At 60.3% G+C, this 57,671-nt stretch carries 48 protein-coding genes, 9 tRNA genes and 1 pseudogene (2 of these 58 only partly in view); 13 read left to right on the top strand and 45 right to left on the bottom strand.

What is annotated here, in order from left to right; genetic code table 11:
• The 5 genes from H043_RS0108925 to H043_RS0108905 form a co-directional block, all read right to left on the bottom strand.
• On the bottom strand, positions 1 to 874 hold the 5' portion of the coding sequence (locus H043_RS0108925) for a LacI family DNA-binding transcriptional regulator (RefSeq protein WP_027611551.1). 146 nt of this gene lie to the left of the window's left edge; only the first 874 of its 1,020 coding nucleotides appear in the window; its start codon is at positions 872 to 874; its stop codon lies beyond the left edge, outside the window.
• Between the two features lie 3 nt (positions 875 to 877).
• Positions 878 to 1,855, bottom strand: a complete 978-nt coding sequence (locus H043_RS0108920) for an ABC transporter permease (protein WP_007961238.1) — start codon at positions 1,853 to 1,855, stop codon at positions 878 to 880.
• On the bottom strand, positions 1,852 to 3,405 hold the full coding sequence (locus H043_RS0108915; RefSeq protein WP_027611550.1) for a sugar ABC transporter ATP-binding protein: 1,554 nt from the start codon (positions 3,403 to 3,405) through the stop codon (positions 1,852 to 1,854). Before H043_RS0108915 ends, H043_RS0108920 begins: the two co-directional genes overlap by 4 nt.
• 57 nt (positions 3,406 to 3,462) lie before the next feature.
• Positions 3,463 to 4,419, bottom strand: a complete 957-nt coding sequence (locus H043_RS0108910; RefSeq protein ID WP_003226388.1) for a sugar ABC transporter substrate-binding protein — start codon at positions 4,417 to 4,419, stop codon at positions 3,463 to 3,465.
• Positions 4,420 to 4,621: 202 nt separating this feature from the next.
• Positions 4,622 to 5,077: a hypothetical protein gene (locus H043_RS0108905; protein WP_027611549.1), complete on the bottom strand. Its 456-nt coding sequence runs from the start codon at positions 5,075 to 5,077 to the stop codon at positions 4,622 to 4,624.
• 349 nt (positions 5,078 to 5,426) lie between these two features.
• Here H043_RS0108905 and H043_RS0108900 point away from each other — a divergent pair, with 349 nt between their 5' ends.
• From H043_RS0108900 to H043_RS0108890, 3 genes are all read left to right on the top strand, one after another.
• Positions 5,427 to 6,515 carry an asparaginase gene (locus H043_RS0108900; protein ID WP_027611548.1) on the top strand — a complete coding sequence of 363 codons (1,089 nt, stop codon included), beginning with the start codon at positions 5,427 to 5,429 and terminating at the stop codon, positions 6,513 to 6,515.
• Between the two features lie 177 nt (positions 6,516 to 6,692).
• Positions 6,693 to 6,983, top strand: coding sequence for a DUF1654 domain-containing protein (locus H043_RS0108895; protein WP_003226395.1), 291 nt, complete (start codon positions 6,693 to 6,695; stop codon positions 6,981 to 6,983).
• Between the two features lie 4 nt (positions 6,984 to 6,987).
• Complete coding sequence (locus H043_RS0108890; RefSeq protein ID WP_003226397.1) at positions 6,988 to 7,677, top strand: endonuclease; 690 nt, start codon at positions 6,988 to 6,990, stop codon at positions 7,675 to 7,677.
• A gap of 55 nt (positions 7,678 to 7,732) precedes the next feature.
• Here the strand turns inward: H043_RS0108890 and H043_RS0108885 are convergent, their stop codons facing one another.
• On the bottom strand, positions 7,733 to 8,644 hold the full coding sequence (locus H043_RS0108885) for a siderophore-interacting protein (protein ID WP_027611546.1): 912 nt from the start codon (positions 8,642 to 8,644) through the stop codon (positions 7,733 to 7,735).
• A gap of 86 nt (positions 8,645 to 8,730) precedes the next feature.
• Positions 8,731 to 9,099 carry a hypothetical protein gene (locus tag H043_RS0108880; RefSeq protein ID WP_027611545.1) on the bottom strand — a complete coding sequence of 123 codons (369 nt, stop codon included), beginning with the start codon at positions 9,097 to 9,099 and terminating at the stop codon, positions 8,731 to 8,733.
• Between the two features lie 250 nt (positions 9,100 to 9,349).
• Here H043_RS0108880 and csrA point away from each other — a divergent pair, with 250 nt between their 5' ends.
• On the top strand, positions 9,350 to 9,544 hold the full coding sequence (gene csrA / locus H043_RS0108875; protein ID WP_003179932.1) for a carbon storage regulator CsrA: 195 nt from the start codon (positions 9,350 to 9,352) through the stop codon (positions 9,542 to 9,544).
• A gap of 224 nt (positions 9,545 to 9,768) precedes the next feature.
• Here csrA and H043_RS0108870 read toward each other — a convergent pair.
• Positions 9,769 to 10,232 (bottom strand): annotated as a pseudogene (locus H043_RS0108870) (DUF2214 family protein).
• 524 nt (positions 10,233 to 10,756) lie between these two features.
• Positions 10,757 to 10,833: transfer RNA gene (locus tag H043_RS0108865), tRNA-Val, on the bottom strand.
• A gap of 184 nt (positions 10,834 to 11,017) precedes the next feature.
• Between H043_RS0108865 and H043_RS0108860 the strand changes: the two genes are divergently transcribed.
• Positions 11,018 to 12,301 (top strand): FAD-binding oxidoreductase, encoded by a 1,284-nt coding sequence (locus H043_RS0108860; RefSeq protein WP_027611544.1) that lies wholly within the window; start codon positions 11,018 to 11,020, stop codon positions 12,299 to 12,301.
• 145 nt (positions 12,302 to 12,446) lie between these two features.
• Here H043_RS0108860 and H043_RS0108855 read toward each other — a convergent pair whose 3' ends face one another.
• The 23 genes from H043_RS0108855 to leuC form a co-directional block, all read right to left on the bottom strand.
• Entirely contained in the window at positions 12,447 to 13,418 is a 972-nt protein-coding gene (locus H043_RS0108855) for an XdhC family protein (protein WP_027611543.1), read from the bottom strand.
• Position 13,419: 1 nt separating this feature from the next.
• Positions 13,420 to 14,655 (bottom strand): cytochrome c, encoded by a 1,236-nt coding sequence (locus H043_RS0108850; RefSeq protein WP_027611542.1) that lies wholly within the window; start codon positions 14,653 to 14,655, stop codon positions 13,420 to 13,422.
• A 2-nt stretch (positions 14,656 to 14,657) separates the two neighbouring features.
• On the bottom strand, positions 14,658 to 15,197 hold the full coding sequence (locus H043_RS0108845; protein WP_003226408.1) for a (2Fe-2S)-binding protein: 540 nt from the start codon (positions 15,195 to 15,197) through the stop codon (positions 14,658 to 14,660).
• Positions 15,190 to 18,021, bottom strand: a complete 2,832-nt coding sequence (locus H043_RS0108840) for a xanthine dehydrogenase family protein molybdopterin-binding subunit (RefSeq protein WP_027611541.1) — start codon at positions 18,019 to 18,021, stop codon at positions 15,190 to 15,192. The genes H043_RS0108845 and H043_RS0108840 overlap by 8 nt, the downstream gene beginning before the upstream one ends.
• 487 nt (positions 18,022 to 18,508) lie before the next feature.
• Positions 18,509 to 18,585 (bottom strand) — tRNA-Asp (locus tag H043_RS0108835).
• Positions 18,586 to 18,679: 94 nt separating this feature from the next.
• A tRNA-Asp gene (locus H043_RS0108830) sits at positions 18,680 to 18,756 on the bottom strand.
• 55 nt (positions 18,757 to 18,811) lie between these two features.
• Positions 18,812 to 18,887: transfer RNA gene (locus tag H043_RS0108825), tRNA-Val, on the bottom strand.
• Between the two features lie 168 nt (positions 18,888 to 19,055).
• Positions 19,056 to 19,832, bottom strand: coding sequence for an SDR family oxidoreductase (locus H043_RS0108820; protein WP_027611540.1), 777 nt, complete (start codon positions 19,830 to 19,832; stop codon positions 19,056 to 19,058).
• Positions 19,829 to 21,040 carry an O-succinylhomoserine sulfhydrylase gene (locus H043_RS0108815; protein ID WP_027611539.1) on the bottom strand — a complete coding sequence of 404 codons (1,212 nt, stop codon included), beginning with the start codon at positions 21,038 to 21,040 and terminating at the stop codon, positions 19,829 to 19,831. Before H043_RS0108815 ends, H043_RS0108820 begins: the two co-directional genes overlap by 4 nt.
• 80 nt (positions 21,041 to 21,120) lie before the next feature.
• Complete coding sequence (gene purF, locus H043_RS0108810) at positions 21,121 to 22,626, bottom strand: amidophosphoribosyltransferase (protein ID WP_003226416.1); 1,506 nt, start codon at positions 22,624 to 22,626, stop codon at positions 21,121 to 21,123.
• 41 nt (positions 22,627 to 22,667) lie between these two features.
• Positions 22,668 to 23,228 carry a CvpA family protein gene (locus tag H043_RS0108805; protein WP_027611538.1) on the bottom strand — a complete coding sequence of 187 codons (561 nt, stop codon included), beginning with the start codon at positions 23,226 to 23,228 and terminating at the stop codon, positions 22,668 to 22,670.
• Between the two features lie 98 nt (positions 23,229 to 23,326).
• A complete protein-coding gene (locus H043_RS0108800) occupies positions 23,327 to 24,001 on the bottom strand; it encodes an SPOR domain-containing protein (RefSeq protein WP_027611537.1) in 675 nt (224 codons plus the stop codon).
• Positions 23,985 to 25,292 (bottom strand): bifunctional tetrahydrofolate synthase/dihydrofolate synthase, encoded by a 1,308-nt coding sequence (gene folC / locus H043_RS0108795; protein WP_027611536.1) that lies wholly within the window; start codon positions 25,290 to 25,292, stop codon positions 23,985 to 23,987. The genes H043_RS0108800 and folC overlap by 17 nt, the downstream gene beginning before the upstream one ends.
• Positions 25,289 to 26,209 carry an acetyl-CoA carboxylase, carboxyltransferase subunit beta gene (accD, locus tag H043_RS0108790; RefSeq protein ID WP_027611535.1) on the bottom strand — a complete coding sequence of 307 codons (921 nt, stop codon included), beginning with the start codon at positions 26,207 to 26,209 and terminating at the stop codon, positions 25,289 to 25,291. The genes folC and accD overlap by 4 nt, the downstream gene beginning before the upstream one ends.
• Before the next feature lie 200 nt (positions 26,210 to 26,409).
• Positions 26,410 to 27,054 (bottom strand): phosphoribosylanthranilate isomerase, encoded by a 645-nt coding sequence (locus tag H043_RS0108785; protein ID WP_027611534.1) that lies wholly within the window; start codon positions 27,052 to 27,054, stop codon positions 26,410 to 26,412.
• 64 nt (positions 27,055 to 27,118) lie between these two features.
• Positions 27,119 to 27,943 (bottom strand): tRNA pseudouridine(38-40) synthase TruA, encoded by an 825-nt coding sequence (gene truA, locus H043_RS0108780; RefSeq protein ID WP_027611533.1) that lies wholly within the window; start codon positions 27,941 to 27,943, stop codon positions 27,119 to 27,121.
• 272 nt (positions 27,944 to 28,215) lie between these two features.
• Positions 28,216 to 30,852, bottom strand: coding sequence for a FimV/HubP family polar landmark protein (locus H043_RS0108775; RefSeq protein ID WP_027611532.1), 2,637 nt, complete (start codon positions 30,850 to 30,852; stop codon positions 28,216 to 28,218).
• A 209-nt stretch (positions 30,853 to 31,061) separates the two neighbouring features.
• Complete coding sequence (locus H043_RS0108770) at positions 31,062 to 32,072, bottom strand: aspartate-semialdehyde dehydrogenase (RefSeq protein WP_027611531.1); 1,011 nt, start codon at positions 32,070 to 32,072, stop codon at positions 31,062 to 31,064.
• Positions 32,073 to 32,319: 247 nt separating this feature from the next.
• Positions 32,320 to 33,432: an aspartate-semialdehyde dehydrogenase gene (asd, locus tag H043_RS0108765; RefSeq protein WP_003226428.1), complete on the bottom strand. Its 1,113-nt coding sequence runs from the start codon at positions 33,430 to 33,432 to the stop codon at positions 32,320 to 32,322.
• Between the two features lie 66 nt (positions 33,433 to 33,498).
• Positions 33,499 to 34,581 (bottom strand): 3-isopropylmalate dehydrogenase, encoded by a 1,083-nt coding sequence (gene leuB / locus H043_RS0108760; RefSeq protein ID WP_027611530.1) that lies wholly within the window; start codon positions 34,579 to 34,581, stop codon positions 33,499 to 33,501.
• A gap of 54 nt (positions 34,582 to 34,635) precedes the next feature.
• Positions 34,636 to 35,403, bottom strand: a complete 768-nt coding sequence (locus tag H043_RS0108755; RefSeq protein WP_027611529.1) for a class I SAM-dependent methyltransferase — start codon at positions 35,401 to 35,403, stop codon at positions 34,636 to 34,638.
• Between the two features lie 136 nt (positions 35,404 to 35,539).
• A complete protein-coding gene (gene leuD, locus H043_RS0108750) occupies positions 35,540 to 36,184 on the bottom strand; it encodes a 3-isopropylmalate dehydratase small subunit (protein ID WP_007969234.1) in 645 nt (214 codons plus the stop codon).
• A gap of 13 nt (positions 36,185 to 36,197) precedes the next feature.
• Positions 36,198 to 37,616 (bottom strand): 3-isopropylmalate dehydratase large subunit, encoded by a 1,419-nt coding sequence (gene leuC / locus H043_RS0108745; RefSeq protein WP_027611528.1) that lies wholly within the window; start codon positions 37,614 to 37,616, stop codon positions 36,198 to 36,200.
• A 141-nt stretch (positions 37,617 to 37,757) separates the two neighbouring features.
• On the opposite strand from leuC, the gene H043_RS0108740 reads away from it, so the two are divergent.
• Together H043_RS0108740 and H043_RS0108735 are read left to right on the top strand one after the other, a co-directional pair.
• Positions 37,758 to 38,648: a LysR family transcriptional regulator gene (locus H043_RS0108740; RefSeq protein ID WP_007969232.1), complete on the top strand. Its 891-nt coding sequence runs from the start codon at positions 37,758 to 37,760 to the stop codon at positions 38,646 to 38,648.
• 68 nt (positions 38,649 to 38,716) lie between these two features.
• The gene (locus H043_RS0108735) at positions 38,717 to 41,995 is read left to right on the top strand and encodes a PAS domain S-box protein (protein ID WP_027611527.1); all 3,279 of its coding nucleotides are present in this window, start codon (positions 38,717 to 38,719) and stop codon (positions 41,993 to 41,995) included.
• Positions 41,996 to 42,042: 47 nt separating this feature from the next.
• Here the strand turns inward: H043_RS0108735 and H043_RS0108730 are convergent, their stop codons facing one another.
• From H043_RS0108730 to gltX, 10 genes are all read right to left on the bottom strand, one after another.
• A complete protein-coding gene (locus tag H043_RS0108730) occupies positions 42,043 to 42,486 on the bottom strand; it encodes an Hsp20 family protein (protein ID WP_007969230.1) in 444 nt (147 codons plus the stop codon).
• Between the two features lie 121 nt (positions 42,487 to 42,607).
• The gene (locus H043_RS0108725) at positions 42,608 to 43,567 is read right to left on the bottom strand and encodes a tRNA-dihydrouridine synthase (protein WP_027611526.1); all 960 of its coding nucleotides are present in this window, start codon (positions 43,565 to 43,567) and stop codon (positions 42,608 to 42,610) included.
• A gap of 230 nt (positions 43,568 to 43,797) precedes the next feature.
• Entirely contained in the window at positions 43,798 to 44,247 is a 450-nt protein-coding gene (locus tag H043_RS0108720) for a thioesterase family protein (RefSeq protein ID WP_027611525.1), read from the bottom strand.
• 46 nt (positions 44,248 to 44,293) lie between these two features.
• On the bottom strand, positions 44,294 to 45,127 hold the full coding sequence (locus tag H043_RS0108715; RefSeq protein WP_027611524.1) for an alpha/beta fold hydrolase: 834 nt from the start codon (positions 45,125 to 45,127) through the stop codon (positions 44,294 to 44,296).
• Between the two features lie 30 nt (positions 45,128 to 45,157).
• Entirely contained in the window at positions 45,158 to 45,697 is a 540-nt protein-coding gene (locus H043_RS0108710) for a TetR/AcrR family transcriptional regulator (RefSeq protein ID WP_007969225.1), read from the bottom strand.
• Positions 45,698 to 45,878: 181 nt separating this feature from the next.
• Positions 45,879 to 45,954, bottom strand: a tRNA-Glu gene (locus H043_RS0108705).
• Positions 45,955 to 46,035: 81 nt separating this feature from the next.
• Positions 46,036 to 46,111, bottom strand: a tRNA-Ala gene (locus H043_RS0108700).
• Positions 46,112 to 46,164: 53 nt separating this feature from the next.
• Positions 46,165 to 46,240 (bottom strand) — tRNA-Glu (locus H043_RS0108695).
• A gap of 79 nt (positions 46,241 to 46,319) precedes the next feature.
• Positions 46,320 to 46,395: transfer RNA gene (locus H043_RS0108690), tRNA-Ala, on the bottom strand.
• Between the two features lie 203 nt (positions 46,396 to 46,598).
• Entirely contained in the window at positions 46,599 to 48,080 is a 1,482-nt protein-coding gene (gene gltX, locus H043_RS0108685) for a glutamate--tRNA ligase (protein ID WP_003226448.1), read from the bottom strand.
• A gap of 229 nt (positions 48,081 to 48,309) precedes the next feature.
• On the opposite strand from gltX, the gene H043_RS0108680 reads away from it, so the two are divergent.
• A complete protein-coding gene (locus tag H043_RS0108680; protein ID WP_027611523.1) occupies positions 48,310 to 49,359 on the top strand; it encodes an HlyD family secretion protein in 1,050 nt (349 codons plus the stop codon).
• 49 nt (positions 49,360 to 49,408) lie between these two features.
• Positions 49,409 to 50,899 (top strand): MDR family MFS transporter, encoded by a 1,491-nt coding sequence (locus tag H043_RS0108675; RefSeq protein WP_177325616.1) that lies wholly within the window; start codon positions 49,409 to 49,411, stop codon positions 50,897 to 50,899.
• Between the two features lie 114 nt (positions 50,900 to 51,013).
• On the opposite strand, the gene uvrB is transcribed toward H043_RS0108675, so the two are convergent.
• On the bottom strand, positions 51,014 to 53,029 hold the full coding sequence (gene uvrB, locus H043_RS0108670) for an excinuclease ABC subunit UvrB (RefSeq protein WP_007969222.1): 2,016 nt from the start codon (positions 53,027 to 53,029) through the stop codon (positions 51,014 to 51,016).
• 337 nt (positions 53,030 to 53,366) lie between these two features.
• Between uvrB and H043_RS0108665 the strand changes: the two genes are divergently transcribed.
• Both H043_RS0108665 and H043_RS0108660 read left to right on the top strand, forming a co-directional pair.
• A complete protein-coding gene (locus H043_RS0108665; protein ID WP_027611521.1) occupies positions 53,367 to 54,563 on the top strand; it encodes an amino acid aminotransferase in 1,197 nt (398 codons plus the stop codon).
• A 220-nt stretch (positions 54,564 to 54,783) separates the two neighbouring features.
• Positions 54,784 to 54,984 (top strand): hypothetical protein, encoded by a 201-nt coding sequence (locus H043_RS0108660; RefSeq protein ID WP_027611520.1) that lies wholly within the window; start codon positions 54,784 to 54,786, stop codon positions 54,982 to 54,984.
• Here the strand turns inward: H043_RS0108660 and H043_RS0108655 are convergent.
• Complete coding sequence (locus H043_RS0108655) at positions 54,981 to 55,211, bottom strand: hypothetical protein (RefSeq protein WP_003226459.1); 231 nt, start codon at positions 55,209 to 55,211, stop codon at positions 54,981 to 54,983. The genes H043_RS0108660 and H043_RS0108655 overlap by 4 nt on opposite strands.
• A gap of 228 nt (positions 55,212 to 55,439) precedes the next feature.
• On the opposite strand from H043_RS0108655, the gene H043_RS0108650 reads away from it, so the two are divergent.
• Positions 55,440 to 55,515 (top strand) — tRNA-Asn (locus tag H043_RS0108650).
• 186 nt (positions 55,516 to 55,701) lie between these two features.
• On the opposite strand, the gene H043_RS0108645 is transcribed toward H043_RS0108650, so the two are convergent.
• A complete protein-coding gene (locus H043_RS0108645; RefSeq protein WP_027611519.1) occupies positions 55,702 to 57,225 on the bottom strand; it encodes a nucleobase:cation symporter-2 family protein in 1,524 nt (507 codons plus the stop codon).
• Positions 57,226 to 57,478: 253 nt separating this feature from the next.
• Between H043_RS0108645 and H043_RS0108640 the strand changes: the two genes are divergently transcribed.
• Positions 57,479 to 57,671, top strand: the 5' portion of a protein-coding gene (locus tag H043_RS0108640) for a BrnT family toxin (protein WP_027611518.1). The gene runs 92 nt beyond the window's last position; 193 of the gene's 285 nt are visible here — the first part of the coding sequence; the start codon lies at positions 57,479 to 57,481; the stop codon falls past the right edge of the window.

The raw sequence follows: 57,671 nt of genomic DNA, 5'->3' as shown, positions 1-57,671 counted from the left end.
GGATCGACTGGCCAACAGTGGTCAGCGCCGGGTACACGTAGCGACTCATCTGGATATCGTCGAAACCGATCACCGACAGCTCGCTCGGTACGCGGACATTGCGCTCGGCCGCCGCGCGCAGCACACCGATCCCGATCATGTCGTTACCGGCGAAGATCGCACTCGGCGGATTGCTTTCAAGCAGGATCGCCGCCGCGTTGTAACCGCCAGTGCTGGTGAAATCGCTTTCCAGCATGCGCTCGGCCCGCACCTTGATGCCCGCCTCCTGCAGCGCCCGACAAAAACCCGCCTGACGCATTTGCGCCACGCTGGTGCTCGACGGACCACCGATGGTGGCGATATCGCGATGGCCCAGCTCCAGCAGATGCCGCGTCGCCAGATAAGCGCCATATTCATGGTCGATACGCACCAGGTCGGCGTCGACGCCATCCAGCCCGCGGTCGACGATGACCATCGGCGTTTTCACCCCGGCCAGCCCTTGCGCGAGCCCGATGTCGCCACCGGCGGAGGCGACGATCAGGCCGTCAATGCGCTTCTCCAGCAGCACGCGCAAATAGCTGCGCTGTTTTTCCGGGTTGTCGTCAGAATTGCACAGGATCACGCAGTAGCCGTTACGCTCGCAGTAATCCTCGATGCCCCGTGCCAACTCGGCAAAATACGGGTTGAGGCTGTTGGGCACCAATAAGCCAATGGTCGCAGTGGTCTTGGCTTTCAGCGAACGCGCCACCGCACTCGGCACATAGTCGAGGCTTTTGATGGCCGCCTCGACCTTCAACCGCACTTCCTGGCTGACCGGGCGCGTCTTGTTCACCACGTGAGAAACCGTGGTGTAGGAAATCCCCGCGAGCGCCGCCACATCCTTGATCGTTGCCATCTGTTAGCCCCGTCGACTGGCGCGCTGGCTGCGATAGGTATCGAGCACTACCGCGATGACAATCACCGCGCCGGTGATGATGCGTTTGGTTGGCTCGGTCGCGCCGATCTGCGCCAGACCGGCGGCCAGTACCGAAATGATCAACACACCGAAAAAGGTGCTGATCACCGAACCACGGCCACCCATCAGACTGGTGCCACCGATCACCACGGCGGCGATCACTTGCAATTCGAGACCGGAGCCGGCATTCGGGTCTGCCGCTTCCAGACGGGAAATCTGGAACAGTGCGGCAATCCCGGCCAGCAGCCCCATCAGGCTGAACACCAGAATCTTGTACGGTTTTGGATTGATCCCGGCCAGCCGCACCGCTTCTTCGTTGGTGCCGATACCGATCAGGTAACGACCAAACACGGTGCGGGTCAGCACAGCTTGCGCAATGAATATCACCAGCAAGGCAATGATGAACGACGGCGAAATGCCGAACGCGATCGGGTTCGACAGCCAGGCAAACGAATCACCGATGTACGCGGTGCGCGAACCGGTCATCTGGTACGCCAGGCCACGGGCCATTTCCAGCACACCGAGCGAAACGATGAACGACGGAATGCGCCACGCCACGGTGATCGAACCGGTCACCGTACCCGCCAGTGCCGCTACCGCCATACCGAGCAACGCGGCCGGCAACACGCTCCAGCCCCAGCCGAGAATCGCCACGCTGACTGTCGAAGCGGCAAGTGCCAGCACCGAACCGACCGACAGGTCGATGCCGCCGATGATCAGTACAAAGGTCATGCCCACCGCCAGCACCATCAGATCGGGAATCTGGTTGGCCAGCGTGCTGAAAGTGTCATAGGACAGAAAGTGGCTGCTCATCATCGAGAACAGCGCCACCATCGCCAACAAGGCCCCGGCCAGGCCCAGATAGGTGCCCAGACCGTAGAAATTGCCACTACGTTTGCCGGCGGAAGATGCAGTTTTCATGGGAGATCCCTAGGCGCCGCTTCATTGAGCAACGCATCACGTTTTTGGTAGCCGGCGAACGCGGCGGCAAGCAAATCATCCTGGGTCCAGCTGTCGCGCTCGAAGGTATCGATCAAACGCCCTGCCGACAGCACACCGATCCGGTCGCAGATCAGCATCAGCTCGCGCAGGTCACTGGACACCACCACCAGCGCCTTGCCCTGACGCGTCAACTCGCCCAGCAAGGCGTAGATATCGAACTTGGCACCGACATCGATGCCGCGGGTCGGCTCGTCGAACAACAGCACCGAGCAATCGCGCTCCAGCCAGCGGCCGATCACCACTTTCTGCTGGTTGCCGCCAGACAATTCCGACACCAACTGAGTTGGGCTGGAACTGCGGATGCGCATGGCGTTGATCTGACGCTGCGCCAGGGAAATTTCGTCGCTGGCATTGACGATTCCTGCCCTGGAAATCTCCGGCATGTTGCCCAGGGCGATGTTGGCGCTGATCGACTGACTGAGCAGCAAGCCTTCACCCTTTCGGTCTTCGGTGATCAAGGCAATGCCATGGTTCACCGCATCAACCGGCGAACGCACACTGACCACCTGTGCCGGCGAACCCAGCGCAATCGTGCCGCTGTCGGCCAGATCGGCGCCGAAGATCAGTCGCAGCAATTCGGTGCGCCCTGCCCCGATCAGCCCGGAAATCCCGAAGATCTCGCCGGCACGCACTTCGAAGGATACATCGCGCACCTTGTCGGAGCGGGTCAGGCCCTTGACCGTCAGGGCCGGGGCGCCGATCTTGCGCGGGCCCATGTCGATGTGTTCGCCCAGTTCGCGACCGACCATCAAGGTGACCAGTTGCTCACTGTTGTAGTTGGCCATCGGTTCGACGCAGACCAGATTGCCGTCACGCAGCACGGCAATGCGTTGCGCGACGCGCGCCAGCTCTTCGAGGCGGTGCGAGATATAGATGATGGAGACGCCACGCGCCTGCAAGCGAGTGATCTGCTCGAAGAGCATTTCCACCTCGCGGGCGGTGAGCATCGCAGTCGGTTCATCAAGGATCAGCACATGGCAATCGCCGATCAGGTTGCGTGCGATTTCGACCATCTGTTGATGGCCAATGCCCAGTTCGCCGACCAGGGTGTCCGGGTCAATGGCATCGAGGCCAACCTGCGCCATGGCCTCGATCGCGGCTTTGCGCAATTGCTTGCGACTGATCCAGCCGCCGTTGCTCGGCAGGTTGTCGAGAAACAGGTTTTCCGCCACCGACAGGGTCGGCAGCAGATTGAGTTCTTGCATGACCATGCGCACGCCAAGCTCTTCGGCCTGGGTGCGACTGCCCGGACGGTAGTCCTTGCCCTGGAATTGCATCTGACCGGTGGTGGGCGTAACCAGCCCCCCAATGATCTTCGACAGCGTGCTTTTACCGGCGCCATTCTCACCGGTCAGCGCCAGCACTTCACCGCGCATCAGCGTCAAGTCGATGCCCGTGAGCACCGGTTGCGCATAGGTCTTACCGATACCGCTGACCGAGAGGACAGCGTTCGGGGCGGAAACTGACATAAAAAACTCTCCATGCGCTCGTCCGGACGGACGAGCGCCGTTGTGTCGCCGGAAGACTTACTTAGTGACCAGCTCGACTGGCGTTTCGATCACGCCATTGACGCCGCTGTCGACTTTTTCGCCCTTGAGGATTTTCAGCGCAGTCTCGATACCGAACACGGCCTGCTTGGCAGCGAACTGATCGGCCGTCGCCAGCACACGACCATCCTTGAGCATCGGCTTGATCGCATTGATGTTGTCGTAACCGACCACTTGGACCTTGCCCGCCTTACCGGCAGCGCGCACAGCGGAAACAGCGCCAACGGCCATGCTGTCGTTACCCGCCAGCAGCGCCTTCACATCCGGGTATTCGCTGAGAATCGACGCAGCAACCTTGTTGCCCTTGTCGATCTCCCAGTCACCGGATTGCAAGGAGACAACCTTGATCTGCGCCGCCTCCATCGCATCCTTGAAGCCTGCGGTGCGTTGCTGGGCGTTGGTGGTGGTGGACACGCCTTCGATGATGCCGACCTCGTCACCGGCCTTCAGTTGCTTGGCCAGGTATTCGCCGACCAGACGCGCACCTTTGCGGTTGTCCGGGCCTACGAAAGGCACGCTGATGTTTTTGCTTTTGACGATCTGCGGATCAAGCTGGTTGTCAATGTTGATCACAGTGATGCCGGCATCGACGGCTTTCTTGATCACCGGCACCATGGCTTTGGAATCGGACGGTGCGATAACGAGCGCGTTGACCTTGGCCAGAATCATCTGCTCGACGATACGGGTCTGGCCGGCGGTATCGGTCTCGTCCTTGATGCCGTTGGAGATCAGGTCGAAGTCGGCGGAGTGTTCTTTCTGGTAGGCCTTGGCGCCATCTTCCATGGTCAGGAAGAATTCGTTGGCCAGGGATTTCATGACCAGTGCGACTTTGGGTTTTTCCGGGGACTCGGCGAAAGCCGAAGAGACAGGTAGTGCGGCGGCTGCGGCAGCCAGCATAGCGACAGCAAGAAGACGTCCAGCGAATGGCAGCTTCATGGGTTCACTCCGATCTTATGATTATTGTGAGCAACGCTCGCGCTGGCGTAAGCTTCAGCGCTCTCTTCCGGATAATAGTGCACCGGGGAAGCCGCGCAAACGTTTGCGTAGACCGAACTATGCGAATCCCGCCGACATTTGTCAACAATCAGAAATCGTCGTTGTATTGCGGGGCGCAATCGTCTGATTCACCCCTTACCGCTTAAGCCGTGGTGCTGACCAGGTTGCCGCTGGTGGAATCCTTGGACATTTCCTTGACCAGTGCCGCTGCGACTTCCATCAGCGCGCCGCTAGTTTGCGCGATCTGCCCCTGAACGGACATCACCGCCTGTGACTTGGCCTCGGGCGTCGGATAGCTCGCCGCCTGAGCCGCCGCCAGTTGCTGTTGCTGCTCCTGCAGTTGCTTCTGCAATTCCTGCATGCGCTTGAGCAACATTTTTACGGTCACGCTCAGACTGTCGCCGCTGTCAGCGCTATCCGCCTTGCTGGCTTCTTGCGCGGGACCACCGGTGCGAACTTGATTGCTCGGTTCTTTTTCAACGCCAAGCGCCTCGTCGGCAGCATCTGCTTCCGCCTGGTTCATTGCATTGATTGTCGCTGCGGTTTTACCGCCAATGGTGACTGAGCCGGGATTTGAAAAACCGATCGTCAGTGACATGTGAACTCCCTAAATAAACGTTTCCTTCCACAGCCATCGGCCTGCTGACGGGTTTCTTTAGCAGAAGACCTGAAACCAACAAGCCGTTGCGGTCGCCAGGAGGTGCAGTCCCTTTCGGTGAACCGAACACGAAAGCTTCCTTTGTTCGGAAACCCGGATAAGCCATTCATTCAAGAATCCGAAAACTTACAAAATATTGATATAAATCATCAGGTTAAACATTTCTCTAAAGCAAAGTAGCACTGGTACAGATCCTGCTCCCTAGCCTGCACCCCGGGCATTCAGATCGGCTCGGGGCGCATCTAGATGAACCTGCATCAGCACCGTCTCACTACTAGAGAGAAAAATAATGAAATCTGCTTTCAACACCTTGGTTCCGGGCGCTTTGGCCCTCCTCCTGCTCCTGCCCACTGCCCTTCAGGCAAAAGAAGTCGAAACCCAGACCAAACTCGCCAACGTCGTGGTGCTTGCCACGGGCGGCACCATTGCCGGTGCCGGCGCCAGCGCAGCCAACAGCGCCACCTATCAAGCGGCCAAAGTCGGGATTGAACAACTGATCGCCGGCATCCCCGAACTGAGCAAACTGGCGAACGTGCGTGGCGAACAAGTCATGCAGATCGCTTCGGAAAGCATCACCAACGACAACCTGCTGCAACTGGGTCGCCGCGTATCGGAACTGGCCGACAGCAAAGACGTCGATGGCATCGTCATCACCCACGGCACCGACACCCTGGAAGAAACCGCGTACTTCCTGAATCTGGTGGAAAAAACCGACAAGCCGATCATCGTGGTCGGCTCGATGCGTCCGGGCACCGCCATGTCGGCGGACGGCATGCTCAACCTGTACAACGCCGTCGCCGTCGCCAGCAGCAAAGAAGCGCACGGCAAAGGCGTGCTGGTAACCATGAACGACGAGATCCAGTCCGGTCGCGACGTCAGCAAAATGATCAACATCAAGACCGAGGCGTTCAAAAGCCCTTGGGGTCCGCTGGGCATGGTGGTTGAAGGCAAATCCTACTGGTTCCGCTTGCCGGCCAAGCGTCACACCATGGATTCGGAATTCGACATCAAAAACATCAAGAGCCTGCCTGACGTAGAAATCGCCTACTCCTACGGCAACGTCGACGACACCGCTTACAAGGCTCTGGCCCAGGCCGGCGCCAAAGCGATCATCCATGCCGGTACCGGTAACGGTTCGGTGTCTTCGCGCGTAGTGCCATCCCTGCAAGCCCTGCGTAAAGACGGCGTGCAGATCATCCGTTCGTCCCACGTCAACGCCGGCGGCTTCGTCCTGCGTAACGCCGAACAACCTGACGACAAGTACGACTGGGTGGTCGCTCACGACCTGAACCCGCAAAAGGCCCGCATCCTGGCCATGGTCGCCCTGACCAAAACCAACGACAGCAAAGAACTGCAGCGGATGTTCTGGGAATATTGATTGGCCCTCGCCTGACCCTTTCGGGTCGGGCAACCTGCTCACCACTCGCCCGTGCGGCGGGTGGTGCTGCCACTTACGCTGAGCGCGACTTTTTCATACAAAATAATCGACCCGACCTACACCAAAATCGGAAAAGCGCTGTCAGAGGATTTTCTTGAATTTTAAGCAGTTGCGAAAATGCTTACAGTTAAATACTGTATGCACGTACAGCTTAATAAGGATAACCTCGTGGCCACCTCTCCTGATGCTCCTGACGCTTACGAACGCATGGGCATGCGCGTTCAGAAAATCATCAATTCTCCTACCGCACAAAAAGCCAAAGCCGCACTGATCTTCCGTCTGCCGGACGAGCCTGTGGATGCATGGGAGCAACTGCTCGAGGAAATCGACGAGAACGACAACGTCACACTCGCCTATCGCGACGATGGCGGCGTGCAGATTTTTTGGGTTGTGCCGAAGGAAGATTGATTCAATGAGTGTCCGCTGTTTTGCTTTGCTGCTGCTGTTCATCGCTTTTGGCGCCCAGGCTGGCGCGCCCCGCACTTTTACCGAGGCCAAAAAGGCCGCCTGGAAACTCTATGCACCGCAGTCCACCGAGTTTTACTGCGGCTGCAAGTACACCGGCAACAAGGTGGACTTGAAGGCATGCGGTTACGTGCCGCGCAAGAATGCCAAGCGTGCTTCACGCATCGAATGGGAACACATCGTCCCGGCGTGGGAGTTCGGTCACCAGCGTCAATGCTGGCAGTCGGGCGGGCGCAAGAACTGCACCCGCTATGACCCGAGCTACCAGAAAGCCGAAGCCGACCTGCACAACCTGGTGCCGAGCATTGGTGAGGTCAACGGTGACCGCAGCAACTTCAGTTATGGCTGGCTGCCGGTGCAATCCGGGCAGTACGGCTCGTGCCTGACCCAGGTCGACTTCAAGGCCAAGAAGGTCATGCCGCGCCCGTCGATTCGCGGCATGATCGCGCGCACCTATTTCTACATGAGCAAGCAGTACGGCTTGCGCCTGTCGAAACAGGATCGGCAACTGTACGAAGCGTGGGACAAAACTTATCCAGTGCAGGACTGGGAACGTCAACGCAATCAGAGCGTGGCGTGTGTGATGGGACGCGGCAATGAATTTGTCGGCCCGGTAAACCTGAAAGCCTGCGGCTGATTCTTCAGCGCAAAAGAAAAGGCCTCGAACGTGATGTTCGAGGCCTTTTTTGTTTTTAGCTGCCAGCCTTGTTGTAGCGCCAATAGCCCATCAGATTGAGTGACTCGCGCGAGATACCGCACTCCTTGATCAAGTATTTGCGCAGACGCATGACCGCTGCGCTTTCTCCGGCAATCCAGCCATAAAAACCTTCAGGGGCCGTGTTGGCGATCTCCCAGAGAACGTCTTTGTCGATATCGACTTCGGCGAGTTCGGCAGCTTGCCCGACCGATGAATCCTCTGCCGGCAGGAACGCCTGCTGCACTGCCTCTACCATCAGCGCCCCAGCCACTACTTCTGGCGCCTGATCGCGAACCAGCCACTGCACCGACAGCCCAGACCAATCCGGCACCGGGAGCATGTCTGGCACGCTGTCCACTTCAAAGTACGCCTGAGTCTGAGGCGGTTCAGCCATGGCAGCCAACTCGTCAAGAATGCCCATGGCGGCCGGCAATGCCGTGGCATCGGCCACCAGCAAAACCTCCTTGAGCACCTGCGGCGGTTTCCATTCGAACCCTCCGGCGTCCTGCGCGGAAAAACCGCTGTCAGGAGCGAGAATCTGCATCGACGCTCCTGGCTGCGCACGCAGCGCCCAGCGCGACGCGGGACCGGTTTCGCCATGCAGAACAAAGTCGATGTCGACCTCGCCTTGCTCGGCGCGCAAATGACGAATGGTGTAGGTACGCATTGCTGGCCGCCGGCTCGCCAGCATCGAACGAAAACGCGCGTACCAGCCCTCCTCCTGCGCAAGCCGTGCAGGCGATCCATCTTCAGCAGGGAAGAACAGTTTGACGCGCTGATCCGGCGCCCAAGTGGCCATGCCACCTATCGAAGGGTCGGCGAGCGTGATCCGCATCATGTGCGGACTCACCAGCGTCTTGCGGTGCAAAACCGCATTGAAGAGTTTATAGGGAGCGGCGGAGGCCATGCGGAGCTCCTTCGGGAAATCGTGATTGACTCGTATAAGACGAATCGCCCGCGATGTCCTTTAGGCCGCTCCGCTGAAAGTGCTGCTTACGGCGCGAGCGGATGCTCGACGAGCACCGACTCGACGTTCTGCTTCTTGGCCTTCACCAATGCCGCATCCACCTCTACCTTGCGCGCTTGCGCGTCGGCCTGGGAGTTGAACGGACCAATCAGGATCCGCGTCTTGCCGCTGCTGTCCTTGATCACGGTCGGCACGAACGCATGTTCGATCAACCAGCCACTCAGATCACTGACAGCCTGAGGTGTTTCGCCGCGTACTTCGAGGTCCCATTGCGGGGCGGACGCCGCCGCAGGTGCGGCCGCGACGGCCGTTTTCGGCTTCTGCACGTCTACACTCTTGCCTTCACCACATCCCGCCAATGCCAGTGCCGCGACCATCCAGACCAATTTGCGCACAACGCTTTCCTCGAAAATCACAAAGCGGCGATCTTAACATTCATAAATACTTCGCGAGGCCCGCAAAATGGGCACAAAACAACGAGATTGATGATTGCAGCCTCTGTATAGTTACGCCCTGGGAATTAATGCCGCATCTGCGCGTCAGAAAGAGGCACCCAAACCGTGAGACTTCGCACTAATCTATACGTACCACCGACCTCTGCACTGTCTGAATCAGGTGCCCTACAAAGCAATCAAGGAGAAGACCATGCTGATACTCACCCGCAAAGTCGGTGAAAGCATAAATATTGGTGATGACATTACGATCACCATCCTCGGCGTAAGCGGTCAGCAAGTCCGTATCGGCATCAACGCCCCGAAAAACGTTGCCGTGCACCGTGAAGAGATCTATCAGCGCATTCAGGCTGGCCTGACCGCCCCGGACAAGCCACAAACGCCCTGAGCCGCATTGCAGTCAGTAGCCAGTCCGTTTGCCTTCGCGTAAGACTGGCTAAAGATTCACGCGCCGTACTGCCATCCGCGCCCCACTCCGCTGGGCACGGCGCCTGACACATACTCTTCTCCGCTCATTCGCCCCCTTCCCTTTCTCCTGCAACGCGATACTACCTGCGACTGCCAAGCCTGGCTGTCAGACATTTCCGAGAGGACACAGGGAATTGCTCCCTGCTAGCCGAACGTCACGCCGCGCGCCATGCCGGTAGCTGCAATCATCATCAGTACCAACAGCAGCGCCTCGACATGGCTGATCCGCGCGAACAGCTTTGCACGTCCGGTATCGAGCGCCTTGCCCCGCGCCAATGCGATCCGCCATTTGACCAGCGTGATCATCGGCGCCAGCTCTGTCAGCAGAATCAGCACGAACAACGTCATCTTCAAATGAAACAGCGGCTGGTGCAGATAATAGTCAAATAGTCAGTGCCCTTTTCAAAGCCACCGAAGGCGCGCATGCCACCGGTCACCAGTAGCACCAGCGCAGCAATCCCCCACAGATTATCAGCGAGCAAAACCCGCTTGGCCTCACCGACGCCAGCGGCCAGACGACTGAACGCCGTGCCACGGGTCAACACAGCCCAGAAGCCCAGTGCAAAAGCCAAGAGATGAATCGCGGCGAGAAACCAGTGAACCAGCATCGACGAACTCCTTTGAGAAAGCCCTGGAAAACGCCAGTCAGTAGTAGTCGAAAAAAGCCGGTTGCGCCCGCACACAGCAATGGGGCTGGAAAGCTTCGCGCAGGAAACAGAGAGACAGAAACGGAATTCGCCAAATCGCAGGCAAAAAAAATCCCAAGCAGCTGATGGAAGCTTGGGATTTAAAAATGCATAAACCGTGGTGGTGAACGCGGGGCAGATGTTACTGAACTTCACGATCAGCAACAACATTTTTTTGATAACCGGTCGGTTAAAAATACCGGTAACCCCTTAAATATCCACACTTTTTCGACGGATCCAAAAAAAGAACAGAACGCCATATCAGCAGGTCGTGTTATTTCGAAACACGCTAAGCGCTTGGGTAACGGAAGAGATGCAGTGTTGGAAGGTGCGCTGAGGTGGGGGTTTTGAAAAAGCTTTGCAAAAGTTTTGCAAATCGCAGACAACAAAAAAGGGCCCACCTTTCGGTGAGCCCTTCTAGACCGCCCAGCAGAGCGGATTTTGTTTGGTAGGCGCGATTGGACTCGAACCAACGACCCCCACCATGTCAAGGTGGTGCTCTAACCAACTGAGCTACGTGCCTGCTGTGAGGCGGCATTCTACGGAATTCCGGAGGGGTGTCAACACCTTTTTTTCACCTAACCCTATGAATATGCAAAATATTTAATTTCGGGCCGGCAGATAAGATTTTTCCGGTGGCTGGCGGAGGTTTTTCAACTCGGGTAGGATCGGCGCACTCGTAAAATATATTAAACAGAGGCTGCAGGATGGCGAACACCCCTTACCCAGAGTCTTATTACGCTGCGTCGGCCAATGCCGTACCGCCACGTCCGGCCTTGCAGGATGATGTGGAGACGGATGTCTGTGTGATCGGCGCCGGGTATACCGGGCTGTCGTCGGCGTTGTTTCTGTTGGAGAACGGTTTTCGCGTGACAGTCCTGGAAGCTGCCAAGGTCGGCTTCGGTGCGTCGGGGCGTAATGGCGGGCAGATCGTCAACAGCTATAGCCGTGACATCGACGTCATCGAGCGCACGGTTGGCCCAAAGCAGGCGCAACTGCTCGGGCAGATGGCCTTCGAAGGCGGCCGGATCATTCGGGAGCGCGTGGCCAAGTACGACATCCAGTGCGACCTGAAGGACGGCGGCGTGTTCGCCGCGCTCTCCGCCAAGCAGATGGGACACCTGGAATCGCAGAAGCGCCTGTGGGAGCGCTTTGGCCACACGCAACTGGAACTGCTCGATCAGCGCCGCATTCGCGAAGTAGTGGCGTGCGATCAATACGTCGGCGGCATGCTCGACATGAGCGGCGGCCACATTCATCCGCTGAACCTGGCGCTCGGTGAAGCTGCTGCGGTCGAGTCCCTCGGCGGCACCATCTATGAGCAATCGCCAGCCGTGCGCATCGAGCGTGGTGCCAACCCGGTGGTGCACACGCCGCAAGGCAAGGTCAGGGCCAAGTTCATCATCGTTGCCGGCAACGCCTACCTCGGTAATCTGGTGCCGGAACTGGCGGCCAAATCGATGCCTTGCGGCACCCAGGTAATCACCACCGAACCGCTGGGCGATGAGCTGGCGAAAACTCTGTTGCCGCAGGATTACTGCGTTGAAGACTGCAACTACCTGCTCGACTACTACCGCCTGACCGGCGACAAGCGCCTGATCTTCGGCGGCGGCGTGGTTTATGGTGCGCGAGATCCGGCGAACATCGAAGCGATCATCCGCCCAAAAATGCTCAAGGCGTTCCCGCAACTGAAAGACGTGAAGATCGACTACGCCTGGACCGGCAATTTCTTGCTGACCCTGTCGCGCCTGCCGCAGGTGGGACGCTTGGGCGACAACATTTATTACTCGCAAGGCTGCAGCGGCCACGGCGTGACGTACACGCATCTGGCCGGCAAGGTACTGGCCGAAGCGTTGCGCGGCCAGGCTGAACGTTTTGATGCGTTTGCCGATCTGCCGCACTATCCGTTCCCCGGCGGGCAGTTGCTGCGCACGCCGTTTGCGGCATTGGGTGCGTGGTATTACGGGTTGCGTGACAAGCTGGGTTTCTGATCAGCTTTCTTGACTGACAAACAACTGTGGCGAGGGAGCTTGCTCCCGCCGGGTCGCGCAGCGGCCCCTCTTTTATTTCGAAAGAAGGCCTGCTGCGCAGTCCAGCGGGAGCAAGCTCCCTCGCCACAAATTTGCAAAATCCAGATCAGAGCTGATCCCGAGCAATCCCGCTACGAATCCGCAAGATATCCGCCAACACCGCCAAAGCAATCTCCGCCGGTGTCTTGCTGCCCAGGTTAAGACCGATCGGCGCATGAATCCGCGCCAGTTCAACTTCCCCCAAGCCGCCAATCCTGCGCAAGCGCTCGAAGCGTTTCTGCGAAGTCTGCTGCGAGCCCATGACGCCGATGTAAAACGCCTCGGTGCGCACCGCTTCCATCATCGCCAGATCGTCAATACGCGGATCGTGAGTCAACGCGACCACCGCGGTATCGCGATGACAACCACCATCGGCGATGAACACCGAAGGCAGTTGCCGACGAATCTCCACGCCATTCAGCACCACGCCTTCGAGCACTTCATCGCGCGGATCGCAGAGAATCACTTCGAAACCCAGACCCACCGCGAACTCGGCACAGGCCTGCGCCACGCTGGAGTATCCCGCCAGCAACAGACGCTGAGCAGCACCGACGCGAATCCGCACCCGATCAATCTCGCGCTCGATGCGCGCCCCCTGCTCGCGATCAGTGAACAGACTGCGCGCACCGCTGGCCAGATCGACCTCGCGAATCAAACGGCGCTGGCCGAGCAATGCCGATTCGAGTTCACGCAGATGCGCCTGCACCTCGCAGTCGGCGTCAAATTTCTCTACCAGTACGTCGAGAATGCCACCACAGGGCAGGCTGACCTGCGAGCGCGGATCATCACCTTCGCCGTAGCGCACCACGTTGACCGCATCGAGAAACGCACCTTCAGCGACGCGCTCGAGAAAGTCTTCCTCGACGCAACCACCGGACAGCGACCCGATCCACTGGCCGTTATCGTTCACCGCCAGCAACGAACCCGGCGCACGCGGCGCCGAGCCGTAAGTGGTCAGCACCGTGCAGAGCCAAATGCGCTGCCCCGCCACCGACCACTCCAGTGCCCGCCGCACAACCTGTAGATCGAGATGCTGCATGTCAGTGCGCCTTGTGCTCGACGGCCGGAGCGTCAGCCTGCAGTTTCTGCACGTCGCTCACCGCCAGTTCAGCCGATTGACCGCCCCAGCCTTGACGCAGGTAGTTCAGCAGATCAGTCAGTTGCTCAGGTTTGAGCTTGTCGGCGAAACCCGGCATCGGTTGCATGTGTTCGAACCCGGCGAATTTCTGCTCGCCGATGCCGTCCTCGATCACCCGCACCAGGTTGCGCGGATCTTCCAGGCGCAGCGTGGTATTGCCACGCATGGCCACGGCGATGTGCGGTTTGCCTTCACCACCAGCGGCATGGCAACCGGCGCAGACGTTCAAATATTCCTGACGGCCGCGCTGGGCGCTCGGGCTGAGCTTGTCCAGCGACACTTCAGTCAGCTCTTTCGCCGCTGGCGGCTGGTCGCCAAGCAGGAACGTCGCCATCGCCGCCAGATCCTGATCGTTCAGACCCTGAGTGCTGTTGTGGAACACCGGGAACATCTCGTTGAACATCGTGCCCTGGGCGCTCATGCCGTGCTTGAGGAACGTGCTCAGATCCTGCTGATTCCAGCCGCGCGCCGCCAGATCGGTGGCGAGCAGGCTCGGTGCCAGATAACCGTTGAGGATGCCGCCGGTCAAGCGCTTATCCAATTGCATCGCGCCCGGCAGGCCGCGTGGCGTGTGGCATTCGCCGCAGTGACCGAGCACTTCGACCATGTACTGGCCGCGCTTCCAGGCTGCGCTTTTGCCTTCGGCAGATTCCAGCTTCAAGGCCTTGCCGTACAGCAGGTTCCAGCCGATCAGGCCCGGACGCACGTTGAACGGAAAGCTCAAACTGGTGACCGGCGCAGCGCGCTCGATCGGCTCGATGGTTTTCAAGTACGCGTGGATTGCATCCGAGTCTTCCCGCGGCATCAGGTGATACGAGGTGTACGGCATCGCCGGATACAGATTGGCGCCGTCGCGACGCTTGCCTTCGGTCAGTGCAGCGAAGAACTCGTCATCGCTGTACAGGCCGATGCCGTGCTCTTTGCTCGGGGTGATGTTGGTGCCGTAGATCGTGCCGAACGGCGAAACGATCGGCAGCCCGCCGGCAAACGGCGCGCCGCCCGGCGCGGTGTGGCACGCCATGCAGTCGGCGGCGCGAGCAAGATATTCGCCGCGCTTGACCTGATCATCAGCGTGAGCAAACAACACCGGCGCAGCCAGCCCGACCGCCAGGGTCAGGCGGGTGAATAGATGCTTCATGCTCAACCCTCCTTGACCAGGCCGAGATCGGTCAGCACGTTGCGCGTGGCGTTGTAGTAACGCACGTACCCGGTGCAACGGCAGATGTGGTGGCCGAGGCTGTCCTCGATGACTTTTTCCAGTTGGCTTTTGACGATCGGCTGGCGCTGCAGCTTCTCCACCAGCACCGTCGCGGCGTTGACGAAGCCCGGCGCGCAGTAGCTGCACTGGAAGGCGAATTCGTCGACGAAACGCTGCTGGATCGGGTTCAGCTCAGTGACCTGGCCACTCTCATCACGCTTGGCATGACTTTCGATGGTGCGGACTTTCTTGCCTTCGAAGTAATGCGCGCCGGTGATGCAGGTGCGCACTTCTTCACTGGTGCCGTCCGGGTTGTCGACGATCACCACGCAGGCGTGGCAAATGCCCTGGCCGCAGCCCAGGCGCGAGCCGGTGAGGTTCTTGTATTCGTGCAGATAGTCGATCATCGGCAGGTCATCAGGGATGTCCACCGGGCCGACGGATTGACCATTGAGGGTCAGTTGAAGCGGACGGTTAGCCATTGAGGGCCTCCTTGATGCGCGCAGCAGTGATTGGCAGATCGCGAACACGTTTACCGATGGCATGCGCCACGGCGTTACCGATGGCACCGACCACCGGGATCATCACCACTTCGGCGATGCCTTTGGACGGATCGCTTGGCGACAGCGGCGGCAGAATCTCCGCGGTCTGCTTCCACACCGCAACGTGACGGGCCATCGGCAGGCGATAACGGTTGAAGTTCCAGTCACCCTCCCCCGGTCCGCCTTCGTACAGCGGCATCTCTTCCATCAGCGCGTGACCGATGCCCATGGCAATCCCGCCTTCGAGCTGGCCTTTGACCAGTTCTTCGACCAGCACCCGACCGCACTCGACCCAAGAATGGTGGTTGAGCACCTCGACTTCCGCCGAGCCTTTGTTGACCTTCAGCTCGACCAGAGTTGCGACCGGGCTGTAGTAAGTCACCGCCGCGTTGTTCAACTGGACCACCGGATAGTTGATGTTCTGGCGATCCAGCAGGTGGAAACCCGCCGTGCTCATCAACGCTTTCTTCGCCTTCGGCGCGCCATCACCGTACTTCACTGCGAGACCGTCGAGCGGCAGACGCTCGCGCACGCCGTCGATGCTGTATTCGGCCTCGGCCCAGCTCCAGCGGTTGAACGCGTGAACGGTGGCGCCGGTCACCAGACCACGCTCGTGAGCACGCTTGGCCAGCTCTTCGAAGCTCAATGGCTGCATGCCGTTGGCAGTGAGCTTGCCATCGACCCAATGCGCATCTTCACGACGCACCACGTAAGGGTTGGCTTGACCGCCGTAAGGGCCCTGACGCCAGATTTCCATGGCCGCCGGCCACAAACCGTTGTTGAACAGCACGCGCGCCGCTTCACGGGTGGCGTGACTGAAGTAGTAGGCCGAGTTGGTCGCGGACGACGCCGAGGCCAGCTTGCCAACCCAGCGCGGGTTGCGCAGCAGGTTGTCCTGTTCGGCCTGGCTCATGATGTAAGGGTTGCCGCTGGTGATCAGCTGCATTTCCTTCCATTCGGTTTCGCCGGTCTTCACGTCGTGCGCCGGGCTGCCAAGGAAATCGGCCACCACCAGCGCCTGCGAAGTGGACATGCCAGTGCCGATTTCAATGCCGATGTGACGCAGGGTGATGCGACCTTCAGCAGTGAATTCGATGCTGGCCATCGGCGCTTCGGAACCGGTGCCGAAGTCTTTCTGGCAAATGGCAAAACCCACGCCGTACCAGTTGTCCGGGTCGGCAGCTTCGCGCTGTTTCTTGATCGCGTCGCGGTTTTTCCAAACTTCGTGCACCGAGGCCTTGTCGAGAATCTCGTGCAGGCGCAGGGCACCGGCCGGAATCGCGCCCTGGGTGTTTTTCATGCCCGAACGCAAGGCGTTCTTGCGACGCAGATCAATCGCGTCAACACCAAGGCGACTGGCGATTTCGTCGACCATCATTTCAGTCGCCGCCATGCTTTGCAGGGTGCCGTAACCACGCATCGAACCCGCTTCAACACCACGCGAGTGATAAGCGGTGACCTGCAGATCGTTCTGCGGCATGTAATAGATCGACTGCGCTGCCGTGGCACCGACTGCCGCCACCGACGGGCTGTAGTTGATGCGACCGCCACCGTCGACGCTCATCTCGGCACGGAAAATCTTGAAGCTGTAATCATTCTTGTCCACTGCGAGCTGGTAGCGGATGTCGAACGGGTGGCGCTTGATGCCGCTCTGGAACTGCTCGTAGCGGTCGTTGGCCAAACGGATTGGCACACCGGCGCCATACAGCGCAGCGAGGGCCGCGTAGTAGACGAAGATGTTGTGGTCTTTGGAACCGTAGCCCACGGTGTAACCCGGGTGCATGTTCAGGTTTGCCAGGCCGAAGCGCGATGGCGCGATCATTTTCGCGGTCTCGGTCGCCGCTTCCAGCGGGCACTGAGTGGCGACCACGAAGTGCAGGGTCTTGGTTTTCGGGTCGTACCAACCGTTGCCGTTGTCCGGCTCCATGGCGGCCGGTTCGATCGACGGGGTCTTGTAGCGCTCGTCGAACACCAGCCAGTTGTCCGGCGGCGTATCGATCTCTTTTTTCATGCGGTCGGCGTAGAACAGGCCGCGCTCGGTCAGGTTGCCGTGCAGGTTCGGCTGGGAATTCCACACCGGACGCCGGTTTTTCAGCATCGGGAACAGAATCGAGTCTTTCAGGCTGGCGAATTCGTCTTCGTCGGCCGAGGTCGCGCCGCCCACGCGCACGTAGCGGAAGCTGCCATAAGGGTCGCCTTCGTAGCACGGCACTTGTGCACCGTAACGAATCGCCTTGTCATTGAATTTGAGTTTGTTCTTGGCCTGGCGGAAACGCTCGAAATCGTTCCAGATCAGGATCGCCACCGGGTGGCCGATGAACATCGGCACTTTGCCTTCCGGCAGCAAAGGGTCTGGCGCGTGTTCTTCGGGGAAGACGATGCCGTCCTTGTCCAGATCGGCAGCGGTGACGATACGGTCAGGTTGCAAGTCGGCGCCCAGCCACGACAGGTCGTAGCCTTCGTAGATTCGGTCGGCCTTGATGGTTTTCAGCAGCATGGCGTGGCCTTGCTGTTCAGGCCAGCCCGGCATGTCCTTGGAACGAATGTCGCGGGCAAATACTTTGCTGCCGCAGACCTTGGACAGGGCGTCGTTACGTTGGCGTGCCTTGCCGTTGTTGCCGAGCCACTTCTCGGACGGCACGGTGACGCTGTTTTCCATCAAGGCAGCCAGCGCCTGACTGCTGAGCGGCGTGAGCGTAACGCTCACACCCGCCACCAGCCCGCCTTGGAGGAACGAGCGCCGGGATATATCACGGTTGGACATGGATCATCCTCTGGGCGGTTATGTGTCCGCCCTTCTGGTTATCTACTGGGAATCTCGAGTCTTGCAGAAGCCCTTCTTGGCGAAACAAAGGGCGTGTTGACAGTGCAAAGCTGACCGAAAGGTTAACTTTAAAGGTTTCTGAGCGTCCGGCAAACAACCAGTTACAAAAATTTGACTAAAGAATCAAAAAATCAATGCGACGTGGCACCGCAGCAGATCGCCGGGCACACCGAAACCCCCCTGTGGGAGCGGGCTTGCTCGCGAAGGCGTACTGTCAGCCAGCACATTATTAGCTGGCACACCGCTTTCGCGAGCAGGCTCGCTCCCACAGGGATTTGCGCTGGATTGAGGAGGGAGGAAGAGAGGAAAGCCAAATTTCAGACACAAAAAACCCCGGCCTTTCGACCAGGGTCTTTGCTATCGATTCCGAAACAACCAACGGTTGCTTTCGGTGTTTCAAGGCGTTCAGTGGTCCTTGAAACAGATATGGCGCAGCGGACGGGACTCGAACCCGCGACCCCCGGCGTGACAGGCCGGTATTCTAACCGACTGAACTACCGCTGCGTATCGCTTTGAGCTTGCGCTCAAGTAACTCGTTTTGACTGAAAGCTTCGGTGCTTTGCAATCGCGAACCAGACAATGTCTGACTCGTAAAATATGGCGCAGCGGACGGGACTCGAACCCGCGACCCCCGGCGTGACAGGCCGGTATTCTAACCGACTGAACTACCGCTGCGCGTCGGTGGAGGCACTTTCAGCCTACCTCTTGCTTTCGCAAGTTTCTCGGGGAGTGGTGGGTGATGACGGGATCGAACCGCCGACATTCTGCTTGTAAGGCAGACGCTCTCCCAGCTGAGCTAATCACCCGTTTGCATCTCCGAGGCCGCGAAATTTACGCAGGTAGCGAACCTAAGTCAATAGCAGGATTGAAGTTTTTCTGAAAAAGACGAAATTGCTTCATTCCCTGAAGAAAGCAACAACCCTGAAACCGCTATCGCGAGCAGGCTCACTCCCACAGGTTTGCGGCTTCGCTTCTTAGTCCGTGTAAATCATCTTCTTGGTCATGCCGCCATCCACGACGAATTCCTGCCCAGTGACAAACCCGGCATTGCGCGACAACAGCCACGCGACCATCGCCGCCACATCCTCGACCGTCCCTACCCTGCCCGCCGGATGCTGAGCATGATCGGCATCGGCCAAAGGCTCGGCTCGCCGCGCAGAAGGATCCCGGGCATCAATCCAGCCAGGGCTGACCGCATTGACGCGAATTTCCGGCCCGAGGCTGATCGCCAGCGCGTGGGTCAGCGCCAACAACCCGCCCTTGCTCGCCGCATACGCCTCGGAATCAGCCTCCGACTGCCGCGCACGGGTCGAGGCCAGATTGACGATCGAGCCGTTGTGCGCGCGCAGATACGGCGCACAGTGCTTGGCCAGCAGCATCGGCCCGCTGAGATTCACCGCCAGCACCCGATTCCAGTACGCCAGATCAAGACTTTCCAGGGTGATGTTGTGCGGGTCAGCGACTGCCGCGTTGCACACCAGCGCATCGAGACGACCAAATTGGCCGAGCACCTCGGCAACGCCCAGCGCGACCTGACTTTCATCCGCCACGTCCATGGCGATGAACCAGGCATTCTCGCCCAGCACCTTCGCCACTTTCGAACCGCGCACACGATCGAGATCAGTCAACACCACTTGCCAGCCTTCGCTGATCAACCAGGCCGCGATACCCAAACCGATGCCGCGCGCAGCACCGGTAACCAGCGCCACGCGGCCATGGGTGCCCGCCTTCGGAGTAGACAACTCGATCACAACGCCGCCAGACCGCGCGACAGATCAGCCTGCAGGTCCGCCACGTCTTCCAGACCGACCGCGATGCGGATCAGGCTGTCACGAATCCCTGCTGCTTCACGCTCCTGTGGCGCCAGACGGCCATGGGAGGTGGTGCTCGGATGAGTGATGGTGGTTTTGCTGTCACCAAGGTTGGCGGTGATCGAGATCAACCGGGTGGCATCGATAAAGCGCCACGCGCCCTCTTTGCCGCCCTTGACCTCGAAACTCACCACCGCGCCGAAGCCCTTCTGCTGACGCTGGGCCAGTTCATGCTGCGGATGGCTCTTGAGACCGGCGTAATGAACCTTCTCGATACCGTCCTGCTGCTCCAGCCATTCGGCCAGTTGCTGGGCGTTGGCGCAGTGCGCCTTCATCCGCAGATTCAGGGTTTCCAGGCCCTTGAGGAAGATCCACGCGTTGAACGGACTCAGTGTCGGCCCGGCGGTGCGCAGGAAACCGACAACTTCTTTCATCTGCTCGCTGCGACCGGCCACCACACCGCCCATGCAGCGGCCCTGGCCGTCGATGAACTTGGTCGCCGAGTGCACGACGATGTCCGCACCGAGTTTCAGCGGTTGCTGCAAGGCAGGCGTGCAGAAGCAGTTGTCGACCACCAGCATCGCGCCTTTGGCGTGAGCGATTTCCGCCAGTGCGGTGATATCCACCAGCTCGGCCAACGGATTGGACGGCGACTCGACGAACAGCAGCTTGGTGTTCGGCTTGATCGCCGCATCCCAAGCCGAGAGATCGGCCAGCGGCACGTAGTCAACTTGCACACCGAAACGCTTGAAGTATTTCTCGAACAGGCTGATGGTCGAACCGAACACGCTGCGCGACACCAGGACGTGATCGCCGGCACTGCACAGGCTCATCACCACCGCCATGATCGCGGCCATGCCCGTGGCGGTGGCGACCGCTTGCTCAGCGCCTTCCAGCGCAGCGATACGCTCTTCGAACGCGCGCACGGTCGGGTTGGTGTAGCGCGAGTAAACGTTGCCCGGCACTTCCCCGGCAAACCGCGCGGCCGCGTCGGCAGCGGTGCGGAACACGTAGCTGGAAGTGAAGAACATCGGATCACCGTGTTCGCCTTCCGGCGTACGGTGCTGACCGGCACGTACGGCCAGGGTATCGAACGCTACGCCTTCGAGGTCGCTGTCCAGCCGACCGGCATCCCATTCCTGACTCATGCTGTCACTCCTTGCCCTGTTCTGAATAAATGAAAGTCTTTTGCCAGATACAAAACCGGCCCCTCAGGGCCGGTAGAAACTCAGTTGTTGTACAGATCGATGATCGCACTGACCGCCTGGGTCTTGACCTTGGAGGCATCGTTGCGTGCCTGCTCGATCTTGTCCAGGTAGGCCTCATCGACGTCGCCGGTGACGTACTTGCCGTCGAACACCGCGCAATCGAAGTTTTCGATCTTGATCTTGCCGCCACCGACTGCTTCGATCAAGTCAGGCAGATCCTGATAGATCAGCCAGTCTGCACCGATCAGATCCGCCACATCCTGAGTCGAACGATTGTGTGCGATCAGTTCGTGAGCGCTCGGCATGTCGATGCCGTAAACGTTCGGGAAGCGTACGGCCGGGGCCGCCGAGCAGAAGTAGACGTTTTTCGCGCCGGCTTCGCGGGCCATCTGGATGATCTGCTTGCAGGTGGTGCCGCGCACGATCGAGTCGTCGACCAGCATCACGTTCTTGCCGCGGAATTCCAGCTCGATCGCGTTGAGCTTCTGACGAACCGACTTCTTGCGGGCAGCCTGGCCCGGCATGATGAAGGTCCGGCCGATGTAGCGGTTCTTGACGAAGCCTTCGCGAAATTTCACGCCCAGGTGGTTCGCCAGCTCCAGCGCGGCGGTGCGGCTGGTGTCCGGGATCGGGATGACCACGTCGATGTCGTGTTCCGGACGCTCGCGCAGGATCTTCTCGGCGAGTTTCTCGCCCATGCGCAGACGCGCCTTGTACACCGACACGCCGTCGATGATCGAATCCGGACGCGCCAGGTAAACGTGTTCGAAGATGCACGGGGTCAGGGACGGGTTGGTCGCGCACTGACGGGTGTGCAGTTTGCCGTCTTCAGTGATGTAGACCGCTTCGCCCGGGGCCAAGTCGCGGATCAGGGTGAAACCGAGCACGTCCAGCGAAACGCTTTCGGAAGCGATCATGTACTCGACGCCTTCGTCGGTGTGACGCTGGCCGAACACGATCGGACGGATGCCGTGCGGGTCACGGAAACCGACGATGCCGTAACCGGTGATCATCGCCACCACCGCGTAACCGCCGACGCAACGGTTGTGCACGTCGGTCACGGCGGCAAACACGTCTTCTTCGGTCGGCTGCAGCTTGCCGCGCTGGGCCAGCTCGTGGGCGAACACGTTGAGCAGCACTTCCGAGTCGGAACTGGTGTTGACGTGACGCAGGTCGGATTCGTAGATCTCCTTGGCCAACTGTTCAACGTTGGTCAGGTTGCCGTTGTGCGCCAGGGTGATGCCGTAAGGCGAGTTGACGTAAAACGGCTGCGCTTCGGCCGAGGTCGAGCTGCCGGCAGTCGGGTAACGGACGTGGCCGATACCCATGTGGCCGACCAGGCGCTGCATGTGACGCTGCTGAAACACGTCACGCACCAGACCATTGTCCTTGCGCAAGAACAACCGGCCATCATGGCTGGTCACGATACCGGCAGCGTCCTGGCCGCGGTGCTGGAGCACGGTTAGCGCGTCATACAGCGCCTGATTGACGTTCGACTTACCGACGATACCGACGATGCCACACATGCGACGCAACCCCTACTTAATGGATCTGAACTGAACAACACTCACTGAGGCGTTTTGGCCGACGGCAAGAGTTGCTCCTTGAACGGAATATCAGCGGGTACGCTGATTCCGCTGGCAAGCCACCGACTGCTCCACCCGAGAATCAGGTTTTTGGACCAGTCGGCGACCAATAGAAACTTTGGCACGAGCTGTGATTCTTTCCACCACCCGTCCTGCTGTACCGGCCCCAGGCTCAACAGCCCGACTGCCACGACCACCAGCAACACGCCACGCGCCGCGCCGAAGGCCATGCCCAGGAATCGATCGGTGCCGGACAATCCGGTCACCCGCACCAACTCGCCGATAAGATAATTGATCATTGCGCCCACGATCAGTGTGGCGACAAACATGATGGCACAGCCCGCGATCACGCGAGCCGATGGGGTTTCGATGTATCCGGCGAGGTACTCGGACAGTGAGCCACCGAACATCCAGGCAACCGCTCCTGCGATGATCCAGGTCACCAGCGATAATGCTTCCTTGACGAAGCCGCGGCTCAAACTGATCAAAGCGGAGATGGCGATGATTGCAACGATCGCCCAGTCAACCAGGGTAAATGGCACAGTGCAGCCTACAGACGGATAAGGCGGCGCATTTTAGCAGAGCGCACCGCTGTCGGTAAGCTGCGATTTTCAGTGCATTTCAATCGAATCGATAGATCCTAGCCGCGCTCGGGCTGGAAGCGCACGACAAAACCCTTGAGGTTCTGCTGGCGGCTCAATAGATCACGCAGACGATCGGCCTCGGCACGCTCGATCAGCGGCCCGACGAACACCCGATTCTTGCCATCGGCGGAACGGATATAGGCGTTATAGCCTTGGCTGCGCAGAGTTTTCTGCAGGCTTTCGGCGCTGGCGCGACTCGACAGGCTGGCCAGTTGCACCGACCAGCTGACCGACAGGCCATTGGCATCGACGCGACTTTGCGTGGTGTCAGGCTTCGACGCAGCAGCAATTGGCTGAGCAGGCGCCGGAATCGGCTTGGCCACCGCAGGCGGCGCAGTCGGCGCAGTCGGTTTGGCGATTGCTATGGGCGCCGTTGGGGCCGGGGTTGGGGCCGAGGCCGCCGCGACTGGAGCAGCAGGCGCAGTGTCTTCTGCGACTTCTTCATCCGCTGGCACCGGTTCTTGCGGCAAAGCCTGCGGCTCAGGCACGGCCACCGATTCCATTTGCACCTGCGGCATCGAAGGGGCTTGCGGCGCGGCAGGCGCCTCGACCGTCACTTGACGTTGCTCGTCCTGGCGGGAAAACAGCATCGGCAGGAAAATCACCGCCAGTGCCACCAGCACCAGGGCGCCAACCATGCGCTGCTTGTACGCTTTATCCAGCAAAGCCATTTGCCGCTTCCTCCGTGGAGCGCCGGGCCAGCCATTCAAGGGCCTCGGCGACACAATAAAATGATCCGAACAACAGAATCTCGTCGTCGCTGGTTGCGATCTCGCACTGCCCTTCCAGCGCAGCCGCGACACTGTCATAGGACGTGACGGACGCGCCAAGGTTCTGCAATCCGGCGTGCAATTCACTGACCGGACGCGAACGCGGCGAATCCAGCGGCGCGACCGCCCAATGCTGGACACTAGCATTCAATTCGCCGACAACACCATCCAGATCCTTGTCGGCCAGCAAGCCGAACACCGCCAGGCGCTTGCCTACCGGCGGCCGAGTGGCCAGGCGCCGCGCCAGATACTCCGCCGCGTGCGGGTTATGCCCCACGTCCAGCAGCAGGTTCAGGCGCTTGCCATCGAATTCGAACGAGCGGCGATCCAGCCGGCCGACCACGCGAGTGGCCTGCAAGGCAGCAACAATTTGCGACGGATTCCACGGCAAGCCGAGCAGCAGATACGCCTGCAACGCCAGCGCGGCGTTTTCCATCGGCAGATCGAGCAGCGGCAAATCGCGCAGTTCGACCGGCTGGCCTTGCGCATCGGTACCGCGCCACTGGCAGTGCTGGTCTGTGATGCCGAGGTCGAAATCACGCCCACGCAGGAAAAACGGACATGCCAGCTCCCGCGCCTTGTCGAGCAACGGCTGCGGAGGATTCAGGTCGCCGCACAGCGCAGGCTTGCCCTGACGGAAAATCCCGGCCTTCTCGAAAGCCACGGACTCGCGGGTATTGCCCAGGTACTCGGCATGATCGACGCCAATGCTGGTGACCAGCGCGATATCGGCGTCCACCACATTGACCGTGTCCAGACGCCCGCCCAGCCCGACTTCCAGCACCACAGCGTCAAGTTTTGCCTGTTGAAACAGCCAGAACGCCGCCAGGGTGCCCATTTCGAAGTAAGTCAGGGAAGTGTCGCCACGCCCGGCCTCGACTGCAGCGAAGGCTTCGCACAGCTGAGCGTCAGTGGCTTCGACGCCATTGAGCTGCACCCGCTCGTTGTAACGCAGCAGGTGCGGAGAATTGTAGACACCCACGCTCAGGCCCTGCGCCCGCAGCAATGAAGCCACGAAAGCGCAGGTCGAACCCTTGCCGTTGGTGCCGGTGACCGTAATCACCCGAGGCGCCGGCTGGCCCAGTCCCATGCGGGACGCTACCTGTTGCGAACGCTCCAGCCCCATGTCGATGGCCGATGGATGCAACTGCTCAAGGTAGGCGAGCCACTCGCCAAGGGTACGCTCGGTCATACGTTGGCAGGCACCGGTGGAACGACGATTGGCTCGACAGGAGCGGCGACGTAGGTCGGAGTCGGCTGGCCGGTCAGTTGCGCCAGCAGATTGCCCAGGCGTGGACGCAGTTCACGACGATCGATGATCAGATCGATCGCGCCATGCTCCAGCAGGAACTCGCTGCGCTGGAAGCCTTCCGGCAGTTTTTCACGCACGGTCTGCTCGATCACGCGCGGACCGGCGAAGCCGATCAGGGCTTTCGGCTCACCGACGATCACGTCGCCGAGCATTGCCAGGCTGGCGGAAACGCCGCCGTAGACCGGATCGGTCAGCACCGAGATGAACGGAATGCCTTCTTCACGCAAACGCGCCAGTACCGCCGACGTCTTGGCCATCTGCATCAGCGAGATCAGCGCTTCCTGCATGCGCGCACCACCGGAGGCGGCGAAGCAGATCATCGGGCAACGGTTTTCCAGGGCGTAGTTGGCGGCGCGCACGAAGCGCTCACCGACGATGGCGCCCATGGAACCGCCCATGAAGCTGAATTCGAACGCCGACACCACCACCGGCATACCCAGCAGGGTGCCGCTGACGGAGATCAGCGCGTCTTTTTCGCCGGTCTGCTTCTGTGCAGCGACCAGACGGTCCTTGTACTTCTTGCCGTCGCGGAATTTCAGACGGTCAACCGGCTCCAGATCTGCACCCAGCTCGTTGCGGCCTTCGGCATCCAGGAAGATGTCGATGCGCGCCCGTGCGCCGATGCGCATGTGGTGGTTGCACTTGGGGCAAACGTCCAGGGTCTTTTCCAGCTCAGGGCGATACAGCACAGCCTCGCAGGACGGGCATTTGTGCCACAGACCTTCAGGCACCGAGCTCTTCTTGACCTCCGAACGCATGATCGAAGGGATCAGTTTGTCTACCAACCAGTTGCTCATGCTTTCTTTCTCCAGTACCGGCGGCCCGAACGCTCTGGTTCGCAGCCCCGCGTATGCCCTTCAGCTAAATTCATGTGTGTGGCGATGATTGATGGAACGCCGCGGTCAGCGCGGAACATGACCTGCGTGCAACTCCAGAAACCCTCAGCCTCGCCTGCTTTGTGCAAGTGCATTGATGGACGGCGGCAGTTCGCCAGCCGTCACATCGAAGTAGACGCTCCCTGCGAGCTTCTACGTACGGCATTGATGAACGCGCGGATCTTCGCATGATCCTTGATGCCCTTGCTCGCTTCTACCCCGCCGCTGACATCGACCGCGTACGGTTTGACCCGGGCCACAGCGTCGGCGACGTTTTCCGGGGTGAGGCCACCGGCCAGGATCAGCGGCTTGCTCAACGCTTGCGGAATCAATGACCAGTCGAACGCCTCGCCGGTTCCGCCCGGCACGCCTTCGACGTAAGTGTCGAGCAGCACGCCACTGGCACTCGGATAGGCATCGACGGCAGCCGCGATGTCGTCGCCGGCCTTGACCCGCAATGCCTTGATGTACGGACGATGCCAGCCTTCGCACTGTTCAGCGGTTTCGTCGCCATGGAACTGCAACAGATCCAGCGGCACGGCATCGAGGATTTCCCCCAACTCGCAGCGGCTGGCATTGACGAACAGGCCCACCGTCGTCACGAACGGTGGCAAGGCCTGGATGATCGCCCTTGCCTGCTGCACGCTCACTGCACGCGGGCTCTTGGCGTAGAACACGAACCCGATCGCGTCCGCCCCGGCCTCGACCGCTGCCAACGCATCTTCTATGCGGGCAATCCCGCAGATCTTGCTGCGAACGGCTGACATATCGAGAAAAACTCCGCGTCAAATTCGGGAAAGTCCCGGATGGTAACAAAAGCGCTCGAGGGCGTCAGCCGTCAAGTTCCGAGAAACCCGTAAGGAAATGTGGCCCGATAAAACGCTCGGGCAACGGAAATTCATCGTGATACTCGACCTGCACCAGATACAACCCGTACGGGTGCGCGGTCACACCACCGGAACGGCGCTCGCGGCTTTCCAGCACTTCCTTCATCCACTCGACCGGCCGCTCGCCGGCACCGATGGTCATCAACACACCGGCAATGTTGCGCACCATGTGGTGCAAAAAGGCGTTGGCGCGGATATCGAGCACAATCATCTTGCCGTGACGGGTCACGCGCAGATGATGCATTTTCTTGATCGGCGACTTGGCCTGACACTGGCCGGCGCGGAACGCACTGAAATCGTGGGTGCCAATCAGATATTGCGCAGCTTGCGCCATGCGCTCAACGTCGAGTGGGCGGTGGTTCCAGGTGATCTCTTCGTTGAGATGCGCCGGACGAATCTGATCGTTGTAGATCACATAGCGATAACGCCGGGCGATGGCTTTGAACCGCGCATGGAAATGCGCCGGCATCACCCGCGCCCAGCTGACACTGATGTCGTGGGGCAGATTGATATTGGCGCCCATCACCCAGGCTTTCAGCGAACGATCGACTGGCGTGTCGAAATGAACCACTTGTCCGCAAGCATGCACCCCGGCATCGGTACGCCCGGCGCACTGCAGCGAAATCGGCGAATTGGCGACTTTCGACAAGGCTTTTTCGAGCTCTTCCTGCACCGTGGCCACGCCGGTCAACTGACGCTGCCAGCCGCTGTAGCGCGAGCCTTTGTACTCGACGCCCAGTGCCACACGGTAAAAGCCTTCGGGTGCCATTTCGGCGACCGGGTTATCTATGTTTGCCAAGGTGGGACAGCCTGCTGATGTGCAAAGGCGGGCATTATAAGGCTGTGGACCGGGGATGCCAGTCAGTTCTGTGTTGACCGATCTGGCCCCATCGCTGGCAAGCCAGCTCCCACAGTTTCTGCAGCGCATGCAATACTTGTGGGAGCTGGCTTGCCAGCGATGGCGATAGCACCGCCGCCACAAAATCCAGCCCAAACAAAAACGGCAGCCTCAATGGGCTGCCGTTTTTATTTACCGCTGGCTCATGCCAGGTGCGAAAGCATTTCCTTGGCTTCGCCCCGCTGCTTCTCGTCACCCTCGGTCAACACTTCGTTGAGGATGTCGCGTGCGCCGTCGCTGTCGCCCATATCGATGTAGGCCTGGGCCAGATCGAGTTTGGTCGCGGCTTCGTCGGTGCCGGCGAGGAAGTCGAAATCGTCCTCGCCCAGATCATCGCCCATGGCCGCATCGGCTTCGGTGAAGGTCGGCTCGGCGATGCTCTGCGACAGGCGATCCAGCTCGGCGTTGACGTCATTCAGTTCCGCTGCGAATGCGTCAGGCTCGGCCGCCGGGTTGCTGTCCATTTCATCAGCCAGCGACAGATCGAAATCCGCCGGCAGCTCCAGATCGTCCTGTGGCACTTCGTTGGCGACCACAGGCTCGGCCGGCGACAGATCTTTCACGCCTTCGTCCAGATCCAGCAGGAAGTCATCCTCCGCCAGATCCGCCGCCGGGGCTGGCGCAGGCTCGGCACCCAGATCCAGATCGAGGTCGAAGTCCGACAGGTCGTCGAGGTTCTCTTTGATCTCGGTCTGCTGTTGCAGCACCGATTCAAAGCTCAGATCGTCGTCGGCCGGGAACTCGTCCAGCTCCACCGGCGCGTCAGGCTCAACAACAGGTGCAGGCTCAACCGGAGTGATGTTGTCGAGATCGTCCAGGCTCAGGTCGAACGCGCTATCGAGATCGTCTGCCGCAGGCTCAGGTGCAGGCGCCTCCGGCTCGTCGAGCAGCAGCTCCTTGACGTATTGCGCATCGAGTTCGGCGGCGGCTGCCGCTGCAGCCAGACCCGCGACAGCGACGACCGCCATGGCCGGGAAGCGTTTTTTCAGCTCTTCGACCTTGGCGAAGTTATCACCGTTGGCCACCAACTGACGCTCCTGACCCACGAACGCATCGCGATCACCCTGCTGACCGTAGACTTCCATCAGCTTCAGACGCAGATCACTGCGTTGCGGCTCGAGGCTGACGCCCTCTTCCAGCAACGCTGCGGCCTGATTCAGGCGACCGGCATTGATGTGCGACTGAGCCTTGTCCAGCACGTCATCGGAACGCTCGGCGGACGGTGCGACCAATGGCGCGGCAATCGGCTCAGCCATCACCACCGGAGCCACTACCGCAGCAGGCGCTGGCGCAGGTGCCGGGGTGTTGAGCTTGACGCTGGCAGCAGGTGTTTCCAGGCCTTCGAAGCTGCTTTCCGGCAGATCCTGCTCGGCAGAGAACTCTTGTTCTTCCGCCAGGGCGCGGGCCATGCGCAGGTGTTTCTCGGCTTCCTGCTGGGCTTTGCGGCGACGGGCCAGCAGCAACAGCAGAAGCAGCAACACCACCGCACCGCCACCGATCAGACCCAGCAGGATCGGATTGGTCAGCAGTTCGTTGAAGGTTTTATCTTCGTCAACAACCGGTTTCGGCGCGACCACCGGTGTTTCGGCAGGCGTCTCGACCGGTGGCGCAATCGCCGACTCTGGCGTTGGCGCAGCTTCTGCCGGGGTGGCTGGCGGGGTTGCGGCCAGTTCGGCGGTGATCGCCGGTACGGCAGCGGTCGCGGCTGGCGCAGTGCCCGGGCCTTCGGCCTGCATCTTCGCCAGTTGATTGTTTTTCAGCTCGATCAGGCGTTGCAGCTTGTCCAGCTGACTCTGCAGATCGGCCATGCGGCTTTTCAGTTCCTCGTTGTCACGACGGGTCGTGTCGAGGCTTTCCTGAGTCACCGCCAGTTTGTTGCTCAAGGCCTTGGCATCGCCGGCCGGGCCTTTGCCACGCCCTTTGGCGTTTTCGGCAGAGACCAGACTCAGGTTGTCCTTGGCATTCTGGCCGGCGCCGACATTGCTGCGACCACGCTTGGTGGCATCGAGCTGCTGCTGACCGGTGCCAGGCTTGGCCACATAACGACGGCCCTGACGCCAGGCTTCGTTCTGCGCGGCGACTTCGGCAATCGCTTTGGACTGTGGCAGCGCGGTGCTTTCCACCGAATCCGGCAGACGCAGCACCTGACCGGTTTTCAGCCGGTTGATGTTGCCGTCGATGAACGCGTCCGGGTTCAGCGCCTGAATCGCCAGCATGGTCTGCTGCACGGAGCCGCCGGTGCGCGCCTTCGCGGCGATTTCCCACAGGGTGTCGCGCGGCGTGGTGGTGTATTGCGTCGGGTGCGTGGCGCCGGTGGTCGGTGCGGTGATGGTCTGCGACGGTGCCGGTTGCGCGGCGGCGTCAGCGGTCTGTGGCGAGAATTTCGACGGATCCAGCAGCACACTGTAATCGCGCAGCAGACGGCCATTCGGCCACATCACCTGCACGAGGAATTTCACCATCGGTTCCGACAGCGGCTTGCTCGAAGTCACGCGCAGCACGCTTTTGCCGCTGGCGTTGAGCACCGGGGTGAACGTCAGGTCGTTGAGGAAGGCCTGGCGATCGACGCCGGCCTTGGCGAAATCTTCGGGTGAAGCCAGGCTCGGCACCACCTCGGCAGCGGTGAGATCCTTGACGTCGAGCAGCTCGATCTCGGCCACCAGCGGCTGGTTCAGGGTCGACTTCAGGGTCAGCTCCCCGAGCCCGAGGGCATGCGCCATACCGGAGGACAGCGCCGAGGCGGCCGCTATTGCTAACACCAGTTTGCGAACTTGAACCATAGCCTCATCCTTTGTTTGAACGTTCCTCGGCCAGCGAGAAGATGTTGATTGCCGCTGCCGTAAGGCATTGCGCGCGACGACGACAGACTGCCGCGCGCGATCATTTCTTTGATGCCCCGGAAAGTCCCGGAGGGTGACACGTTATCAAGTGCTCCGGGCAAGCATAGCGCTCACCTAGAATCAGTCGACAAATTGTTGCCAAGTATCTTTTACAGCAGGTCTTTTATCAACAATTCAGCGACCTGCACAGCATTCAGGGCCGCGCCTTTGCGTACGTTATCTGACGTCAGCCACAGATTAAGTTCCGCCGGGTCGTCGACACCGCTGCGCACCCGACCGACATAGACAACGTCCTGCCCCACCGCGTCACCCACCGCAGTCGGATAATCGCCGGCCTCAACCAGCTCGATGCCGGGCGCATCCTCAAGCGCAGCGTTGACCTTTGCCAGGTCGACCGCGCTCGCTGACTGCAAGGTCACGCTATAGCTATCGCCAAAAAACACCGGGGCTTGAACGCAAGTGGCGGAAATCTTTAATAAAGGCTGCTTTAGCACCTGACGCAACTCGCGCACCAGACGTTTTTCCAGCAGCGTGTGGCCTTGAGCGTCGGGCGTGCCGACCTGGGCCAACAGGTTGAAGGCCATCTGCCGATCAAAGAAAGTCGGCTCCAGCGGACGCATGTTCAGCAACTCAGCGGTCTGCCGCGCCAGCTCGGTCACAGCTTCGCGACCTTGGGCGGACACGGCCAGATTGGCGGTGACGTTGACGTATTGCAGTTCGAGCAAATCGAGCAGCGGCGCCAGCACCACGGCCAGCGTCGTCGCCGAAGGGCTTGGGCTGCTGACCTGGAACGGTGCTTTCAGACCGGCGATCACCTCAGCGTTGGCCTCCGGCACCACTTGCGGCGCCTGCTCGGCCGGCAACGCGCCGGACAGGTCGATCAGCGAGCAACCGGCCGCGTGGGCACGCGCCGCGTAACTCAGGGAAACGGCAGCGCCAGCGGCGAAGAACACCAGTTTGACCTTGCTGAAATCGAACTCGTCGACTTCACGCACGCGCACGTTCTTGTTGCGAAACAGCACCGAACTGCCGGCGGATTCGCTGCTGGCCAGCAAGTGCAAGTTGCCGACCGGAAAGTCGCGCTCTTCGAGAATCTGAACGAGGGTTTCGCCGACAGTACCGGTGGCGCCGACGACGGCAATATCAAGGGTCTGGGTCATGGTTCTACCTCTGGCGAAACGGGGGGAGCGGCACTTTACCGGGTGAGTGAGATGCAGGCAATTTCTGCGGGACTTGCAGTGTCCGTTCTGACCTCTTCGCGAGCAAGCCCGCTCCCACAGGGGGAACGCAGTTCAAGGGTGGGAGCGGGCTTGCTCGCGAAGGCGTCAGACCAGACAACGCGAAACCTGAGGCATAAAAAAACCCGCACCTCTCACAAGGCACGGGTTCTTTCATTGCATCAAGCGATCAACGCTCAAGCAGGATCCGCAGCATGCGACGCAGCGGTTCGGCCGCGCCCCACAGCAGTTGGTCGCCGACGGTGAAGGCACCGACGAATTGCGAGCCCATGTTCAGCTTGCGCAGACGACCCACCGGTACGTTCAGGGTGCCGGTGACCTTGGTCGGGCTCAGCTCCTGCATGCTGATGTCGCGGTTGTTCGGCACAAGTTTGACCCAAGGGTTGTGCTGGCTGATCAGCCCTTCGATATCAGCGATCGGCACGTCTTTGTTCAGCTTGATGGTCAGCGCCTGGCTGTGGCAACGCATGGCGCCGATGCGCACGCAGATACCGTCGACCGGGATCGGGCTCTTGAAGCGGCCGAGGATCTTGTTGGTCTCGGCCTGGGCCTTCCACTCTTCACGGCTCTGGCCGTTCGGCAGTTCCTTGTCGATCCACGGGATCAGGCTGCCGGCCAGCGGTACGCCGAAGTTTTCGGTCGGGTACGCGTCGCTGCGCATGGCTTCGGCCACGCGACGGTCGATGTCGAGGATCGCGCTGGCCGGATCGGCCAGTTGATCGGCCACCGCAGCGTGGGTCGCGCCCATCTGCTTGATCAGTTCACGCATGTTCTGCGCGCCGGCACCGGAGGCCGCCTGATAAGTCATGGCGCTCATCCACTCGACCAGACCGGCCTCGAACAGACCGCCCAGGCCCATCAGCATCAGGCTGACGGTGCAGTTGCCGCCGATGTAGTTCTTGGTGCCCGCGTCCAGTTGCTGGTCGATGACCTTGCGGTTGACCGGGTCGAGAATGATGACGGCGTCATCGTTCATCCGCAGGCTGGAAGCCGCGTCGATCCAGTAACCCTGCCAGCCGGCTTCGCGCAGCTTCGGGAACACTTCGCTGGTGTAGTCGCCGCCCTGGCAGGTCAGGATCACGTCGAGGGTTTTCAGCTCTTCAATGCTGTAAGCGTCCTTGAGCGGAGCAATATCCTTGCCCACGGACGGGCCTTGGCCACCGACATTGGAAGTGGTGAAAAACACCGGCTCGATAAGATCGAAATCCTGCTCTTCCAGCATCCGCTGCATGAGCACGGAACCGACCATGCCGCGCCAACCGATCAGACCTACACGTTTCATCGCAACTACACCTTCTTGAAAAGTGGGCCGCTGCTTTGTATTGAATTTCGCAGCGGGCCCGAGAGATTACAGATTCCGCAGCGCGGCGACTACTGCGTCACCCATTTCCTGCGTTCCGACTTTAGTGCAACCGGCCGAATAGATGTCACCGGTGCGCAAGCCTTGATCCAGTACCACGCTAACCGCTTTCTCGATGGCATCAGCCGCGTCGTGCAGATTGAAGCTGTAACGCAGCATCATCGACACCGACAGAATCGTTGCCAACGGGTTGGCAATGCCCTTGCCGGCGATGTCCGGGGCCGAACCGTGGCACGGCTCGTACATGCCCTTGTTGTTCGAATCCAGCGAAGCCGACGGCAGCATGCCGATCGATCCGGTAAGCATCGAGGCTTCGTCCGACAGAATGTCGCCGAACATGTTGTCGGTGACGATCACGTCGAACTGCTTCGGTGCGCGCACCAGTTGCATGGCGGCGTTGTCGACGTACATGTGGCTCAGTTCGACTTCAGGGTAATCCTTGGCGACCTGCTCGACCACTTCACGCCACAGTTGGCTGGACGCCAGCACGTTGGCCTTGTCCACCGAGCACAGCTTTTTGCCGCGAACCATGGCCATGTCGAAACCGACGCGGGCGATACGGCGGATTTCGCTTTCGCTGTACGGCAGGGTGTCGTAAGACTGACGCTCGCCGTTTTCCAAGGTGCGGGTGCCGCGTGGCGCGCCGAAGTAGATGCCGCCGGTCAGCTCACGGACGATCAGGATGTCCAGCCCGGCAACGATTTCCGGCTTCAGGCTCGATGCATCAGCCAGTTGCGGGTAGAGGATCGCCGGACGCAGGTTGCCGAACAGGCCCAGTTGCGCACGAATCTTCAGCAGACCGCGCTCAGGGCGGATATCACGCTCGATGGTGTCCCATTTCGGGCCGCCCACTGCGCCCAGCAGCACGGCGTCGGCAGCACGGGCACGCTCGAGGGTTTCGTCGGCCAACGGCACGCCATGCTTGTCGATGGCCGCGCCACCGATCACGTCATGGCTCAGCTCGAAGCCCAGGCTGTACTTGTCGTTGGCCAGCTCCAGCACCTTGACCGCTTCGGCCATGATTTCCGGACCAATACCGTCACCTGGGAGAATCAGAATCTGCTTGCTCATGCTTTCCTCGTGTCTTCAATCGGTGCGCCACTCAGGGCGCGCCCGGAAAAATTCTTAGCGCTCAGCCATCAGTACGATTACATCTGTACTGAACGAGCCGTCGGCATCAATCTCAAAATATTCTCGTACTTCGTTGCCCATCGACTGCTGCAACTGGCGGATCGCCGCGCGCATCACCTCGGGCGTGCGCATGCGCTCGACCCAACTGCTGTATTCCAGACGCAGGCGCTGACGCGTGGTGCTGCGAGTGTGCAGCCCGGCCTCGCTGACCTGCCGCAGCCACTCGCCGGCAGAATAATCGCGCACGTGGCTGGTGTCGCGCAGCACTTCGACGCTTTGCAGGTAAGTGTCGAACAACGGACTGCCCGGTGACAACACGTCGATGAACGCTGCCACACCGCCCGGTTTCAGCACCCGACGCACTTCACGCAGGGCCACCCCGAGGTCGCTCCAATGGTGCGCCGAATAACGACTGAACACGTAATCGAATTCGCCATCGGCAAACGGCAGGCGCTCGGCGGCGCCGTTGACCGTGGAGATATTGGCAAAACCGCGATCCACAGCCGCAGCGGCCACCACATCGAGCATTTGCTGCGACAGGTCGTAGGCCACCACTTCCTTGACCAGTGGCGCCACATGAAAACTCACATGACCGGCACCGCAACCCAGGTCCAGCAGCCGGGCTTCGCCCTGCCCGGCCAGTTCAGCCTGTAGCAGCGCGAACTCGGTGCCTTGAGCGTGAACAGCGCTGCTCAGGTAGGCGGCGGCCTGTTCACCGAATTGCTTTTGTACAATCTGACTGTGCTGGGCGGTGCTGGTCATGGTCACATCCTACATTTGTGTTGTTTGAGCGGCCGTCTTCGCGAGCAGGCTCGCTCCCACAGGGGAATGCATTTCAAGTGTGGGAGCGAGCCTGCTCGCGAAGAGGCCGGCCCTGACTACATCAATCTCGAATCAATCACGCGTCGCGGAACAACCACGGCTGGCTCACACGATGCTTGGCCTCGAACGCGGCAATCGCATCACCGTCCTGCAAGGTCAGGCCGATATCGTCCAGCCCATTCAACAAGCAATGCTTGCGGAACGCGTCGATCTCGAAGCGGTACACCTTGCCGTTCGGACTGGTCACGGTCTGCTCGTGCAGATCGATCTGCAATTGATAGCCCGGCTCGGCCTCGACCTGCTTGAACAACTCATCGACTTCAGCGTCGCTCAGGATGATCGGCAGCAAGCCGTTCTTGAAGCTGTTGTTGAAGAAGATATCGGCGTAGCTCGGCGCGATGATGCTGCGGAAACCGTATTCTTCCAGCGCCCACGGCGCGTGTTCACGGCTGGAGCCGCAACCGAAGTTCTCGCGGGCCAGCAACACACTGGCGCCTTGATAACGCTCGGCGTTGAGCACGAACTCCTTGTTCAACGGACGCTTGGAGTTGTCCTGATACGGCTGACCGACATCCAGGTAACGCCACTCGTCGAACAGGTTCGGGCCGAAACCGGTGCGTTTGATCGACTTCAAAAACTGCTTGGGAATGATCTGGTCGGTGTCGACGTTGGCACGATCCAGAGGCGCGACAAGACCAGTGTGCTGGGTAAAAGCTTTCATGCTGCGCTCTCCTTCAGATCAATTCACGAACGTCGATGAAACGACCGTTCACCGCCGCCGCAGCGGCCATGGCCGGGCTCACGAGGTGGGTACGACCACCGGCACCCTGACGGCCTTCGAAGTTACGGTTGGAGGTCGAGGCGCAATGCTCGCCGGACTCCAAACGGTCCGGGTTCATCGCCAGGCACATCGAGCAACCCGGCTCACGCCATTCGAAACCGGCTTCGAGGAAGATCTTGTCGAGACCTTCGGCTTCCGCCTGGGCTTTCACCAGACCCGAGCCCGGCACCACGATGGCCTGCTTGATCGTCGAAGCGACCTTGCGGCCCTTGGCGATCACGGCCGCAGCGCGCAAGTCTTCGATGCGCGAGTTGGTGCAGGAGCCGATGAACACGCGATCGAGTTGAATGTCGGTGATCGCCTGATTGGCGGTCAAACCCATGTATTTCAAGGCGCGGACGATCGAGTCGCGCTTGACCAGATCCATCTCCTTGGCCGGATCCGGCACGTTCTGATCAACGGCCAGCACCATTTCCGGCGAAGTGCCCCAGCTGACTTGCGGTTTGATCTGCGCAGCGTCGAGTTCAACCACGGTGTCGAACTTGGCATCGGCATCGGAGACCAGATCCTTCCAGGCTTCAACTGCCTGATCCCACTGCGCGCCGGTCGGTGCGAACGGACGGCCCTTGACGTATTCGACAGTCTTTTCGTCCGCAGCCACCAGGCCCACACGGGCGCCGGCTTCGATGGACATGTTGCAGATGGTCATGCGGCCTTCGACGGACAGGTCGCGGATCGCGCTGCCGGCGAATTCGATGGCATGGCCGTTACCGCCGGCGGTGCCGATCTTGCCGATCACCGCGAGGACGATGTCCTTGGCGGTCACGCCGAATGGCAACTGACCTTCGACGCGCACCAGCATGTTCTTCATTTTCTTCGCGACCAGGCACTGGGTGGCGAGCACGTGCTCGACCTCGGAAGTGCCGATCCCGTGCGCCAAGGCACCGAACGCGCCGTGGGTCGAGGTGTGCGAGTCGCCGCAGACTACGGTCATGCCCGGCAAGGTTGCGCCCTGCTCCGGGCTGATCACGTGGACGATGCCTTGGCGGATGTCGTTCATCTTGAACTCGACAATGCCGTACTCATCACAGTTGTCATCGAGGGTCTGCACCTGCAAACGCGAGACCTGGTCGGCAATCGCGGCGATGCCGCCCTTGCGCTCCGGTGTGGTCGGTACGTTGTGGTCCGGGGTCGCGATGTTGGCATCGATTCGCCAAGGCTTGCGCCCGGCCAGACGCAGGCCTTCGAAGGCTTGCGGCGAGGTCACTTCGTGGATGATGTGACGATCGATATAGATCAGCGCCGAGCCATCGTCGCGCTGTTTGACCAAATGCGAATCCCAGAGCTTGTCGTAGAGCGTTTTGCCGGCCATCAGACGGTTCCTCATCAGCTTGTTTCTATGCCCTGGGCTTATCAATAACCCTTTGGCTTGTGAGGCCGATCCTATGGGGTTAGATTAAATAACTCAAATTCATATTTTTTATGCTTTGGATAACCAACTGGAATACGATTCATGGATCTGGCCAACCTCAACGCTTTTATCGCGATTGCCGAGACCGGCAGCTTCTCCGGCGCCGGTGAACGCCTGCACCTGACGCAACCGGCGATCAGCAAACGCATCGCCGGACTGGAGCAACAATTGAAGGTGCGGCTGTTCGACCGACTCGGTCGTGAAGTCGGCCTGACCGAGGCCGGCCGCGCCCTGTTGCCCCGGGCTTATCAGATTCTCAACGTGCTGGACGACACCCGCCGTGCCCTGACCAACCTGACCGGCGAAGTCAGCGGTCGGCTGACCCTGGCCACCAGTCACCACATCGGCCTGCACCGCTTGCCGCCCCTGTTAAGGGAATTCACCCGCCGCTACCCACAGGTGGCGCTGGATATTCAGTTCCTTGATTCGGAAGTGGCTTACGAAGAGATTCTCCATGGCCGTGCGGAACTGGCGGTGATCACCCTGGCGCCAGAGCCGCACACACTGGTCAAAGCCACGCCGGTGTGGGACGACCCGCTGGATTTCGTGGTGGCGCCGGAGCATTCGCTGATCAGCAATGGCGCAGTGAGCCTGGCGGACATTGCCGGTCATCCGGCGGTTTTTCCCGGAGGCAACACCTTTACTCATCACATTGTCCAACGCTTGTTCGAAGCCCAAGGGCTGACGCCGAACATCGCCATGAGCACCAACTACCTGGAAACCATCAAGATGATGGTCTCCATTGGTCTGGCCTGGAGTGTTCTGCCCCGCACCATGCTTGATGAACAAGTGGCGCGCATACCTTTGCCGGGCATACAGCTCAGTCGCCAGCTAGGCTATATCGTGCACACCGAACGGACGCTGTCGAATGCGGCAAGGGCTTTCATGGCCTTGCTGGATGCGCAAATCGATCTGCCAGGGACTCCCGGCTAACTTGTGCTACTCCTATAGAGCCGCTGTCCCTGTGCCTAACGCCACCATCAGCTCAAGGCCCGTTAACAATGCCGAAATCTGTTGACCGAATTCCGCCGATGCCGCGTATTCAGGCCATTGATCCGCGACGTTCCGAGCAGAGCTGGGAGAGTGCGCCGCAATTGCTCGCCGCGCTCAACGGCGCCCGGCTCGGCGCCTGGTATTGGGACATCGAGCGCGGGCAGATCAGCTGGTCACGGGGCACTCAGGCGCTGTTCGGCTTCGATCCACGTCAACCGTTGCCCCAGGACCTGGAATATCTCGACCTGCTGCCGCCCGAAGACCGGGCGAAAACCGTGCGCGCCTTCCACGCGGTGATTGCCGGCGCCCCGCTGGAACAGGCGATGCACCACCGCATCCGCTGGCCCGACGGCAGCCTGCATTGGCTGGAAATCAGCGGCAGCCTGCTGCCGGACAAAAACGGCCGGCCCCGAATGATCGGGGTGATTCGCGAAATCACCCACCAGCGCCAGCGCGAACAGGCTCTGAGCAGCTCGGAGAAACGTTTCGCCACACTTTTTCACCTGTGCCCGAACATGGTGCTGCTGACGCGCCAGGAAGACGGCCTGATCAGCGAGGCCAACCAGTATTTCGAAAGCCTGTTCGGCTGGCCGGTGCAGAGCGCCATTGGCCGCACCACACTGGAACTGGGCCTGTGGGTACACCCCGAACAACGCGCAGAACTGGTGAAAAAGACCAAGGCCAAAGGCGAATTGATCAGCATGGAAGTGCAGTTCCGCGCCAGCAACGGGCAGATTCATGACGGCATTCTCAGCGCGCAGAAGGTCGAGCTCGAAGGCCAGCCGTATCTGCTCAGCACGTTTCTCGACACCACCGAACGCAAAGCCGCCGAACACGCCTTGAAAGACAGTCAGGAACGCCTCGATCTGGCGCTGGACTCGGCGCAACTCGGCACTTGGGACTGGCACATTCCCAGCGGCATGCTCTACGGCTCGGCGCGGGCGGCTCAATTGCACGGGCTGGAGCCGATCCCGTTTCACGAATCGTTCGAGGAGTTCTTCGAAGGCGTTCCCGGCGAAGAACGCGACAGCATGCGCGACGCCTACCGCAGCCTGCGCGAAGGCCCGGCCGGCAACTATCAACTGACCTATCGCGTGCAACTGGCGGATGGCAGCTCACGCTATCTGGAAAGCCGCGCCCGCCTCTACCGCGACGAAAACGGCGCGCCGCTGCGCATGGCCGGGACCTTGCTGGACATCACCGATCAGGTCGAGCGCGAGCAACGTCTGGTCGCCTCCGAAGAGAAATTTGCCACGCTGTTCCAGGTCAGTCCCGACCCGATCTGCGTCACCCGCCAGGACAGCGGCGAGTTCATCGAGATCAACAACAGCTTCACCCAGACCTTCGGCTGGAGCGCCGCCGACGTGATCGGGCGCACCGCCGAGGACATCGGCCTGTGGGACGCCTCGGCGAAAAGCCTGCAACGCATCGAGCGGGTGATCCGCGAACAGGGCCTGAGCAATGTCGCAATCATCGTCCAGCACAAGGACGGCCAGTCGCTGACGTGCGTGATTTCCAGCCGGCAGATCAGCGTCGGCAATCAGCCCTGCATCGTCACCACCCTGCGCGACATCACCCAACAGCAGCGCTCCGAGGCCGCGCTCAAGGCCAGCGAAGAGAAATTCGCCAAGGCGTTTCACTCCAGCCCCGACGCGATCACCATCACCGAACGTGACACCGGGCGCTATCTGGAGGTCAACGACGGTTTCTGCCGCCTCACCGGCTATCGGGCCGAAGAAGTGGTGGGCAAAACCGTGTACCAGATCGGCATCTGGGCCGAAGAAAAACAACGCTCGGCGCTGCTTGCCGAACTGCAGATCAAGGGCCGCGTGCACCATCAGGAGATGCTCGGGCGCAACAAGCGCGGTGAGTTGCTGACCGTTGAAGTGTCGATCGAACCGATCACCCTCAACGAAACCGCGTGCCTGCTGCTGACCGCCCGGGATGTCAGCCTGCTGAAAAACGCCGAAGCGCAGATCCGCCATCTGGCCTATCACGATCCGCTGACCAATCTGCCCAACCGCGCCTTGCTGATGGATCGCCTGAGCCAGCAGATCGCCCTGCTCAAGCGCCACAACCTGCGCGGTGCGCTGCTGTTCCTCGACCTCGATCACTTCAAGCACATCAACGACTCGCTGGGTCATCCGGTCGGCGATACGGTGCTGAAAATCATCACCGCGCGGCTTGAAGCCAGCGTGCGCATGGAGGACACGGTGGCGCGTCTCGGCGGCGATGAATTCGTGGTGCTGCTCAGTGGCCTCGAAGGCACGCGCAACGAGGTCAGTGCACAAGTGCGGGAACTGGCCGACACCATTCGCGAACTGCTCTCGGAGCCGATGTTCCTCGACGGCCAGCGCCTGCAAGTGACACCGAGCATCGGCGTGGCACTGATTCCCGATCACGGCTCGACCCCGACCGACCTGCTCAAACGCGCAGACATTGCGCTGTACCGAGCCAAGGATTCCGGGCGCAACACCACGCAGATGTACCACAACACCATGCAGAAGGCGGCCAGCGAACGGCTGCGCATGGAGACTGACTTACGTCTGGCGTTGTCGCGCGGTGAATTCAACGTGAACTACCAGCCGCAGGTCGATGCGCGGGACAACCGCATCATTGGCGCCGAGGCGCTGGTGCGCTGGAATCACCCGGAACTCGGCGCGCAATCGCCCACTGAATTCATCAAGGTGCTGGAAGACAGCGGGCTGATTCTGGAGGTCGGTACCTGGATCCTCGATGAGGCCTGTGAGGCGTTCAAACAATTGATCGCGCTGAAACTGGTCGACCCGCTCAACTTCAGCCTGTGCGTAAACATCAGCCCACGGCAGTTCCGCCAGAACGACTTCGTCGAACGCATCGAACACAGCATGAGCAGCCACGGCCTGCCCTGCTCGCTGCTGAAACTGGAGATCACCGAAGGCATCGTCATCCAGAACCTGGAAGACACCATCAGCAAGATGCGTCGCCTGAAAAAACTCGGTGTGAGTTTCGCCATGGACGATTTCGGCACCGGCTATTCATCGCTGACCTACCTCAAGCGCCTGCCGGTGGACACCCTGAAAATCGACCAGTCATTCATCCGCGACGCAACCACCGACCCCAACGACGCCGAGATCATCCGCGCCATCGTCGCCATGGCCCGCAGCCTGGAACTGGAGGTGATTGCCGAAGGCGTGGAGACGCCGGAGCAACTGGCGTTCCTGCAGGGGCTGGGCTGTCATTTATATCAGGGCTATCTGCACAGTCGGCCGGTGGCGTTGGAGGCGTTGAAAAAGATGCTCGAATGACGAGCACAAAAAAGGGCGCCAGTGGCGCCCTTCTTTTTTGCTCGGCCTTATTGCAGAACCGGCTTCTGCGCTCCGTTGATCGGGATGCGCTTGGCTTTCGCTTCTTCCGGGATCACCCGCAACAGGTCGATGCTCAACAGACCGTTGCTCAGATCGGCGGCCTTGATCTCGATGTGATCAGCCAGGCGGAAGGACAGCTTGAAAGCCCGCTGGGCAATGCCTTGATGCAGGAAGGTCACGCCTTCGTTGGCATCACGCTTGCCGCCACTGATGGTCAGCACACCCTTCTCGACTTGCAGCTCCAGGTCTTCTTCCTGGAAACCGGCTGCCGCTACGACGATGCGGTATTGATCGTCACCGTGTTTTTCCACGTTGTAGGGTGGGTAGGTGCTGCCTGGCTCGTTGCGCAGCGCGGTTTCGAACAGGTCGTTGAAACGGTCGAAACCCACCGAGGAACGGAACAGTGGTGCCAGGGAAAATGCAGTACTCATGGTTCAAATCTCCTGAAAACAATCAGCAAGGTTTTTTGACTCCGCGACCCGAATTCGGCATCGCGTAACCCTTAGATAGGGACCGCCAAAATGATTTCAAGAGAGTATTTGCAGATTTTTTTCAGGCTGCGGCGGCGACCGGCAAACCCAGCAAACGCGAGACTTGATCCGGTTCTGTCTCGCGACGCAGCACGGTAAACAGCTCGGTGGCCTCGGGATAATTGCGCGTCAGCATCGCCAGCCATTGCTTCAAGCGACCCGGCGATTGCCGTGCGGTCATCTGCGCCTTGGCTTGCAGCCAGAAGTCCTGAATCAGCGGCAGCAGCTCGGCCCAGCTCATCTCGACCACTTCTTCACCGGCGCGCGCGGCAGCGATCTGCCGGGCCAGATCCGGGCGCGATACCAGACCGCGTCCGAGCATGATGTCTTCGACGCCGCTGATCTCGCGGCAACGACGCCAGTCCTCGACGCTCCAGATATCACCGTTGGCGAACACCGGCACCTTGACCACGTCCTGCACCCGCGGAATCCACTCCCAATGCGCTGGCGGCTTGTAGCCATCAACCTTGGTTCGGGCGTGAACCACAATGTGTTCGGCGCCGCCCTCGGCCAGCGCGGTGGCGCAGACCAGCGAGCCGTCAGGGCTGTCGAAACCGAGGCGCATTTTCGCGGTGACCGGGATGTGCGCCGGCACGGCGCGACGCACGTGTTCGACGATGCTGTTGAGCAGCTCCGGCTCCTTAAGCAGCACCGCCCCACCCCGGGATTTGTTGACGGTCTTGGCCGGGCAGCCGAAGTTCAGGTCGATCACTTCCGAGCCGAGCTCGCAGGCCAACGCCGCGTTTTCCGCCAGGCACACCGGATCGGAGCCCAACAATTGCACGCGCAACGGCACACCGGAACGGGTGCGGGCGCCGTTCAGCAGCTCCGGGCCGAACTTGTGGAAGTAGGCCGGGGTGAGCAACTGATCGTTGATCCGAATGAACTCGGTCACGCACCAGTCGATGCCGCCAACGCGGGTCAGCACGTCGCGCAGGATGTCGTCGACCAACCCCTCCATGGGCGCCAGGGCAATTTGCATGGGGAAAACACACTCAGGAAGAAAAAACGTGCGGCAGTTTACTGGATATCGCAAGAAACCGCAGATCCCTTGCAGGAGTGAGCCTGCTCCCACAGGTATTGGGGTCTGCCGCAGGTTTTGTGGTTTATCGCGGGATCATTGTGGGAGCGGGCTTGCTCGCGAAAGCGGTGGATCAGTCAAACGAATGCTGACTGACACGACGCCTTCGCGAGCAAGCCCGCTCCCACAGGTCAGGTTTTCGCTACCCCTGAAGTCTGGATTGCCGGGCCGTAACCCTCGATGAACTCCGCCGGCATGCGCTTGGGTTTGCCGCTGGACAGCTCGATGCAGACGAAAGTGGTCTGAGCGCGCAGCAGCGTGGCGTTATCGCTGGGGCGGATCAGCTGGAAGTGCCGGGTCATTTTCAGGCGCTGATCCCAATCGACGATCCAGGTCGCCAGTTGCAGTTCGTCGCCTTCGTAGGCGGCTGCCAGATAATCGATTTCGTGACGCACCACGGCCATCGCCCGATCCAGGCGCCGGTACTCGACCAGATCCAGTCCCAGACGCTGCGAGTGACGCCAGGCGCAGCGTTCGAGCCAGGTCACGTACACCGCGTTGTTCGCGTGGCCCAGCCCGTCGATGTCCTCGGCGCCTACTTGCAGATCAATGGTGAACGGCGTTGCCCGATCCCAGCCCATGCCCCACTCCCGGTCAGATGATTCAACCGGGGCAGTGTAACGGATGTCAGGCCGATTGCCGCGCTTGAAGGCTGCGCCCCGCCAACAGTGATAACACACCATCAACCACTCGAGGGTCGGCCAGCACCCGCTGGTGGCCGCCGCTTTCCAGGCGCAGCAGGCGACTGTCGAACCAGGATTCGTGGATCAATTGTGATTCCTTGACCGAGACAAAGGTGTCGTCATCGGCATGCACGATCAGGCCCGGCATATCCAGTTGATAGTGCGCGACATCGAGGGTCGCGGCGCGCATGCCGACGTCCTGCTCGACCTGGCGGATGAACGCCGATCGGGCCCGCGGTGGCATGCCGACATAGCGGGCAAAACCGCGCAGCACGCCGAGAATCCGCGCGGGGGCTGCGATGCTGACCAGGGTTTCGGTGCGCAGGCCCAGTTGCACCGCGAGCATGGCACTGGCGCCGCCCATGGAGTGGCCGATGACGGCTTGAAGAGGAGGCAATTCGGCGGCCGCTTCGAGCATGGCGCGGGCGAACAGTACGACGTTGGCTTCACGCCCCGGCGAACGACCATGGGCCGGGCCATCGAGGGCAACGACGGTGTAACCGGCCTCAACCAGCGCCGTGATCAACGCCGCAAACTGGGTGGGCCGCCCTTCCCAACCGTGCATCAACAGCACCGCCGGCCCCTGCCCCCAACGCAGCGCCGACAGGCCGAAGCGCAGCGTGATGCGTTCGGCACTCGCCAGCAGCGGCAGCTCCCAATCACGCAGCGGCAACGTGCGCGGCGTCATGAACGCCTGACGCATTTTGCTTGCTACTCGTTGCGGTGCAATCCAGCCCAAGGTGCCATTAACGCCACGAACCCACTTCAACGTGTTCATCGCTTTCTCCTCAGGCGTGTTGCCTTCAGGTCAACGCACCGCCGACTTGGCAGCGCGCAGCAATCGATCGGATAAATCGCCCGGGCCCAGCGCGCGTGCCAGCGCCAGACCACCCACCATCAACGCCACATCGGCCAATGCTTTGTCGGTGTCCTCGGGGCTGGACGCCAACTGCGCAATCATCAGTTCCAGGTGTTCGTTCAGTGCGATGCGGAAGGATTCCGGCAGACGCCCCAGTTCGCCAATGGAAGCCGGGATCGGGCACGCGGCATCGCTGGAATCCCGATGCTTGCGTGACAGATAGAACGCAGCGACCAGGGCACGACGCTCTTCGCCAGTCAGCTCGGAATCCATGTCGGCAATCAGGTCGCGTCGACGGCTGAGCAGTTGCTTGAACGCCTCGAGCATCATCGCGTCCTTGCTTTCGAAGTGCGCGTAGAAACCACCGACGGTCAGGCCGGCGGCGCCCATCACTTCGCCCACGCTGGGATCCGCCGGGCCACGCTGCATCAGTGCGGCGCTGGCAGCTTTGAGGATGCGTTCGCGGGTTTGAGCTTTTTTATCGTTCATCGTTGCCTCCGAATATTACGACTAGAATATTATTCGCATAATAATATTCCGCAAGTCGAGGATATGACCGCTGGTCTGAAGCACAGTGTAAGGAAAAAGGAGAGTTGGCCAAACGCCAGACAAACAAAAGGGCCATTCAATAATTGAATGACCCTTATAAATCCCGCAGAGCGGGTAATCGTGGCGTCCCCTAGGGGACTCGAACCCCTGTTACCGCCGTGAAAGGGCGGTGTCCTAGGCCACTAGACGAAGGGGACACAAACCCTTCTATACAGCTGATCAGTGCTGAGATCTGATCTGATTCAAGGTCGGTGTGGCCAAACCTTGAACTGTAAAATTGGTGGAGCTAAGCGGGATCGAACCGCTGACCTCCTGCATGCCATGCAGGCGCTCTCCCAGCTGAGCTATAGCCCCGGATTTTTCGCCTCGCGGCGGAGCGACATCTTGCAACATCGCTTCTGTAAAACTGGCGTCCCCTAGGGGACTCGAACCCCTGTTACCGCCGTGAAAGGGCGGTGTCCTAGGCCACTAGACGAAGGGGACGCAAACCCTTCTATACAACTGACCAACGCTGAGTGTTGATCGCTTCGGAGCCGGTGTGGCCAGGCTTCGAAGTGTAAATTGGTGGAGCTAGACGGGATCGAACCGTCGACCTCTTGCATGCCATGCAAGCGCTCTCCCAGCTGAGCTATAGCCCCTCATCGTTGATGTCATCGCTGAGGACGGGGCGAATCTTAAGGGCGTATCGAAAGCCTGTCAAACTTATTTTTGAAAAATTTCAAAGTTTTTTGTCGGCATAACAATCACTTACCGCCCTCCCCCAGAAAATCCGGGGGAAAAACGCCGAAGGCCGGAATCAAACGATCCCGGCCTTCGGTGGTAACCGCAGAGTCAGACGTGCTTAAGCAATCGCGCCCAGCAGCTTTTCCCACTCTTTGTTTTCTTTCTTCGACACGCCACCCAGCAGGTCAATCGCCTGGCGCAGACGGAAACGAGTCAGATCCGGTCCGAGGATTTCCATCGCATCGAGCACCGATACCGAACTGGCCTGCCCGGTAATCGCGGCAAACATCAGCGGCATCGCATCGCGCAGCTTCAGCTCGAGGGATTCGACCACCGCCTGAATCGTCGCGGTGATGCTGTCCTTCTCCCACTGACGCAGGCTTTCCAGCTTCCACAGTATCAACTGCATCAGCTGACGCACCTGATCACCGGAAAGCTTTTTCGATTCGAACAGCTTGGCATCCGGGTTCACGCCACCGGCAAAGAAGAAGCCGCCCAGCGGTGCAACCTGGCTGAAGGTTTCCACGCGCCCCTGAACCAGCGGTGCGATCTTCATCATGTACTCGGAATTGAACGCCCACTTCTGCACGCGTGCGGCGAACTCTTCCACCGGCAGGTCACGCAGCCACTGGCCGTTGAGCCACGACAGTTTCTCGATGTCGAAGATCGGCCCGCCGAGGGACACACGCTTGAGGTCGAAGTTGTCGACCATTTCCTGCAGCGAGAACTTCTCGCGCTCGTCGGGCATCGACCAGCCCATGCGACCGAGGTAGTTGAGCATCGCCTCCGGCATGAAGCCCATACGCTCGTAGAAGGTCACCGAGGTCGGGTTCTTGCGCTTGGACAGCTTGCTCTTGTCCGGGTTACGCAGCAGCGGCATGTAGCACAGCTCCGGTTGTTCCCAGCCGAAATATTCGTAAAGCAAAATCAGTTTCGGCGCCGATGGCAGCCACTCTTCGCCGCGCAGCACGTGGGTGATGCCCATCAGGTGGTCGTCGACCACGTTGGCGAGGAAGTACGTCGGCAAGCCGTCGGTCTTCATCAGCACTTGCATGTCCATGCGATCCCACGGGATCTCGACATCGCCACGCAGCATGTCCGGCACCACGCAGACGCCTTCGGTCGGCACTTTCATGCGGATCACGTGCGGTTCGCCGGCGGCCAGACGGGCCGCGACTTCTTCCTTCGACAGCAGCAGCGCGCGGCCGTCGTAACGCGGGGTTTCGCCGCGCGCCATTTGTTCGGCGCGCATCTGGTCCAGTTCTTCTGCGGTGCAGAAGCATGGGAACGCATGGCCCATGTCGACCAGTTGCTGGCAATACTTCTGATAGATATCGCCACGCTCGCTCTGCCGGTACGGGCCGTGCGGGCCGCCAACGTCCGGGCCTTCGCTCCAGTCGATCCCCAGCCAGCGCAGGGCGTCGAAGATCTGCTGTTCGGACTCGCGGGTCGAACGCAACTGGTCGGTGTCTTCGATGCGCAGGATGAACTCACCGCCATGCTGCTTGGCAAAGCAGTAGTTGAACAATGCGATGTAAGCGGTACCTACGTGGGGGTCCCCGGTAGGCGATGGCGCGATGCGAGTGCGGACGGTGGTCATGGCATGTCTCGAAAAGAATGAAAAGCAAAACAATCAAGCGGCGAATGGTAACAGGCGACACCCGCCCCGCTCCAGCGGGCAGGGCATTTAAGCCAAGTTTGCGTCTGTAACGCCCATAGACCGTGGTGACGGCCCGAATATCAGCCATTGGCATTTACCGTTTATCGGCGGTATGCCAGATTCAGCCGCAGATAACTTTCCTTACAATTCCTCGACTACAGTTTGCCTCATGCCTGCCCAACTCAAGCGTCGCCTGTTTATTTTCCTGCTCCTGGTGCTGTTGATTGCCGGGGGCTTCTTCGCCCATTGGTTTTTCAAGGGGCGCTTTTATGAAAGCACCGATAACGCCTATGTCCAGGGCGAGATCACCCGCGTCTCCAGCCAGTTGAGCGCGCGCATCGACGAAGTGCTGGTGCAGGACAACCAGCACGTGGAAAAAGGCCAGTTGCTGGTGCGCCTCGAACCCAATGATTTCCGCCTCGCCGTGGATCGCGCCAATGCCGCCCTCGCCACCCGCGAAGCCGAGCGTTTGCAGGCACAGAGCAAATTGACGCAGCAATCGAGCCTGATCGCCGCCAGCGACGCGCAAGTGGCGACCACCCAAGCCACCCTTGGCCGTTCGCAGATGGATTTGTCGCGAGCCGAAACCTTGCGCAAACCCGGTTACGTTTCCGAAGAACGGGTGACCACCCTCTCTGCTGACGCGCACATTGCCCGCTCGCAAGTGGCCAAGGCCCAGGCCGATGCGCAGAGCCAGCGCCAGCAAGTCAATGCACTGACGGCCGAGATCAAACGCCTCGACGCACAGATTGCCAACGCCCGCGCCGATCTGGCGCAAGCCGAGCTCAACCTGACCCGCAGCGAAATCCACGCGCCGATCAGCGGCATGGTCGGCCAGCGCGCCGCACGCAATGGCCAGGTGGTGCAGGCCGGCGCCTATCTGCTGTCGATCGTCCCGGACGAAGACATCTGGGTACAGGCCAACTTCAAGGAAACCCAGATCGGCCACATGCAGCCCGGACAGAAAGCCGAGCTGACCTTCGATGCCTACAGCGATACGCCGATCGAAGCGCGGGTCGACAGCCTGTTCGCCGCCTCCGGTGCGCAGTTCAGCCTGTTGCCGCCGGACAACGCCACCGGCAACTTCACCAAAGTCGTGCAAAGGATTCCGGTAAAACTCACCTTCAAGGCCGACAACCCGCTGCACGGCAAGATCCGCCCGGGCATGTCGGTCACCGCCACCGTGAACATCAAAGACGCCCCAGACAATGGCCGGTGATTCGCTGATCCGCCCGGTCGGCGAACCGACCCGGCGGGACTGGATCGCGGTGATGAGCGTGATGCTCGGCGCCTTCATGGCGGTGCTCGACATCCAGATCACCAATTCTTCGCTCAAGGACATTCAGGGCGCGCTGTCGGCGACGCTGGAAGAAGGCTCGTGGATTTCCACCTCGTATCTGGTCGCGGAAATCATCATGATTCCGCTGACCGCGTGGCTGGTGCAGTTGCTCTCGGCGCGACGCCTGGCGGTGTGGGTGTCGCTGGGTTTTCTGATTTCGTCCTTGCTGTGTTCGATGGCCTGGAGCCTCGAAAGCATGATCGTCTTTCGCGCCATGCAGGGCTTCACCGGCGGCGCGCTGATCCCGCTGGCGTTCACCCTGACCCTGATCAAACTCCCCGAACACCACCGCGCCAAAGGCATGGCGATGTTCGCCATGACCGCGACCTTCGCCCCCTCCATCGGCCCAACCCTTGGCGGCTGGCTCACGGAAAACTGGGGCTGGGAATACATCTTCTACATCAACATTCCTCCGGGGCTGATCATGATCGCCGGGCTGATGTACGGGCTGGAGAAGAAGGAAGCGCACTGGGAACTGCTGAAAAGCACCGACTACACCGGAATTCTCACGCTGGGTGTCGGCCTCGGCTGCCTGCAAGTCTTTCTCGAAGAAGGCCACCGCAAGGACTGGCTGGAATCGAACCTGATCGTGACCCTGGGCAGCATTGCCCTGCTGAGCCTGATCACCTTCGTCATCGTGCAGATCTCCAAACCCAATCCGCTGATTAACCTCGGCATCCTGCGCAATCGCAACTTCGGTTTGTCGAGCATTTCCAGCCTCGGCATGGGCGTCGGTTTATACGGCTCGATCTATCTGCTGCCGCTGTACCTGGCGCAGATCCAGAATTACAACGCCCTGCAGATCGGCGAAGTGATCATGTGGATGGGCGTGCCGCAGCTGTTCCTGATTCCGCTGGTGCCGAAGCTGATGAAGTTCGTTTCGCCGAAGTGGCTGTGCACCCTGGGCTTCGGGTTGTTCGGGCTGGCGAGTTTTTCGTCGGGGGTGCTCAACCCGGATTTCGCCGGGCCGCAGTTCAATCAGATCCAGATCATCCGCGCGCTGGGTCAGCCGCTGATCATGGTCACCATTTCGCTGATCGCCACCGCGTACATCCTGCCGCAGGACGCGGGATCGGCATCGAGCCTGTTCAACATCCTGCGCAACCTCGGCGGCGCGATCGGCATCGCCCTGCTCGCCACGCTATTGGATGCACGCACCAAAACCTACTTCGATTATTTGCGTGAAGCCGTTGTGCCGACCAATCCGCAAGTGGCCGAGCGGTTGGCGTCGATGACAGACCGGTTTGGCAGTGACACGGCGGCGCTCGGCAAGTTGAGTGAGATCGTGCATCAGCAGGCGCTGATCATGGCCTACAACGACGCGTTTCACTTTGTCGGGATTGCGCTGGGGATCAGCATGCTGGCGATTTTGCTGACCAGAAAATTGCCGCAAGGGCTGAAGGCTGGGGAGTCTCATTAAGATCGCGTTGCCGCCATTCGCGAGCAGGCTCGCTCCCACAGGGGATTTGTGAACGACACAGATCCAATGTGGGAGCGAGCCTGCTCGCGAAGAGGCCCGGTCAGACGATGAAGATCAAACCGCCAAAAGCCGCTCACGCAGTTTGGCAATCTCATCGCGCATCTGCGCCGCCGCTTCGAACTCCAGATCCCGCGCCAACTGGTACATCTTCTCTTCCAATGCGCGAATACGTTTGGTGATTTCGCTCGGCGAGCGCAGTTCGGCTTCGTACTTGGCGTTTTCTTCGGCAGCCTTGGCCATGCCCTTGCGCTTCTTGCTGCGCGAGCCGGGCACGGTGGCGCCTTCCATGATGTCGGCGACGTCCTTGAACACACCCTTCGGGGTGATGCCGTTTTCCAGGTTGAAGGCGATCTGCTTGTCGCGACGACGCTCGGTCTCGCCAATCGCCCGTTCCATCGAGCCAGTGATGCGGTCGGCGTAGAGAATCGCCCGGCCATTTAGGTTCCGCGCGGCCCGGCCGATGGTCTGGATCAGCGAGCGCTCGGAACGCAAGAAGCCCTCCTTGTCCGCATCGAGAATCGCCACCAGCGACACTTCCGGCATGTCCAGACCTTCACGCAGCAGGTTGATCCCCACCAGCACATCGAAGGTGCCCAGACGCAGGTCGCGGATGATCTCGACCCGCTCGACGGTGTCGATGTCGGAGTGCAAGTAACGCACGCGCACGCCGTGGTCGGCGAGGTAATCGGTGAGGTCTTCGGCCATGCGTTTGGTCAGCGTGGTGACCAGCACCCGCTCCTCGACCGCCACGCGCTTGGTGATTTCCGAGAGCAAATCGTCGACCTGAGTCAGCGCCGGACGCACCTCGACTTGCGGGTCGACCAGACCGGTCGGACGCACCACTTGTTCGACCACGCGCCCGGCATGCTCGGCCTCGTAGTTGCCCGGCGTTGCCGAGACAAAAATCGTCTGCGGGCTGACCCCTTCCCACTCGTCAAAGCGCATGGGCCGGTTGTCCAGTGCCGACGGCAAGCGGAAGCCGTATTCCACCAGGGTTTCTTTACGCGAACGGTCACCCTTATACATCGCGCCGACTTGCGGCACGCTGACGTGAGACTCGTCGATCACCAGCAAGGCGTCGGCCGGCAGATAGTCATACAGCGTCGGCGGCGCAGCACCGGCCGGACGTCCGGACAGGTAGCGCGAGTAGTTTTCGATGCCGTTGCAGTAACCCAGTTCGAGGATCATTTCCAGGTCGAAACGGGTGCGCTGTTCGAGTCGCTGCGCCTCAACCAGTTTGTTGTTGCTGCGCAGGTATTCGAGGCGTTCCTGCAATTCGACTTTGATGTGTTCGATGGCGTCGAGCAGGGTCTCGCGCGGCGTCACGTAGTGACTCTTCGGGTAGAAGGTGAAGCGCGGCATCTTGCGGATGACTTCGCCGGTGAGCGGGTCGAACGCGGAGATGCTCTCGACCTCATCGTCGAACAGCTCGATGCGGATCGCTTCCAGATCGGACTCCGCCGGATAGATGTCAATCACGTCGCCGCGCACGCGGAAAGTCGCGCGGGCAAAATCCATGTCGTTGCGGGTGTACTGCAGGTCGGCCAGACGCCGCAGCAAAGCACGCTGATCGAGTTTGTCGCCGCGATCGACGTGCAGCACCATCTTCAGATAGGTTTCCGGGCTACCGAGACCGTAGATGCACGACACCGTGGTAACGATGATCGCGTCCTTGCGCTCGAGCAACGCCTTGGTCGCGGACAGACGCATCTGCTCAATGTGGTCGTTGATCGACGCGTCCTTCTCGATGAAGGTGTCGGACGACGGCACATAGGCTTCGGGCTGGTAGTAGTCGTAGTAGGAAACGAAATACTCGACCGCGTTGTTCGGGAAGAACGCCTTGAACTCGCCATACAATTGCGCGGCGAGGGTCTTGTTCGGCGCCAGCACCAGCGTCGGGCGTTGTACCTGCGAGATGACGTTGGCGATGCTGAAGGTCTTGCCCGAGCCGGTCACACCGAGCAGCGTCTGGTGCGCCAGCCCGGCTTCGATGCCCTCGACCAATTGGCGGATCGCTTCTGGCTGATCGCCGGCAGGCTCGAAGCGGGTGACTAGCTGGAATTCGGACATACACACCTCTGGGATCGCGGCTCGCGCAGAAAACAGCCGAGCCGCGGGGATGACCGCAAACGACCGTTGTCGCCCAAGGAAAAACGAAGATTGTGCTCAATGTGGAGCCGATTGCCTCGCCTTTCAAGGCAAACGTCCTACATCCGGTAAAGTCTCTGACAGAGTCAATCGACTAACGGTCAAGAAATAATCGGAAAAACTTGCCTGAAAAGCTGAATCGCCTGTCGCCATTGCTCAGTGATGGCCTCTATACTAGCTCCCCGTTTGTGCACCGCTCTAGTGCATTCGGCTGGAGCGCGACACGTCCCTCCACTCTCCATTCAGAGCCGCCGTAATAATGAGCCTGTTCTCCGCTGTCGAAATGGCACCCCGCGATCCAATCCTGGGCCTCAACGAAGCATTCAACGCCGATACCCGAACCACCAAGGTCAACCTGGGTGTAGGTGTTTACTGCAACGAAGAGGGGCGAATTCCCCTGCTGCGCGCGGTGATCGAAGCCGAAACCATTCGCGCTGCGCAGCACGCTTCCCGTGGCTACCTGCCGATCGACGGCATCGCGGCCTACGACCAGGCGGTGCAAAAGCTGCTGTTCGGTAACGACTCGCCGCTGATCGCTGCCGGTCGCATCGTCACCACTCAGGCGGTCGGCGGTACCGGCGCGCTGAAAATCGGTGCCGACTTCCTCAAGCAACTGCTGCCGAACGCCGTCGTGGCGATCAGCGACCCGAGCTGGGAAAACCACCGCGCGCTGTTCGAAACCGCTGGCTTCCCGGTGCAGAACTACCGTTACTACGACGCTGCCACCCACGACGTGAACCGTGCCGGCATGCTCGACGACCTCAACGCCCTGCCGAACGGCTCGATCGTTGTGCTGCACGCCTGCTGCCACAACCCGACCGGCGTCGATCTGACCCCGGCCGACTGGAAAAACGTGCTGGACGTGGTCAAGGCCAAAGGTCACGTACCGTTCCTCGACATGGCTTACCAGGGTTTCGGCGACGGCATCGACGAAGACGCCGCGGCTGTGCGCCTGTTCGCTGAATCGGGCCTGACCTTCTTCGTTTCGAGCTCGTTCTCCAAGTCGTTCTCGCTGTACGGCGAGCGCGTTGGTGCATTGTCGATCGTCAGCGAATCGAAAGAAGAAAGCGCGCGCGTGCTGTCGCAGGTCAAGCGTGTGATCCGCACCAACTACTCCAACCCGCCGACCCACGGTGCAAGCATCGTCGCCGCTGTGTTGAACAGCCCGGAACTGCGCGCCCAGTGGGAAGCCGAACTGGCAGAAATGCGCCTGCGCATTCGCGGCATGCGCGAGCAGATGGTTGCTCTGCTGGCGGAAAAAGCCCCGCAGCGTGACTTCAGCTTCGTCGGCCGTCAGCGCGGCATGTTCTCCTACTCCGGCCTGACCACCGAACAGGTGCACCGTCTGCGTAACGAGTTCGGCATCTACGCCCTGGACACCGGCCGCATCTGCGTCGCGGCACTGAACCAGAGCAACATCAAAGCGGTCACGGATGCGATCGTTCAGGTCATCTGATTTCGCCTGGCAATGAAAAACGGGAAGCCTTGGGGCTTCCCGTTTTTTATTTGTCCGAAGGAATCCAACATTCCCTCTAAACTGCACACAAATCTGAATTGTGGGAGCGAGCCCGCTCGCGAATGCGGTGGGTCAGTCGCCATTGTTGGTGGCTGACAGCATTCGCGAGCAGGCTCGCTCCCACAGGTTTCGTACATCCAGGAATTTTGTGAGAACCCAAATGAAAAACGACAACCTGCGCGCTGACCGAGACGACCTGGATGACTTCATCCCCCGCACCCCGGCCAAACGCGAAAAAAGCCTGGTGCTGCAAGTCGCAGCGGGCGTCTTCCTCGGCGGCCTGGCCCTGTGGCTGGTGCAACTGGCCGCCACCGCCGCTTACGCCAAGCTGATGCTCGGTACGATCACCTTCGGCGGTTAGGCCAGTTCCGTCGCCCGTTGACTGGCCGCATCGTCATACGCGACGTAGAGCGATTCGGCGATCTGGCTTTTGATCGCCTTGGTGCTTTCCAGACCGAGCACGAACCCTTCGGCCTTGCCGCCAGCACGGTTCAGCTCTTCAGCGGTGCTGGCCTGGGTGATCGCGTCGAAGAGTTTCTCGGCGTGAGGGCCAACGCCCTTGGGCAGACTGATTTGCGTGACGCTCATACGAGCACCTCGCGTGAAAGGGAAACAATAACGGTTCGAGTCATGGCGCGTACCTTTTCGGCGAATGGCCGGCAGCGCGTGTCACCACTTCCGGGCAACCATGGTAGACCTGTGAGGCGGTTCTGGTAACCGCCAATCGCTGACAAAACACCGTCCGTCCTGCCGAACGCACAAAATTTACACCCGACGCTTGACTTCTCTTTTTGAATCAGTAACATACGCACCAATTCCGCAATAGCTCAGTTGGTAGAGCAAATGACTGTTAATCATTGGGTCCCTGGTTCGAGTCCAGGTTGTGGAGCCAAATAGCAAAGCCCCTGAATCGCAAGATTCAGGGGCTTTTTTGTGGGCGCTCGAAAAGTCAAAAGATCGCAACCTGCTGCAGCTCCGATCCCCTGTAGGAGCTGCCGCAGGCTGCGATCTTTTGCTCTTCAAACCAAAAAGGCCGATCTGTCTCACAACAGATCGGCCTCTTTCATCCATTCAGCGCTCAAACATGCTCGCTGCTCTTCATCTGGGTCTTCGGCGCACCATGCCCATGATCGTGTTCATCAGGCTCGATCACCGGCACTTCCTTGCCATCGCAATCGTGCAGCTTGCCGTCGCTGAAGTAATCGCCTTCACGCAGCGCCGCCAGGTCGCGATAACGCAGGGTGCGCTCTTCTGCGGCGGCAAACACCGACTGTTGGTCAGAGTTGCCGGCGGTAAAGTGGTTGAAGGTCAGATTCAGCACAATCGCCATGATCGCCGACGAGCTGATGCCCGAGTGGAAAATGGTCGCGAACCAGCTCGGGAAATGATCGTAGAAGTTCGGCGCGGCAATCGGGATCATGCCGAAGCCGATCGAGGTGGCGACGATGATCAGGTTGACGTTGTTGCGGTAATCAACCTTCGACAGTGTGCGAATCCCGCTCGCCGCCACCGTACCGAACAGCACGATACCGGCGCCGCCCAGCACCGAAGTCGGCACTGCAGCGATCACCCGGCCCATGAACGGTAGCAGCCCGAGAATCACCAGGAAGATGCCCCCGGTAGCCACCACATAACGGCTCTTGATCCCGGTCACCGCCACCAGCCCGACGTTCTGCGCGAAGGCGCTCTGGGTGAACGAACCGAAGATCGGCGCAAACATGCTCGACAGCATGTCCGCGCGCAAACCGTTGCCAAGACGTTTGGAATCGACTTTGGTGCCGATGATCTCACCGACCGCCAGAATGTCCGCCGAGGTTTCCACCAGGGTCACCATGACCACGATGCACATCGACAGGATCGCGGCGAAGTGGAAGGTCGGCATGCCGAAGTGGAACGGCGTCGGGAAGCCGAACATCGGCCCTTGGGTGACACCGGAGAAATCCGCCATGCCGAGAAATACCGCCAGCACCGTGCCGATCACCATGGCCAACAGGATCGACAGACGCGAGATGGTCGAGCTGCCGACTTTGCTCAGCAGCAACACCAGCACCAGCGTCACCGCCGCCAGACCGATGTTCTGCATGCTGCCGAAGTCCGGCGCGTGGCTATTGCCACCCATGGCCCAGCGCGCGGCCACCGGCATCAGCGTCAGGCCGATGGTGGTGATCACGATGCCGGTGACCAGTGGAGGGAAAAACTTGGTGATTCGCGAGAACACCGGAGTAATCAGCAAGCCGATCAACGATGCGGCAATCACCGCCCCCAGCACCGACTGGAAGCCGCCCTCCCCGCCACTGCTGACGATCGCGACCATGGTCGCCACACCGGAGAACGACACGCCCTGCACCAGCGGCAACTGACAGCCAAAAAACGGTAGACCCAGGGTTTGCAGCAGTGTCGCCAGCCCCCCCGCAAACAATGAAGCAGCAATCAACAAACCAATGTCCGCCGGCGACAGCCCGGCCGCCTGGCCGATGATCAGTGGCACCGCAACGATACCGCCGTACATGGTCAGAACATGTTGCAGGCCGTAAGCCATATTCGCGCCGACCCCGAGATTTTCGTCCTCGGGCCGTTGGTGTGAAACATGGGGCGTTTTCATGTGGGGGGTTCCCTGGTTTTTGTTATGCGCACACTGTATTCAATACTCGGGACAAATGTCCATAGAGTTGTATACAACTTGTCAGTCACATAATGGATAGGTAGCCACCCAAGCTTCTATCTCGCCACCTCCATCTCCCACAAATCCGGCAACACATCCCTTCCTGCCTCCGGTTCTTATCGCACTAGGCTGAATTATTCATGGCGACCAGCGGTGCACCGGCGCTCTTTTTTATACATATAAAGTATGCATAATGAAGTCATTCGAAATTCAGTACGACAAAAGCAAGAACGCAGCCAACAAACTCAAGCACAGGGGCGTCAGCCTTGCCGAGACCGAGCCGGTCTTTCATGACGAACGCGCGCTGACGATCGAGGACAACGACCATGACGAACAGCGCTGGATCACCCTCGGCCTCGACGGCAAAGGGCGCTTGCTGGTGGTTG

The organism is Pseudomonas sp. URIL14HWK12:I6 (assembly GCF_000514195.1).
GTDB lineage: Bacteria > Pseudomonadota > Gammaproteobacteria > Pseudomonadales > Pseudomonadaceae > Aquipseudomonas > Aquipseudomonas putida_A.
This window is presented reverse-complemented; position numbering and strand designations above follow the sequence as displayed.

Bases quoted from the DNA above. Each gene is read 5' to 3' on its own strand.
- H043_RS0108920 (WP_007961238.1), bottom strand. From the start codon at position 1,855: ATGAAAACTGCATCTTCCGCCGGCAAACGTAGTGGCAATTTCTACGGT.
- H043_RS0108915 (WP_027611550.1), bottom strand. From the start codon at position 3,405: ATGTCAGTTTCCGCCCCGAACGCTGTCCTCTCGGTCAGCGGTATCGGT.
- H043_RS0108910 (WP_003226388.1), bottom strand. From the start codon at position 4,419: ATGAAGCTGCCATTCGCTGGACGTCTTCTTGCTGTCGCTATGCTGGCT.
- H043_RS0108905 (WP_027611549.1), bottom strand. From the start codon at position 5,077: ATGTCACTGACGATCGGTTTTTCAAATCCCGGCTCAGTCACCATTGGC.
- H043_RS0108900 (WP_027611548.1), top strand. From the start codon at position 5,427: ATGAAATCTGCTTTCAACACCTTGGTTCCGGGCGCTTTGGCCCTCCTC.
- H043_RS0108895 (WP_003226395.1), top strand. From the start codon at position 6,693: ATGCTTACAGTTAAATACTGTATGCACGTACAGCTTAATAAGGATAAC.
- H043_RS0108890 (WP_003226397.1), top strand. From the start codon at position 6,988: ATGAGTGTCCGCTGTTTTGCTTTGCTGCTGCTGTTCATCGCTTTTGGC.
- H043_RS0108885 (WP_027611546.1), bottom strand. From the start codon at position 8,644: ATGGCCTCCGCCGCTCCCTATAAACTCTTCAATGCGGTTTTGCACCGC.
- csrA (WP_003179932.1), top strand. From the start codon at position 9,350: ATGCTGATACTCACCCGCAAAGTCGGTGAAAGCATAAATATTGGTGAT.
- H043_RS0108860 (WP_027611544.1), top strand. From the start codon at position 11,018: ATGGCGAACACCCCTTACCCAGAGTCTTATTACGCTGCGTCGGCCAAT.
- H043_RS0108855 (WP_027611543.1), bottom strand. From the start codon at position 13,418: ATGCAGCATCTCGATCTACAGGTTGTGCGGCGGGCACTGGAGTGGTCG.
- H043_RS0108850 (WP_027611542.1), bottom strand. From the start codon at position 14,655: ATGAAGCATCTATTCACCCGCCTGACCCTGGCGGTCGGGCTGGCTGCG.
- H043_RS0108845 (WP_003226408.1), bottom strand. From the start codon at position 15,197: ATGGCTAACCGTCCGCTTCAACTGACCCTCAATGGTCAATCCGTCGGC.
- H043_RS0108840 (WP_027611541.1), bottom strand. From the start codon at position 18,021: ATGTCCAACCGTGATATATCCCGGCGCTCGTTCCTCCAAGGCGGGCTG.
- H043_RS0108815 (WP_027611539.1), bottom strand. From the start codon at position 21,040: ATGAGTCAGGAATGGGATGCCGGTCGGCTGGACAGCGACCTCGAAGGC.
- purF (WP_003226416.1), bottom strand. From the start codon at position 22,626: ATGTGTGGCATCGTCGGTATCGTCGGTAAGTCGAACGTCAATCAGGCG.
- H043_RS0108800 (WP_027611537.1), bottom strand. From the start codon at position 24,001: ATGGCTTTGCTGGATAAAGCGTACAAGCAGCGCATGGTTGGCGCCCTG.
- folC (WP_027611536.1), bottom strand. From the start codon at position 25,292: ATGACCGAGCGTACCCTTGGCGAGTGGCTCGCCTACCTTGAGCAGTTG.
- accD (WP_027611535.1), bottom strand. From the start codon at position 26,209: ATGAGCAACTGGTTGGTAGACAAACTGATCCCTTCGATCATGCGTTCG.
- H043_RS0108785 (WP_027611534.1), bottom strand. From the start codon at position 27,054: ATGTCAGCCGTTCGCAGCAAGATCTGCGGGATTGCCCGCATAGAAGAT.
- truA (WP_027611533.1), bottom strand. From the start codon at position 27,943: ATGGCACCCGAAGGCTTTTACCGTGTGGCACTGGGCGTCGAGTACAAA.
- H043_RS0108775 (WP_027611532.1), bottom strand. From the start codon at position 30,852: ATGGTTCAAGTTCGCAAACTGGTGTTAGCAATAGCGGCCGCCTCGGCG.
- H043_RS0108770 (WP_027611531.1), bottom strand. From the start codon at position 32,072: ATGACCCAGACCCTTGATATTGCCGTCGTCGGCGCCACCGGTACTGTC.
- asd (WP_003226428.1), bottom strand. From the start codon at position 33,432: ATGAAACGTGTAGGTCTGATCGGTTGGCGCGGCATGGTCGGTTCCGTG.
- leuB (WP_027611530.1), bottom strand. From the start codon at position 34,581: ATGAGCAAGCAGATTCTGATTCTCCCAGGTGACGGTATTGGTCCGGAA.
- H043_RS0108755 (WP_027611529.1), bottom strand. From the start codon at position 35,403: ATGACCAGCACCGCCCAGCACAGTCAGATTGTACAAAAGCAATTCGGT.
- leuD (WP_007969234.1), bottom strand. From the start codon at position 36,184: ATGAAAGCTTTTACCCAGCACACTGGTCTTGTCGCGCCTCTGGATCGT.
- leuC (WP_027611528.1), bottom strand. From the start codon at position 37,616: ATGGCCGGCAAAACGCTCTACGACAAGCTCTGGGATTCGCATTTGGTC.
- H043_RS0108740 (WP_007969232.1), top strand. From the start codon at position 37,758: ATGGATCTGGCCAACCTCAACGCTTTTATCGCGATTGCCGAGACCGGC.
- H043_RS0108735 (WP_027611527.1), top strand. From the start codon at position 38,717: ATGCCGAAATCTGTTGACCGAATTCCGCCGATGCCGCGTATTCAGGCC.
- H043_RS0108730 (WP_007969230.1), bottom strand. From the start codon at position 42,486: ATGAGTACTGCATTTTCCCTGGCACCACTGTTCCGTTCCTCGGTGGGT.
- H043_RS0108725 (WP_027611526.1), bottom strand. From the start codon at position 43,567: ATGCAAATTGCCCTGGCGCCCATGGAGGGGTTGGTCGACGACATCCTG.
- H043_RS0108720 (WP_027611525.1), bottom strand. From the start codon at position 44,247: ATGGGCTGGGATCGGGCAACGCCGTTCACCATTGATCTGCAAGTAGGC.
- H043_RS0108715 (WP_027611524.1), bottom strand. From the start codon at position 45,127: ATGAACACGTTGAAGTGGGTTCGTGGCGTTAATGGCACCTTGGGCTGG.
- H043_RS0108710 (WP_007969225.1), bottom strand. From the start codon at position 45,697: ATGAACGATAAAAAAGCTCAAACCCGCGAACGCATCCTCAAAGCTGCC.
- gltX (WP_003226448.1), bottom strand. From the start codon at position 48,080: ATGACCACCGTCCGCACTCGCATCGCGCCATCGCCTACCGGGGACCCC.
- H043_RS0108680 (WP_027611523.1), top strand. From the start codon at position 48,310: ATGCCTGCCCAACTCAAGCGTCGCCTGTTTATTTTCCTGCTCCTGGTG.
- uvrB (WP_007969222.1), bottom strand. From the start codon at position 53,029: ATGTCCGAATTCCAGCTAGTCACCCGCTTCGAGCCTGCCGGCGATCAG.
- H043_RS0108665 (WP_027611521.1), top strand. From the start codon at position 53,367: ATGAGCCTGTTCTCCGCTGTCGAAATGGCACCCCGCGATCCAATCCTG.
- H043_RS0108660 (WP_027611520.1), top strand. From the start codon at position 54,784: ATGAAAAACGACAACCTGCGCGCTGACCGAGACGACCTGGATGACTTC.
- H043_RS0108655 (WP_003226459.1), bottom strand. From the start codon at position 55,211: ATGAGCGTCACGCAAATCAGTCTGCCCAAGGGCGTTGGCCCTCACGCC.
- H043_RS0108645 (WP_027611519.1), bottom strand. From the start codon at position 57,225: ATGAAAACGCCCCATGTTTCACACCAACGGCCCGAGGACGAAAATCTC.